This is a genomic window from Klebsiella sp. WP8-S18-ESBL-06 (assembly GCF_014169755.1).
Lineage (GTDB): Bacteria > Pseudomonadota > Gammaproteobacteria > Enterobacterales > Enterobacteriaceae > Kluyvera > Kluyvera ascorbata_B.
Genome location: NZ_AP022256.1, coordinates 1 through 56,561, shown reverse-complemented (window position 1 = coordinate 56,561; position 56,561 = coordinate 1). Strand labels below are relative to the sequence as shown.

The 56,561-nt window shown below is 56.4% G+C and carries 52 protein-coding genes, 2 pseudogenes and 1 other annotated feature (1 of these 55 running past the window's edge); of the genes and pseudogenes, 18 read left to right on the top strand and 36 right to left on the bottom strand.

Annotated elements, in window-relative coordinates:
- A protein-coding gene (locus H7R76_RS00265) for an MFS transporter (protein WP_182966664.1) crosses the window boundary here: on the bottom strand, positions 1-350 show its start. 1,027 nt of this gene lie to the left of the window's left edge; 350 of the gene's 1,377 nt are visible here — the first part of the coding sequence; the start codon lies at positions 348-350; its stop codon lies beyond the left edge, outside the window.
- A 202-nt stretch (positions 351-552) separates the two neighbouring features.
- Entirely contained in the window at positions 553-1,503 is a 951-nt protein-coding gene (locus H7R76_RS00260) for a LacI family DNA-binding transcriptional regulator (protein ID WP_106924846.1), read from the bottom strand.
- Between the two features lie 296 nt (positions 1,504-1,799).
- Here H7R76_RS00260 and H7R76_RS00255 point away from each other — a divergent pair, with 296 nt between their 5' ends.
- From H7R76_RS00255 to H7R76_RS00240, 4 genes are all read left to right on the top strand, one after another.
- Positions 1,800-2,114 (top strand): PTS sugar transporter subunit IIB, encoded by a 315-nt coding sequence (locus H7R76_RS00255; RefSeq protein WP_106924845.1) that lies wholly within the window; start codon positions 1,800-1,802, stop codon positions 2,112-2,114.
- 12 nt (positions 2,115-2,126) lie between these two features.
- Positions 2,127-3,449, top strand: coding sequence for a PTS sugar transporter subunit IIC (locus H7R76_RS00250; RefSeq protein ID WP_106924844.1), 1,323 nt, complete (start codon positions 2,127-2,129; stop codon positions 3,447-3,449).
- Between the two features lie 82 nt (positions 3,450-3,531).
- A complete protein-coding gene (locus tag H7R76_RS00245; protein ID WP_181357968.1) occupies positions 3,532-3,834 on the top strand; it encodes a PTS lactose/cellobiose transporter subunit IIA in 303 nt (100 codons plus the stop codon).
- Between the two features lie 161 nt (positions 3,835-3,995).
- Positions 3,996-5,384 carry a carbohydrate porin gene (locus H7R76_RS00240; protein WP_106924842.1) on the top strand — a complete coding sequence of 463 codons (1,389 nt, stop codon included), beginning with the start codon at positions 3,996-3,998 and terminating at the stop codon, positions 5,382-5,384.
- A 136-nt stretch (positions 5,385-5,520) separates the two neighbouring features.
- Here the strand turns inward: H7R76_RS00240 and phnV are convergent, their stop codons facing one another.
- The 5 genes from phnV to phnR form a co-directional block, all read right to left on the bottom strand.
- A complete protein-coding gene (gene phnV, locus H7R76_RS00235; protein WP_106924841.1) occupies positions 5,521-6,318 on the bottom strand; it encodes a 2-aminoethylphosphonate ABC transport system, membrane component PhnV in 798 nt (265 codons plus the stop codon).
- 2 nt (positions 6,319-6,320) lie between these two features.
- Complete coding sequence (gene phnU / locus H7R76_RS00230; protein ID WP_106924840.1) at positions 6,321-7,181, bottom strand: 2-aminoethylphosphonate ABC transporter permease subunit; 861 nt, start codon at positions 7,179-7,181, stop codon at positions 6,321-6,323.
- 2 nt (positions 7,182-7,183) lie between these two features.
- Positions 7,184-8,293, bottom strand: a complete 1,110-nt coding sequence (gene phnT / locus H7R76_RS00225; protein WP_106924839.1) for a 2-aminoethylphosphonate ABC transport system ATP-binding subunit PhnT — start codon at positions 8,291-8,293, stop codon at positions 7,184-7,186.
- 5 nt (positions 8,294-8,298) lie between these two features.
- Positions 8,299-9,312 carry a 2-aminoethylphosphonate ABC transporter substrate-binding protein gene (phnS, locus tag H7R76_RS00220; protein WP_182929767.1) on the bottom strand — a complete coding sequence of 338 codons (1,014 nt, stop codon included), beginning with the start codon at positions 9,310-9,312 and terminating at the stop codon, positions 8,299-8,301.
- Positions 9,313-9,434: 122 nt separating this feature from the next.
- Positions 9,435-10,154 (bottom strand): phosphonate utilization transcriptional regulator PhnR, encoded by a 720-nt coding sequence (phnR, locus tag H7R76_RS00215; RefSeq protein ID WP_106924837.1) that lies wholly within the window; start codon positions 10,152-10,154, stop codon positions 9,435-9,437.
- A gap of 140 nt (positions 10,155-10,294) precedes the next feature.
- On the opposite strand from phnR, the gene phnW reads away from it, so the two are divergent.
- Both phnW and phnX read left to right on the top strand, forming a co-directional pair.
- Complete coding sequence (gene phnW, locus H7R76_RS00210) at positions 10,295-11,398, top strand: 2-aminoethylphosphonate--pyruvate transaminase (protein WP_182966662.1); 1,104 nt, start codon at positions 10,295-10,297, stop codon at positions 11,396-11,398.
- Between the two features lie 9 nt (positions 11,399-11,407).
- The gene (phnX, locus tag H7R76_RS00205) at positions 11,408-12,217 is read left to right on the top strand and encodes a phosphonoacetaldehyde hydrolase (RefSeq protein WP_182966660.1); all 810 of its coding nucleotides are present in this window, start codon (positions 11,408-11,410) and stop codon (positions 12,215-12,217) included.
- Between the two features lie 255 nt (positions 12,218-12,472).
- Here the strand turns inward: phnX and nepI are convergent, their stop codons facing one another.
- From nepI to H7R76_RS00185, 4 genes and pseudogenes are all read right to left on the bottom strand, one after another.
- Positions 12,473-13,657 (bottom strand): purine ribonucleoside efflux pump NepI, encoded by a 1,185-nt coding sequence (gene nepI, locus H7R76_RS00200; protein WP_182966658.1) that lies wholly within the window; start codon positions 13,655-13,657, stop codon positions 12,473-12,475.
- A 202-nt stretch (positions 13,658-13,859) separates the two neighbouring features.
- Positions 13,860-13,946 (bottom strand): annotated as a pseudogene (locus tag H7R76_RS24805) (type II toxin-antitoxin system RelE/ParE family toxin); the annotation flags it as partial.
- A gap of 84 nt (positions 13,947-14,030) precedes the next feature.
- A complete protein-coding gene (locus H7R76_RS00190; RefSeq protein ID WP_182967884.1) occupies positions 14,031-14,543 on the bottom strand; it encodes an SRPBCC family protein in 513 nt (170 codons plus the stop codon).
- Positions 14,544-14,657: 114 nt separating this feature from the next.
- Complete coding sequence (locus tag H7R76_RS00185; RefSeq protein ID WP_106924832.1) at positions 14,658-15,110, bottom strand: DUF1198 domain-containing protein; 453 nt, start codon at positions 15,108-15,110, stop codon at positions 14,658-14,660.
- Positions 15,111-15,214: 104 nt separating this feature from the next.
- Here H7R76_RS00185 and H7R76_RS00180 point away from each other — a divergent pair, with 104 nt between their 5' ends.
- Entirely contained in the window at positions 15,215-16,117 is a 903-nt protein-coding gene (locus H7R76_RS00180) for a LysR family transcriptional regulator (protein WP_182966656.1), read from the top strand.
- Positions 16,118-16,160: 43 nt separating this feature from the next.
- Here H7R76_RS00180 and uhpT read toward each other — a convergent pair whose 3' ends face one another.
- The 4 genes from uhpT to uhpA form a co-directional block, all read right to left on the bottom strand.
- Positions 16,161-17,552, bottom strand: coding sequence for a hexose-6-phosphate:phosphate antiporter UhpT (gene uhpT, locus H7R76_RS00175; RefSeq protein ID WP_182966654.1), 1,392 nt, complete (start codon positions 17,550-17,552; stop codon positions 16,161-16,163).
- Between the two features lie 140 nt (positions 17,553-17,692).
- On the bottom strand, positions 17,693-19,012 hold the full coding sequence (locus tag H7R76_RS00170) for an MFS transporter (protein ID WP_106924829.1): 1,320 nt from the start codon (positions 19,010-19,012) through the stop codon (positions 17,693-17,695).
- A gap of 9 nt (positions 19,013-19,021) precedes the next feature.
- Entirely contained in the window at positions 19,022-20,524 is a 1,503-nt protein-coding gene (uhpB, locus tag H7R76_RS00165) for a signal transduction histidine-protein kinase/phosphatase UhpB (protein WP_182929763.1), read from the bottom strand.
- Complete coding sequence (gene uhpA, locus H7R76_RS00160) at positions 20,521-21,114, bottom strand: response regulator transcription factor UhpA (RefSeq protein WP_106924827.1); 594 nt, start codon at positions 21,112-21,114, stop codon at positions 20,521-20,523. The genes uhpB and uhpA overlap by 4 nt, the downstream gene beginning before the upstream one ends.
- A gap of 23 nt (positions 21,115-21,137) precedes the next feature.
- On the opposite strand from uhpA, the pseudogene H7R76_RS25200 reads away from it, so the two are divergent.
- Positions 21,138-21,233, top strand: a pseudogene (locus H7R76_RS25200) (hypothetical protein); the annotation flags it as partial.
- Between the two features lie 36 nt (positions 21,234-21,269).
- Here H7R76_RS25200 and ilvN read toward each other — a convergent pair.
- From ilvN to ivbL, 3 genes are all read right to left on the bottom strand, one after another.
- Positions 21,270-21,560 (bottom strand): acetolactate synthase small subunit, encoded by a 291-nt coding sequence (gene ilvN / locus H7R76_RS00155; protein ID WP_065357373.1) that lies wholly within the window; start codon positions 21,558-21,560, stop codon positions 21,270-21,272.
- Positions 21,561-21,563: 3 nt separating this feature from the next.
- Complete coding sequence (gene ilvB / locus H7R76_RS00150) at positions 21,564-23,252, bottom strand: acetolactate synthase large subunit (protein WP_182966652.1); 1,689 nt, start codon at positions 23,250-23,252, stop codon at positions 21,564-21,566.
- A gap of 103 nt (positions 23,253-23,355) precedes the next feature.
- The gene (gene ivbL / locus H7R76_RS00145) at positions 23,356-23,454 is read right to left on the bottom strand and encodes an ilvB operon leader peptide IvbL (protein WP_072011409.1); all 99 of its coding nucleotides are present in this window, start codon (positions 23,452-23,454) and stop codon (positions 23,356-23,358) included.
- Positions 23,455-23,674: 220 nt separating this feature from the next.
- Here ivbL and H7R76_RS00140 point away from each other — a divergent pair, with 220 nt between their 5' ends.
- The gene (locus tag H7R76_RS00140) at positions 23,675-24,508 is read left to right on the top strand and encodes an EamA family transporter (protein WP_182929762.1); all 834 of its coding nucleotides are present in this window, start codon (positions 23,675-23,677) and stop codon (positions 24,506-24,508) included.
- Between the two features lie 174 nt (positions 24,509-24,682).
- Positions 24,683-25,867, top strand: a complete 1,185-nt coding sequence (emrD, locus tag H7R76_RS00135) for a multidrug efflux MFS transporter EmrD (protein WP_106925173.1) — start codon at positions 24,683-24,685, stop codon at positions 25,865-25,867.
- An 85-nt stretch (positions 25,868-25,952) separates the two neighbouring features.
- Here the strand turns inward: emrD and dsdC are convergent, their stop codons facing one another.
- Complete coding sequence (dsdC, locus tag H7R76_RS00130) at positions 25,953-26,879, bottom strand: DNA-binding transcriptional regulator DsdC (RefSeq protein ID WP_182966650.1); 927 nt, start codon at positions 26,877-26,879, stop codon at positions 25,953-25,955.
- Between the two features lie 227 nt (positions 26,880-27,106).
- Here dsdC and dsdX point away from each other — a divergent pair, with 227 nt between their 5' ends.
- The 4 genes from dsdX (at position 27,107) to H7R76_RS00110 (ending at position 32,520) form a co-directional block, all read left to right on the top strand.
- Positions 27,107-28,444: a D-serine transporter DsdX gene (dsdX, locus tag H7R76_RS00125; protein ID WP_035895020.1), complete on the top strand. Its 1,338-nt coding sequence runs from the start codon at positions 27,107-27,109 to the stop codon at positions 28,442-28,444.
- A 17-nt stretch (positions 28,445-28,461) separates the two neighbouring features.
- Entirely contained in the window at positions 28,462-29,784 is a 1,323-nt protein-coding gene (gene dsdA, locus H7R76_RS00120) for a D-serine ammonia-lyase (RefSeq protein ID WP_106924823.1), read from the top strand.
- Positions 29,785-29,953: 169 nt separating this feature from the next.
- Positions 29,954-31,225, top strand: a complete 1,272-nt coding sequence (locus H7R76_RS00115; RefSeq protein WP_182966648.1) for an MFS transporter — start codon at positions 29,954-29,956, stop codon at positions 31,223-31,225.
- Positions 31,225-32,520 (top strand): BNR repeat-containing protein, encoded by a 1,296-nt coding sequence (locus H7R76_RS00110; RefSeq protein ID WP_182966646.1) that lies wholly within the window; start codon positions 31,225-31,227, stop codon positions 32,518-32,520. The genes H7R76_RS00115 and H7R76_RS00110 overlap by 1 nt, the downstream gene beginning before the upstream one ends.
- Positions 32,521-32,627: 107 nt before the next feature.
- Here H7R76_RS00110 and H7R76_RS00105 read toward each other — a convergent pair whose 3' ends face one another.
- The 5 genes from H7R76_RS00105 to H7R76_RS00085 all read right to left on the bottom strand — a co-directional run bounded on the left by H7R76_RS00105 (position 32,628) and on the right by H7R76_RS00085 (position 36,748).
- Positions 32,628-33,440 carry a helix-turn-helix domain-containing protein gene (locus H7R76_RS00105; protein WP_106924820.1) on the bottom strand — a complete coding sequence of 271 codons (813 nt, stop codon included), beginning with the start codon at positions 33,438-33,440 and terminating at the stop codon, positions 32,628-32,630.
- A 108-nt stretch (positions 33,441-33,548) separates the two neighbouring features.
- On the bottom strand, positions 33,549-34,670 hold the full coding sequence (locus tag H7R76_RS00100; protein WP_182966644.1) for an anaerobic sulfatase maturase: 1,122 nt from the start codon (positions 34,668-34,670) through the stop codon (positions 33,549-33,551).
- Entirely contained in the window at positions 34,667-35,029 is a 363-nt protein-coding gene (locus tag H7R76_RS00095; RefSeq protein ID WP_182966642.1) for a DUF202 domain-containing protein, read from the bottom strand. Before H7R76_RS00095 ends, H7R76_RS00100 begins: the two co-directional genes overlap by 4 nt.
- Entirely contained in the window at positions 35,019-35,366 is a 348-nt protein-coding gene (locus H7R76_RS00090; protein WP_106924817.1) for a YidH family protein, read from the bottom strand. Before H7R76_RS00090 ends, H7R76_RS00095 begins: the two co-directional genes overlap by 11 nt.
- Before the next feature lie 32 nt (positions 35,367-35,398).
- The gene (locus tag H7R76_RS00085) at positions 35,399-36,748 is read right to left on the bottom strand and encodes a glycoside-pentoside-hexuronide (GPH):cation symporter (RefSeq protein ID WP_106924816.1); all 1,350 of its coding nucleotides are present in this window, start codon (positions 36,746-36,748) and stop codon (positions 35,399-35,401) included.
- A 414-nt stretch (positions 36,749-37,162) separates the two neighbouring features.
- On the opposite strand from H7R76_RS00085, the gene H7R76_RS00080 reads away from it, so the two are divergent.
- On the top strand, positions 37,163-38,620 hold the full coding sequence (locus tag H7R76_RS00080; protein WP_182966640.1) for a sulfatase: 1,458 nt from the start codon (positions 37,163-37,165) through the stop codon (positions 38,618-38,620).
- A 6-nt stretch (positions 38,621-38,626) separates the two neighbouring features.
- Positions 38,627-40,093: a sulfatase gene (locus H7R76_RS00075; protein ID WP_182966638.1), complete on the top strand. Its 1,467-nt coding sequence runs from the start codon at positions 38,627-38,629 to the stop codon at positions 40,091-40,093.
- 37 nt (positions 40,094-40,130) lie between these two features.
- On the opposite strand, the gene H7R76_RS00070 is transcribed toward H7R76_RS00075, so the two are convergent.
- Both H7R76_RS00070 and H7R76_RS00065 read right to left on the bottom strand, forming a co-directional pair.
- Positions 40,131-41,453, bottom strand: coding sequence for a 6-phospho-alpha-glucosidase (locus tag H7R76_RS00070; RefSeq protein WP_182929754.1), 1,323 nt, complete (start codon positions 41,451-41,453; stop codon positions 40,131-40,133).
- Entirely contained in the window at positions 41,450-43,072 is a 1,623-nt protein-coding gene (locus H7R76_RS00065; RefSeq protein WP_106930189.1) for an alpha-glucoside-specific PTS transporter subunit IIBC, read from the bottom strand. Before H7R76_RS00065 ends, H7R76_RS00070 begins: the two co-directional genes overlap by 4 nt.
- A 298-nt stretch (positions 43,073-43,370) precedes the next feature.
- Between H7R76_RS00065 and H7R76_RS00060 the strand changes: the two genes are divergently transcribed.
- The gene (locus H7R76_RS00060; protein ID WP_106930186.1) at positions 43,371-44,081 is read left to right on the top strand and encodes a GntR family transcriptional regulator; all 711 of its coding nucleotides are present in this window, start codon (positions 43,371-43,373) and stop codon (positions 44,079-44,081) included.
- On the opposite strand, the gene H7R76_RS00055 is transcribed toward H7R76_RS00060, so the two are convergent.
- The 3 genes from H7R76_RS00055 to ibpA all read right to left on the bottom strand — a co-directional run bounded on the left by H7R76_RS00055 (position 44,078) and on the right by ibpA (position 46,851).
- Positions 44,078-45,739, bottom strand: coding sequence for a putative transporter (locus H7R76_RS00055; protein WP_106930183.1), 1,662 nt, complete (start codon positions 45,737-45,739; stop codon positions 44,078-44,080). The genes H7R76_RS00060 and H7R76_RS00055 overlap by 4 nt on opposite strands.
- 156 nt (positions 45,740-45,895) lie before the next feature.
- Positions 45,896-46,324: a small heat shock chaperone IbpB gene (gene ibpB, locus H7R76_RS00050; RefSeq protein WP_106930181.1), complete on the bottom strand. Its 429-nt coding sequence runs from the start codon at positions 46,322-46,324 to the stop codon at positions 45,896-45,898.
- Positions 46,325-46,437: 113 nt separating this feature from the next.
- Entirely contained in the window at positions 46,438-46,851 is a 414-nt protein-coding gene (ibpA, locus tag H7R76_RS00045) for a small heat shock chaperone IbpA (RefSeq protein ID WP_015343937.1), read from the bottom strand.
- Positions 46,845-46,920, bottom strand: a sequence feature (ROSE (Repression Of Heat Shock gene Expression) occurs in the 5'-region of heat shock genes and acts as an RNA thermometer to modulate expression.). Its footprint overlaps the gene before it by 7 nt.
- Positions 46,921-47,160: 240 nt before the next feature.
- Here ibpA and H7R76_RS00040 point away from each other — a divergent pair.
- On the top strand, positions 47,161-47,493 hold the full coding sequence (locus tag H7R76_RS00040; RefSeq protein ID WP_181358042.1) for a YceK/YidQ family lipoprotein: 333 nt from the start codon (positions 47,161-47,163) through the stop codon (positions 47,491-47,493).
- A 1-nt stretch (position 47,494) separates the two neighbouring features.
- Here the strand turns inward: H7R76_RS00040 and H7R76_RS00035 are convergent, their stop codons facing one another.
- The 7 genes from H7R76_RS00035 to dnaA form a co-directional block, all read right to left on the bottom strand.
- Positions 47,495-48,721 (bottom strand): YidR family protein, encoded by a 1,227-nt coding sequence (locus H7R76_RS00035; RefSeq protein ID WP_182966636.1) that lies wholly within the window; start codon positions 48,719-48,721, stop codon positions 47,495-47,497.
- Between the two features lie 91 nt (positions 48,722-48,812).
- Positions 48,813-49,625, bottom strand: a complete 813-nt coding sequence (gene yidA / locus H7R76_RS00030; RefSeq protein WP_106930177.1) for a sugar-phosphatase — start codon at positions 49,623-49,625, stop codon at positions 48,813-48,815.
- Positions 49,626-49,746: 121 nt separating this feature from the next.
- On the bottom strand, positions 49,747-50,148 hold the full coding sequence (locus H7R76_RS00025; RefSeq protein ID WP_106930175.1) for a YidB family protein: 402 nt from the start codon (positions 50,146-50,148) through the stop codon (positions 49,747-49,749).
- Positions 50,149-50,334: 186 nt separating this feature from the next.
- Positions 50,335-52,749: a DNA topoisomerase (ATP-hydrolyzing) subunit B gene (gyrB, locus tag H7R76_RS00020; protein WP_106930169.1), complete on the bottom strand. Its 2,415-nt coding sequence runs from the start codon at positions 52,747-52,749 to the stop codon at positions 50,335-50,337.
- 28 nt (positions 52,750-52,777) lie between these two features.
- Positions 52,778-53,851: a DNA replication/repair protein RecF gene (gene recF / locus H7R76_RS00015; protein ID WP_106930167.1), complete on the bottom strand. Its 1,074-nt coding sequence runs from the start codon at positions 53,849-53,851 to the stop codon at positions 52,778-52,780.
- On the bottom strand, positions 53,851-54,951 hold the full coding sequence (gene dnaN, locus H7R76_RS00010) for a DNA polymerase III subunit beta (protein ID WP_106930165.1): 1,101 nt from the start codon (positions 54,949-54,951) through the stop codon (positions 53,851-53,853). The genes recF and dnaN overlap by 1 nt, the downstream gene beginning before the upstream one ends.
- 4 nt (positions 54,952-54,955) lie before the next feature.
- The gene (gene dnaA / locus H7R76_RS00005; RefSeq protein WP_163447642.1) at positions 54,956-56,353 is read right to left on the bottom strand and encodes a chromosomal replication initiator protein DnaA; all 1,398 of its coding nucleotides are present in this window, start codon (positions 56,351-56,353) and stop codon (positions 54,956-54,958) included.
- Positions 56,354-56,561: the final 208 nt, after the last annotated feature.

Sequence of the window (56,561 nt, the reverse complement as noted above, 5' to 3'; positions counted from 1 at the left end):
AGCGCCAGCTGAGTCGGCGTTTGCGCCATCGCCGCCGCCAGGCTGAAGACGGCAAACAGGGCCACCGAGGCCAGCAGAATACGCTTACGCCCGTAGCGGTCGGCCATCGGCCCGGCGATCAGCGCGCCCAGCGCGACGCCAAACATCGCCGCACCGAGAATCGGCCCCAGCGCCGCGCGGCTAATGCCCCAGTCTTCCAGCAGCGCAGGCGCAATAAAGCCCATGACGGCGGCGTCGTAGCCGTCGAGCATAATAATAACGAAGCAGAGAAACAGAATTTTCCACTGAAAGCGCGAGATCGGTCGGGCATCAATCCACGCTTTTACATCTACACCGGTAGAGAGACTCATAGGGTCACTTCCTTAAAGGGAGGTATGAATGTTCTGGTTTATGTTATTGGCTGAACGTTCAACTCACGTTAAGGCAGTCGCCCGGCGCTGTCTGGTTCGAAAATCCGGGGGTGGGTATGAGTTATTTTTATATTGTGAGCGGGGTGGCAAAAAGAGGGAGCCGGAAATGGCCCGCCGACGACAGCGCGGCGGGCGGTAAAAGTTAGCGCTGGCGAACGCCCGGGAGAATGAGATCGCCGCGAAACGCGGTGTGGACGGACGTCTGCGTTTTCTCTTCCAGCCAGTGGACAATCCGCGCAGCAATAGCGTCCATGGAATATTCAATCGCCGGGATGGTGGGGATCCCCGGCAGATGTAGCGAACCGGCAAGGCTAAAGACCATCACATCCTCCGGCACCCGCCTGTTGAAGGCCATAAGCTGCGGAATAACCCGCTGCGCCTCTTGATCGTCAGCCACCAGCAGGGCATTAAAGCTGACGATACCGGCATTATTCAGCAGCTCTTGCAGCGCTACGGTGGACGAGACGCTGTCCATAAACACCAGGTTGCGATTAAACGGCAGGAAGTTTTTCTCCAGCCCGTGTTTGTAGCCCAGCAGCACGTCGTCGGCAAAACCACAGCTCTGAGGTTGAATCAGCGCAATCTGCCGACGTCCCTGGCTGGCGAGGTAGTTGCAGGCGGTTTCCGCCGCAAACACGTGGTCAAACTGAATGCTGTTGGCCGTATCGGCCTCCGGGCAGTCGATCAACACCACGTTGTCGCTTTCGATCTCCAGCGGAAAACGCGCGCCGATAATCAGCACATCGTCACACAGGCCGCCGGAGAGCTCGTCCAACGCCGACATCACCCCCGTACGCGTGTTGGCAAAACGCAGCAGCAAATGTTTCTGATGCTGGCTGAACTGTTTTTCCAGCGCATACAGATACCCGGTCGTCTGGTTGATATTCTCCATCGCACAGATAACGCCAATGCAGCCGGTCGACTGGCTCAGCAGCGATTGGGCAATCACATTTGGCCGGTAGTTCAGCTCATCAACGGCCCGCAGCACCGCCAGCCGGCTGGCTTCCTTTACCCCTCGTGAACCGCTCAACACACGTGAAACCGTGGCCTTAGATACCCCGGCCAGACGTGATACATCGTTGATTGTAGACATCTTTCTCCCCTGAAAAAGCGTACTGCCTGCCGCAAAAAACCACTGCACCGCAACGGCATAAATGATTCCATCTCCCAGTATATCCGTTTCTCTTTTTTCGTGGAAACCGATTATCCATATGATGTCCATATGAACGCAAAACGGCGAATTTTTGTGAGCCAGGACGAAATAATTAGCCTCATAAGCAGGAGAAATTGATGGCTATCACAGATCCTGTTTTTATGAATAGAAACCGGTTTCAGTTTCATATCAAATCAAACTCGCAACAACTTTTTACATTTAGAGGAGGGTTATCGATGTACAAAATTATGCTGTGCTGCTCCGCCGGAATGTCGACCAGCATGCTGGTCAGAAAAATGGTGGAAGCCGCGAAAGAACGGGACTTGCCGGTGAAAATTGATGCCTACGGCGTGTCCGAATTTGATATCCAGTACCCGCAGTATCAGGTGGTGTTGTTGGGCCCGCAGGTGAAGTACATGTTAAAAACCCTGTCTGATAAGGCCGCCGCCCAGAATATTCCCGTCCAGCCGATTGATACCATGGATTACGGCATGCAACGGGGTGACAAGGTACTCGATTACGCTCTGTCGCTGATTTCCGCGACGCACTAAAAGGGTTTCCAGATGAGTTCTCTTTATCAGTCAATGGTTGCCGTGATTGAGCAATCCATTACCCCGTTGGCCGGCCGTCTTGGGCAACAAAAATACGTCATCGCCATTCGCGACGGCTTTACCGCCGCGCTGCCGTTTATGATCATCGGCTCATTTATGCTGGTGTTTATTTTCCCGCCGTTCTCCCCGGATACCACCAACGGCTTCGCGCGTGGCTGGCTCGACTTCTCCACGCAGTACCGCGACCAGCTGATGCTGCCGTTTAACCTCAGCATGGGCGTGATGACGTTCTTCATTTCCGTGGGGATTGGCGCGAGCCTCGGCCGGCAGTTTAACCTCGACCCGGTGATGTCCGGCCTGCTGGCGTTTATGGCGTTTCTGCTGGTGGCCGCGCCGTACGCCGACGGTAAGATTTCCACCCAGTACCTCTCCGGTCAGGGGATCTTCACCGCGCTGATTACCGCCATTTACGCCACCCGCGTGTACGCCTGGCTGAAGCAGCATAACGTCACGATTCGCCTGCCGAAAGAAGTCCCGACCGGCGTGGCGCGCTCGTTCGAGATCCTGATTCCCGTGCTGGTGGTCATCGGCACCCTGCACCCACTGAACCTGTTTATCGAAGCGCAGACCGGCATGATTTTGCCACAGGCGATTATGCACGTGCTGGCACCGCTGGTTTCCGCCTCTGACTCCCTGCCGGCGATTCTGCTGTCGGTACTGATGTGCCAGATCTTCTGGTTTGCCGGGATTCACGGATCGCTGATTGTCACCGGCATTATGAACCCATTCTGGATGGCCAACCTTTCCGCCAACCAGGCCGCGCTGGCCGCTGGCACCGTGCTGCCGCACGTTTACCTGCAAGGTTTCTGGGATCACTATCTGCTGATTGGCGGCGTAGGCTGCACCCTGCCGCTGGCGTTCCTGCTGCTGCGCAGCCGCGTCGCGCATCTGCGGACCATTGGCAAAATGGGCGTGGTGCCGAGCTTCTTTAACATCAACGAACCGATTCTGTTCGGGGCGCCGATTATTATGAACCCGATGATGTTTATTCCGTTCGTCTGCATTCCTATGGTTAACGCGATTCTTGCCTATACCGCGACCCGCCTCGGCTGGCTGGCGCAGGTCGTTTCTCTGACGCCGTGGACCACGCCAGCACCGATTGGCGCATCCTGGGCCGCGAACTGGGCGTTAAGTCCGGTCATCATGTGTATTATTTGTATGCTCGTTTCGGCGGCAATGTATTTACCGTTCCTCCGCGCCTATGAACGTTCATTAATGAAAACAGAAGAACAGAAATTAAGATCGACTGCACCGCTGGCCGAAACCGCTAGCTGAATAAGAAATATTTAATATTACGTAATCATTTATCTTTAACCCTTTATTACACGATGACTTTCACGAGTCAGGGGGACCTATTATGGTTAGGTTAGAAGATGCGGTAATGGAAATTATCATTAACGCCGGTCAATCCAGATCGCTGTGCTTTGAAGCGCTGCACGCCGCGCGAAAAGGCGAAATAACGGAAGCCAAAAACCTGCTGCGTGAGGCCGACGGCTACGCTCGCCAGGCGCACCAGATGCAGACCCAGCTGATTGAGCAGGATGCCGGCGAAGCCCGCCAGCCAATGACCTTGATTATGGTGCACGCGCAGGATCATCTGATGAACTCCCTGCTGGCGCGCGAACTTTCGGAAGAGATTATTCACCTTTATCAACGTTAACTTTTAATTATCCTGACTACGGAGATATTACTGACGATAATTATTTAACTGTGCCTCTACGAGATAAAAATAAAATCAGCTTGTTTTGGTGGCGTCTTTTATATTGCACCGAAACGGGATGGTTATTGTCTGAAAATATAATTAATTAATTTGAGATAACCATGAAAACTGTTAAAAAACTTCCATTAGCCATGGCGGTTGTGGCCGCACTTTGCCCGCTTTCTTCAGCCCTGGCGCAAGAATTTACTCAGGAACAAATCGACGCCATTGTGGCCAAGGCCGTCGATAAAGCGCTGGCCGACCGCCAGGCCAAAATGGACGCCGCCGCCGCGAAAAAGGTCGACCTGGAAACCAACCCGCAGACCGCCGCCCAGTCGCCGGATATGGCGGTCCCGTTCGGCCTTAAATTCAGCGGCTACGCGCGCTACGGCGCCCACTTCCAGACCGGCGATCAGAAATACGTCGGCGTCGACGGCTCCTACAACGGCGCCTCGGCGATTGGCCGTCTCGGCAACGAAAGCAACGGCGGTGAATTCCAGATAACCAAAGCCTTTAAGAGCAGCAAAGGCGCCATCTGGGATATCAACGTGATGTTCGATCACTGGAGCGACGAGGTGAACCTGAAAAAGGCCTACGTCGGCGTCACCAACGTGCTGGAGTCGAACCCGAACGCCTATATCTGGGCCGGTCGCGACTTCCACCAGCGTCCGCAGCAGGGTATTAACGATTACTTCTGGATGAACCACGACGGCCAGGGTGCCGGGGTGAAAAACTTTGATATTGGCGGCGTGCAGTTTGACGTCGCGGCCGTATCGCAGGTGAAATCCTGTAGCCCGGAAGTGATGGCCGATGAAACCAACCCATCACGCATTACCTGTACCGGCAGCTCGGATACCGGCGATAACGGCCACTACGCGCTGACGACTAAAACCCATAACATCAAAGCCGGGCCAATCGACGTTGAGGTGTACGCCAACTACGGCTTTGATTCCAAAGCGGTGGATAACGACGCGCAGCTTGATGCCTGGCAGGGCGGCCTGCTGCTGAGCCACACCAACAGTGACGACAGCGGCGTCAACAAAGTGATCCTGCGCTACTCCGATAACGCGGATAACAGCGTTTACAACAAAACCGACGGTCTGACCGCCATCTACGCCAGCTTCGAGGGGAACTATAAGTTTACCCAGCAGGCGCAGGTCGAATATCTGCTGGCCTTCCACGACTACGACAACAGCAAGGACAAAACCGATAACCGTAAAAACTACGGCGCGATTATCCGCCCGATGTATTTCTGGAACGACGTGCACTCCACCTGGCTGGAAGCGGGCTATCAGCGCGTTGATTACGACCAGGGCGGGGATAACCATGGCTGGAAGCTGACGCTGTCGCAAAACATCGCCATCGGCATGGGCCCGGAGTTCCGCCCGATGCTGCGCTTCTACGTGACCGGCGGTCAGGTTGATAACAAGCGTACGGCGAGGGTGAACGGCACTGAAGACGAGCAGTTGGATTCGCTGAACGTGGGCGGCATGTTTGAGGCGTGGTTCTAAGTTAACCCCCCCTCACCCTAACCCTCTCCCTAGGGGAGAGGGAACCTTTTTGTAGGCCGGATAAGCGGAGCGCCATCCGGCGGAATCTGTGCAGATTGCCGGATGGCGGCGTAAGCACCTTATCCGGCCTACCTTTTTATTTTTGCCCCAGCCTTTTCGCGATGCGCTCCAGCTTCATCATCAACAGCAGCGTCATCGCCACTAGCACAATCGTCAGCGCCGCACCGTCGGCAATATTACCGCGATCGGTCAGGCTAAATATGGTGACCGGAAGCGTGGTCCAGCCTGGCGGATAAATCATCATCGTCGCGCCCAGTTCCCCCATTGAAAGCGATAAGCTCAGCGCCAGCGCGGAAACCATCCACGGCATCAGCAGCGGTAGCGTGACGTGACGCAGGCGATACCACGGCGAAGCGCCCAGGCTTGAGGCGACGTTTTCGATATCGGCGGACACCCGCGCCAGCCCCGTCGACACGTTGCTGAAGGTAAAAGCAGAAATCAAAACAAAGTGCGCCGTCAGCACAATCCATAGCGTACCGTTCATCTGCAGCGGCCCCTGGCTGAAGGCCACCAGAATCCCCAGCCCCACGGACACCGATGGGATGGCGCTCGGCAGATAGAACATCATGCTTAGCCACTTTTGCGTTTTTGCCCTGTACTGACGCAGCGCCAGCGCTGCCCAGACGCCGCACAGCAGCGCAAACAGGCTGGCACAAAACCCGATCGTCAGGCTGGCGAGCAGCGCGTCCCACGCCGCGCCGCGCAGAGCGTTCACAAAGTGATTCAGGGTAAAACCGCTCGGCAGAATGCCGTTCCACTGCTGGCTAAGGCTCGACATCAGAATCACCGCCAACGGCAGCAAGAAGAACGCGGTAAACAGCACGGTGGCGACAGCACCTGCCGCCGCACGCCCTTTGCGTGACCAAATCAGCATGGTTAGCTCCTTATACCGGTGCGCGAGGCCGCCAGGCGATACAGGGAGAACAGCCCCAGCGACAGCACAATGTTGATTAATGCGATCGTACAAGCGACGCCGTAGTCTGACTCCAGAATCGCTTTGCTATAGACCATCATCGGCAGGGTATTCACCCCTTTTGCGCCGATGAACAGTACGATGCCGAACTCATTGGTGGTCAGCAGCAAACACAGGCTGCCGCCGGCCATTAGCGCTGGCAGCGCCGCCGGGAAAATCACCTGGGCAATAACCCGCAGCGGACGCGCGCCCAGAATGCTGGCAGCCTCCAGCTGGCTTTTGTCGATTTGCCGCAGCGCCGCCATCAGCGGGCGCATCACCAGCGGCGTAAACACCGTAATTTCCGCCAGAATCACCCCTTGCAGGGAGTAGAGAAAATCAACCGGCGGCAGTTCAAAACTGAACAGCCGCATCAGCAAGCCGTTGAGCAGCCCCGCCGAGCCATAAATAAAGGTGAATGCCAGGGTAATGAGGAAAGTAGGCAGCGCGATAAAGGTATCCACCACCCGGCTAATCAGTTCGCTACCGGGGAAAGGAATAAACACCAGAATCAGAGACATTACGCTGCCGAGCAGCAGGCAGCCAGCGGTGGCGAAAAAGGCAATTTGCAGCGTATTGAGCAGCGCCCCCACAAAGCGTTTTGAGTCAACGACCTGCCAGAATGTCTCCAGGCCGAGCTGGCCGCTGGTATCGCGCAGCGCCTGGTCCACTATCAGCGACAAAGGCCAGAAGAACAGCGTTGCCAGCACAAACAACGGCAGCAGCAGCCACAGAAGCGGGCGCAGGCGACGCGCCGGTTTATCGAGCGTGAATGAAAGCGACATGGCTATACCTCGATCAGGACGGCATCATCCGGTTCGAACCACAGCGCCAGCGTATCGCCGGGGCGCGGTAGCGGATTCACGTGCGTCATGACTATCCGCACCGCCTCACCGGCTACGTCGCACAGCAGGTGGGTTAAATCCCCCTGCCAGTGCACCGATTGCAACGTGGCGTTAAAGCGATTGCTGCACGCCGAGCGCGGCGTCAGGCTCAGGTGCTGCGGGCGAATACACAGCAGTTTATGATGCCCATGATGGCTGCCCTGGCTGAACGCGCGAACGATCGCGCCGCCGCAGCTCACATCCACCAGCCCCGGCGTTTCACCCGCACCAAGCGAGGTGGCGCTGAGAATATTCGCGCGGCCTAAAAACTCGGCGGCAAAGCGATTCGGCGGATGCTGGTACAGCGCCCGGGTTTCACCATGGGCAATCATGGAGCCGTCCTTCATGATGCCGATTTTATCGGCCAAAGTTAGCGCTTCGGTCTGATCGTGAGTCACGTAGAGAATGGTCAGCTCCGGCAGTTCGCGGTGCAGACGGGCAATCTCTTCCACCATGTTATGGCGAATTTGCGCATCCAGCGCTGAAAGCGGCTCGTCCAGCAGCAGCACGCGCGGGCGCACGGCAATCGCACGGGCAATGGCCACGCGCTGCTGCTGGCCGCCGGACAGCTGATGCGGATAGCGGGTGGCATACTCGCTCATACCAACGGTTTTTAGCGCCTCGGTCACCCGTTCTTTAATCAGGGCCTTCGGCTGCTTCTGCGCGCGCAGGCCGAAGGCAACGTTATCCTCTACCTTCATATGCGGGAACAGCGCGTAGTTTTGTACCACCATCGCCAGACCCCGCTGATAGGGCGGCAGATGCGTGACGTCCGCGTCACCGATAAGAATACGACCGCCCGCAGGCTGGACAAATCCTGCCACCGCGCGCAGTACCGTGGTTTTTCCCGAACCGGAAGGGCCAATCAGCGCCAGCACTTCGCCGGGTTCGATGGTCAAAGAGAGCGGTTTAAGCACCACGTTGCCGTGATACGCCACGCGCAGCGAGTCGAGGACAATCCCCGACGCCCCTTGAGCAACAGGGGCGGGAATAGCGGTCGTTTTCATCAGCATCGGGATTACTCGCTTTCGGTCACTTTATGCCAGCGGGAAATATCCGCCGACAGCGAGACGGCCACGTCGTCCCAGTTCGGCTGCCAGCTCTGTACGCCTTCCAGCGCAGCGGTGGCGGCCTTGTAGTGCGCATCACTCGGCGTCACGTCACTACGCACCGGCATTCCCCAGGACAACGCGCTGACGCTGGTCTGCGCCTCTTTGCTGAGCAGGAAGTTAATCAGTTTTTTGCCGTTTTCACTTTGCGGCGCACCCTGGACTAAACCAATGACGTAAGGAATCGCCAGCGCGCTGCGCTCGCCTTTGTCATTGGCGGGCCAGAAGATCTTCACGTTCGGGTTACGTTCCCTCTGCGCGAGGTTCATTTGCAGGTCGCCGTTAGCGACGTAGATTTCACCTTTATTGACCAGCGCGGTCAGCTTGCCGGTTGAGGCGGATGGCCCAACGTTGTTAGCCTGCAGCTTGCCGAGATAGTCAAAACCGGCGTCTTTGCTGCCGAAGCTGTGGAAGGCTTGCAGCATCACCGCGGTGCCGTCTGCGGCCTGGCCCGGCGTGGAGTACTGGAGCTTATTCTTGAACTTACCGTCGAGCAGATCCTGCCAGCTGGCCGGCGCGGTTTTCAGCAGCTTCGCGTTGTAGATAAAGCTCAGGTAGTTTTTCACCAGCGGTGAATAGAAGTCGTTGGCACCCGGAATGGCAGCAGCGGCGTCGGTTTTGAAGTTGGCCAGTAGCTTGCCGGCAGCGGCACGCTGAATAAACGGCGGTGCAGTCACCAGGACATCAGCCTGCGGGTTGGTGTGCTCTTTCGCCAGACGCTCAACCACCACACCACCGCCGCCTTCAACGTAACGCACGGTAATACCGGTGGCTTTGGTGAACGCATCAAACTGCGCCTGGTACCAGCTGTTATCACCGTCGTGTAAGCCGTCGATAGAGTAAACCGTCACCACCGATTCCGCCCAGGATGGGGCGCTGGCGAGGGCAAAAACAGACAGCAAAGCAAGTCGGGTAAGTTTCATCGTAATAGCCTCATAGCGTTCGTTGCATTTTTCTGGCCTATACCAGATTTGCTTTTTACGCTAAACGGCTAATGTGACAAAACGATGAATGACGGCATAAATCTGTGAAATGCCGGATGGCGCTAGTGCGTATCGACCTCAATGCGCAGGCTGTCATGGCGCCAGTATTCGATATCCAGATCGAGCACACGACCGTACTGATCGTAGTTCAGGCGGCGCAGCAGCAGCGCCGGGCGCCCTTCCATCACCCCCAGCGCCTGCGCGGCCTGCGCGGGCATCGCGGTGGGATAGAACGACAGATGCATACTGGTATAGACAAGGTTGTAGTGTGACTCGTATACCTCGGTCAGGCTGCCGTTGAGATCGTACTGCAATAGCTCCGGTACCCGGGCCGGCAGGCAATGGTTTTCGCAATAGCAAACCGCACGACCGTCAGCAGAACGCAGGCGGGTCAACAGATAAATTTGATCGAACGGCTGGAGCTGAAGCGGCTCCATTGCCTCTACCGGCACGGTGGTTAACGCGCCGCTCAGCAGCGCCGTTTTTGGCTCCCGCCCCTGCTCGCGGCACAGCTTATGGAAGTTGGTGTTCTGAGTCGGATCAAGCCACAGACGTTCGGGCGTCACGAACCAGCCGCGGCGATCGGCGCGCCAGATAAGCCCGCTGGCCTCTAGCTGCGCCAGGCTTTCGCGAAGGGTAATGCGCGTGGTGTTAAAGATCGCGCACAGTTCACGTTCAGACGGCAGCTTATCGCCGCTTTTCAGCGCGCCGCTCTGAATGCGTGCCTGAAGCTGCGCCTTGATGAGCTGGTACTGCGGGAGATCGCCGGGGAGAGATTTCATGCTTGCTCGTTTCCAATTTTGTTGCCGCCATTATACAGACGCAGATGAATTTTTTGTTGCAACACGATTTTTCCTTTGACCCATCGCAAGGAAGATCGTCATGATAATAACAAATCTGGTATAGACCAAAGGTAAATAACATGACTTCGCGTAACTATCTGCTGCTGACTCCTGGCCCATTGACCACCTCACGCACCGTGAAAGAAGCGATGCTGTTCGATAGCTGTACCTGGGATGATGACTACAATATCGGCGTGGTGGAGCAGATCCGCCAGCAGCTGACCGCGCTGGCAACAGCGTCTGAAGGCTACACTTCCGTATTACTGCAAGGCAGCGGCAGCTATGCCGTCGAAGCGGTTTTGGGCAGCGCGCTGAGCTCAAAGGACAAGGTGCTGATTGTCAGCAACGGTGCCTACGGCGCGCGGATGGTAGAAATGGCAAACCTGATGGGCATCGCTCACCATGCCTATGACTGCGGTGAAGTCGCCCGCCCGGATGCGCAGGCGATCGACGCGATCCTCAATGCTGACCCGGCGATCACCCATATCGCAATGGTACACATCGAAACCACCACCGGCATGCTCAACCCGATTGCGGAAGTCGGTGCGCTGGCGCAGCAATACGGCAAAACCTATATCGTTGATGCCATGAGCAGCTTTGGCGGCATTCCCATGGATATCGCTGAACTGCATATCGATTTTTTGATCAGCTCCGCCAATAAATGTATTCAGGGCGTACCGGGCTTTGCCTTCGTGATTGCCCGCGCGGAAAAACTTGCCGCCTGCAAAGGCCGCTCCCGCTCGCTGTCGCTGGACCTCTACGCCCAGTGGCGCTGCATGGAAGATAACCACGGCAAGTGGCGTTTTACCTCGCCCACCCATACTGTACTGGCTTTTGCCCAGGCGCTGAAGGAGCTGGCGGAAGAAGGCGGCGTGGCGGCGCGTTTTCAGCGCTATCAGCAAAACCAGCACCGCCTGGTTGCCGGTATGCGGGAATTGGGCTTTACCACCCTGCTGGACGATGCGCTGCATTCGCCGATCATCACCGCGTTCTATTCACCCGAGAACCCACAGTACCGCTTTAAAGAATTTTATAGCCGACTGAAAGATCAGGGGTTTGTTATCTATCCCGGCAAGGTGTCACAGAGCGACTGCTTCCGTATCGGCAACATTGGCGAGGTGTACGATGCCGATATTTCCGCCCTGCTTACCGCCATTCGTAATGCCATGTACTGGACGAAATAAGGAGCCATCATGAATCGTATTAACGCTGTTATTCTCGATTGGGCGGGCACCACCGTCGATTTCGGTTCCTTCGCGCCGACGCAGATTTTTGTCGAAGCTTTTCATCAGGCGTTTGATGTCGAGATCACGCTCGCTGAGGCCCGGGTGCCGATGGGGCTGGGAAAGTGGCAACATATTGAAGCGCTAGGCAAATTACCGACGGTGGACGCGCGCTGGCAGGCGAAATTTGGCCGCGCGATGACGGCGGCAGATATTGATGCCATTTACGCCGCCTTTATGCCGCTACAAATTGCCAAAGTTGTCGATTTTTCCGCACCAATTGCCGGGGTTATCGATACGATCGCCGCGCTTCGTGCAGAGGGGATTAAAATTGGTTCCTGCTCCGGCTACCCGCGCGCGGTGATGGAGCGGCTGGTCCCCGCCGCCGCCGGGCACGGCTATCGCCCCGATCACTGGGTGGCGACGGATGACCTTGCGGCGGGTGGGCGCCCAGGGCCGTGGATGGCGCTGCAAAACGTGATTACCCTGGGGATTGATGCCGTTGCCCACTGTGTGAAGGTCGATGACGCTGCGCCGGGTATTACCGAAGGGCTTAACGCCGGGATGTGGACGGTGGGTCTGGCGGTATCGGGTAATGAATTTGGTGCCACCTGGGAGGCGTATCAGGCGATGTCGCCAGAAGAGATTGCCAGCCGCCGCGAACTGGCGGCCAGCAAACTGTATGCCGCCGGGGCGCACTATGTAGTGGATTCGCTGGTGGAACTGCCGGGGGTAATTGCCGATATCAACGCGCGTCTGGCGAAGGGCGAACGCCCGTAACGACATAGCCGGGGGCGCTGCGCTTGCCCGGCCTACAGGTTCACAGCTCGTAGGCCGGATAAGGCGTTTACGCCGCCATCCGGCGCATTGCCGGGGGCGCTGCGCTTGCCCGGCCTACAGGTTCACTGCACGTAGGCCGGATAAGGCGTTTACGCCGCCATCCGGCGCATTGCCGGGGGCGCTGCGCTTGCCCGGCCTACAGGTTTACAGCACGTAGGCCGGATAAGGCGTTTACGCCGCCATCCGGCAACACCATCAGCGAATTCTGACCTTTGCGGTGACCAGCAGGGCCGTCAGCAACATCAATACGCCGGAAAGCATCAACGGCGACGTCAGCCCTAAATGGTCCAGCGCCAGGCCACCCACCGCCGCCCCACAGGTATTCGCCAGCTGAATCACCGCCACCTGAATGGAACCGGCTTTTTCCGCCTGATCGGCCAATGAGCGCGTGATCCACGTCGACCAGCCTACCGGCACCAGCGCGAACACCAGCCCCCAGATAATCGCAATGCCTGCGGCGACCACTTTCTCACTGCCCCATAACGTAAGCACCAGCGCGCTGATCGCCAGTACCAGCGGCGCACCGGCCAGCGCCAGTTTGACCGAGCGCTTGAGAATCACCGACGAGAACGAGGTACCGACAAAGCTGGCGATACCGAAGCTCAGCAGCACCAGCGTCAGGCCGTCAACGTCAAAACCCGCCAGATTCATATACACCGGGCGAATATAAGTGAAGAAGGCGAACTGTCCGGCAAAGGACATAAAGATAGCAATCATCCCGGCCATCACGCCGGGACGTTGCAGCAGGCTAAACATGTTTTGCTTGTGGTGCGCCGGTTCACCCGGCAGAGAAGGCAATGCTTTCAGCACCCAAAACGTACACAGCACGCCCATCACCGCTGCGCCGTTAAAAACGTTACGCCAGCCGATAATGCCGCCCAAAAAACTGCCCAGCGGCGCAGCAATCACCAGCGCGATGGACACCGCACCAAAGATCACCGACAGCGCTTTTGGCACCGTACGCGCCGGCACCAGCCGCATCGTCAACGATGCCGACATCGCCCAAAACCCGCCGAGCGCCAGCCCCAGACAGGCGCGGCCAAGCAGTAGCAGCGTGAAGGAGCTGGAGAACGACACCAGCAGGCAAGAGAGCGTCAGCAAAACGGAGAACAAAATCACCACATAGCGGCGATTGGTGGCGCCAATGGCCTGGGTAATGAACAGGCTGGAGAACATGGCGACAAACGCCGTCACAGTCACCGACTGCCCGGCAACGCCCTCGGAAATACCCAAATCCTGCGCCATCGGCGTCAGCAGGCTGACCGGCAAAAATTCAACGGTAATCAGGCAGGCGACGCAAAACGCCACGGCAAAAACCGCCGACCAGTTGGGCCGCGCAACGACGTCGGCGCGGTTTTTTTCTTCGATATGTGCACTCATTTTGTTACCTGCGGAGGGTCTTTGCGAAAAGGTCACGCAGTGTAGCATTTAAAGTGTGACGCATTTAACGTTTTGATAACTGTTTGGCCGACGCTTCGCTGACTGTCGTCTGACGCATCTCTTCAACCTTCTCAGCAATACGTTTCTGACTTTCCGAGCTCTGTTTAGCCATTAACTCTTTAAGGGTCGCCATCATCATTCCTTATTTTTTAAGGTGCTTACGGTGCTCGGAATCAGCAAGTTTAATCATCTCTTTATAGAATTTCTTTTCATTTAACCCGATTTTATCCCGGGGAATAACACGCTCCCTCATCGCCAATATGATTATTTTCCGTATGGTTTGCCGGATGGCAGCTGCGCCATCCTGCAAAACTCACTCGCCGCGTGCGGATTTCACCAGCCCGGTGATCCACTCCTGGTGGCCGTTAATCATCGGGTTTGGCACGGTGCGCGCCAGCTCCTGCGCCGGGACGCCAATCTGTGACTCCTGGGTCAGAATACGCACGCGGTTACCCGGTAAATCTTCGAACAGCCAGGCGTGAATGACATCCAGGCGGGTGGTGGCATCGCCTTCTGCCCAGCCGTGCCAGGCAATGCGTGCGGCCTGACCGTCGGCCGGCGGCACGTATTCGGTAATCTGCGCTTCAATCGGGAAACCGAAGGTAGAGAAGCGGAAGCGAGCATTGGCGCTCAGCATCGGGCCGTTGTTGTCGTAAAAATGGATATCCGCGACGTTGCTGTAGTAGGTTGGCCACAGGGTGGTGTTATCGAGCTGTGCCCAAATGTCTTTTGCGCTCAGCCCGCTGACGATAATTTCGTTAGAGGCGAAGTTGTCGGTGGTGCCCGGCAGGTAGCCTTCCGGCCAGACGATTGCGCTTTGCTGCATTGACTGCTTCATGATGAACCTCGTGAGTAAGTGTGTTGACGAGGTTCATCATGCGCCCACGAGTGATATAAATATAATCATCAATATTGATAAACAACATCACATCAAATGATATCAATGCAGCCAGTGGACGCCGTTTTCATCGTGGAACAGGGCGTTGTAGCGACACTGGAAGGCATTCAGCTCGCTCATATCCGGCTCCAGCTCGCGTAAAAAGCTCAGCGCCAGCCGTATCTGGGCATCGGTGATCGGCGCGGCCAGGCGGGCCTTTTGCAGCCGACGGTGCCATCCCTGCATATTGGCTTCGCTGCCGTCAACGATGCACACCTGCCAGATCAGCAGCATCTGCGCCGCATTCTGCAAATGGGCTTCGTTCGGGCGCTCCAGATAACGTAAAAACTCTTCGCCCTGAGCTTTCCCTAGCTGGTCGATCATCGATTCGACCGGCTCTGGCGTGATCGCCAGTCGCTCACTCAGACGGCGGATGGCCCGTCGTGAACTGGAGGTCAGGATCCGAAATCCGACAACAAATACCACCGCCAGGGTGGCCAGAATTAACCAGATCATGCACGCTCTCACTTAGCTAAACCCCGACATAATAATGGGATTTCACGCCCTGTCGATATTCGAACATGCCATAATGTGCGTTACCTCCCTGAAGGAAGCCGCCGATGAAACCGGATCTCAGAACGCTTGACCTCAACCTGCTGAAAACGCTGGATGCGCTGCTGGATGAACGCAGCGTGACCCGCGCGGCGACAAGGCTGTCGCTCACCCAGCCCGCCGTCAGCGGTATGTTGACCCGGCTGCGGGATAACTTTAACGATCCGCTGTTTATCCGCGCCCCGCACGGTATGGTGCCCACGCTGCGCGCCCAGCAGCTAGCGCCCGCGGTAAAGCAAATTCTTCGTGATATCGACACGCTGTTACAGCCAGCCCGCTTCGATCCGCTGACCGCCAGCTTCACCTTTACCCTCGCCGCCACCGATTACGCGCTGAAAGCGGTAGTCGTGCCATTTATCGCCGCGTTGAAAGTCCGCGCGCCGGGGATTCGTGTGCGGGTCATTCCGGTTGAGCCGGAGCGGCTGACCGCACAGTTTGAGCAGGGGAAAATCGACCTCGCGCTGCTGACCCCCAGCACCACGCCGGGCGATCTGCACAGCCGTACGCTGTATGATGAACGCTATGTCTGTATGCTCCGCGCCGACCACCCCGATGCACAGCAGCCGTTAAGCCTCGACCGCTTCTGCGCGCTGGAACATATTCTGGTCTCTTACGAAGGCGAGAGTTTCTGGGGCGTAACCGACGACGCGCTGGCGAAAGTGGGCCGTCAGCGGCGGATTGGGCTGTCGGTAAGCAGCTTCCTGGTGCTGCCGGAAGTGCTGGCCGTCAGCGAAATGATTGCCGTCGTGCCGAGCCGTCTTGCCAGCGCGCGCGCGTCAATCTGCGTGCAGGAGCCGCCGGTGGCGATTCACGGCTTTACCAAAAGCATGGCCTGGCACGAGCGTACACATCGCGACCCGGCGCAGCAGTGGCTGCGTGAATTGCTGCATGAGACCAGCCAGCAGGCATAAAAAAGCCCGGTGCAGAACCGGGCAAAGAAGTGACCAAACACACTTACGCCATTTTTAACTGCTGAATCTTCTTCTCACGGCGAATTTTACGTTCTTCAAATACCGCGACGATGGCCATCAGGCAGATACAGCCGATAGCGGCGGTATCCAGCGCGGCGAAGGTGCCCGCCCAGCCGGTGAGGCCGAAGATTGGCGTACCGTCGGCAATCATCCCCAGACCCAGCTTGGCAAAGCTGTCGCCAATCAGGTAGGCGAAGGTGCCTTTGATGCCATCGGCCGCGCCGATCGCTTTTTTAGGAACGAAGCCAACCGCTGCCACGCCAATCAACAGCTGCGGGCCGAAGACCAGGAAGCCGAGGGCAAACAACGACGCCAGATAGACATACTGATTGCTGGCGTGCTGGTAAACGCCCAGCGTGGCAATGATCAATGCCAGCGCCACGCAGGCCACCAGCGCACGACGACCGTTGGCCAGATCGGAGAGCCAGCCCCACAGCAGGGTGCCCACCAGCGCGCCGACTTCAAACAGAGTAAAGCCCTGAATCGCCACTTCTTTGGAGAGCTTCAGCTCCTGGAAGGCGTAGACGGTGGACCACTGGTCAATACCGATACGCACCACGTACAGGAAGATGTTCGAGAAACATAACAACCAAATCACTTTGTTTTTCAGCACGTACTCAACAAAGATCTGCCATTTGGTCATCTCGTTTTCTTCAGTCTCTTTGTCCTCTTCGCTGATCTCTTCACCGAACAGCTCTTCCGCTTTGCCGAGGCCGTAAGATTCCGGGGAGTCGCTACCGTAGCGCAGGCCGATAAAGCCCACTACCAGCGCAATAATCGACGGGAAGATAAACATGCCGATGACGTGACCGTCGAACAGGTAGTTGGCGCCAAACAGCGCCACGCCTGCCGCACCCGCGCCGCCGAGGTTGTGGGAGATGTTCCACATGCCGAGGTAAGAACCGCGCTTGCGACGCGGCGTCCATTTGGTGATGGTCGAATAGCTACACGAGCCACCGGTACTCTGGAAGAAACCGCTCAGCGCGTAGAAGGCAATCATCAGGAACAGGCTGGTCGAACCCGCGCCCATACTGGCGCTGAAGCCGAGCATACAAATGGCGGAGAGAATCAGCATAAACGGCAGGAACTGCTTGGTGTTCTTACCGTCGGCATAGTAGGAGACCAGCGTTTTACCCACGCCGTAGGTGATGGAGAAGCCGAGACCAATCATACCGAGCTGGGTCATGCTCAGCCCGTAGGTGGAGATCATGTCGTTCTGCGCGATGTTAAAGTTCTTACGAATCAGATACATCGTCAGGTAGCCGATAAAGACCACCAGATAGGACTGCATGAACGGTTTGAACCACATTTTGCGCCGCACATCGAGCGGCAGATCCAGGATCGGCTTGCGCACCTGGTTTAAGAAGGCCAGCATGGGTATCTCCTGATTTTTATATACCTGCGTGATAGCCGGTATTGTAAAAATCAGCGGCGCGGCTGGCCTGAGACAGCGTCCAGGTGAAACCGGGAAAATTTCCTAGTTTTAGGTCATTCGTCTTAGAAAAGTGAAGCGGGTCACGCTTCTCGCGGCGCCTGGGCGTTTAAGAACGGCAGCAGCAGCAGCGCGGAGATGCCCGCCGCAATGGCAATCACCACGAAAAAGCCCGTCCAGTGCCACACTTCCATCACCTTCGCCAGCGGCCAGCCGGAAAGCGACGCGCCAAGGTAGGCAAACAGCCCGACGAAACCGGTGGCCGCACCCGCCGCCTCTTTGTGCGAGCACTCCGCCGCCGCCATACCGATCAGCATCTGCGGGCCGAAGACGAAGAAGCCGGTGGTGAAGAAGCACGCCGCCTGCATGACGTAGCTGGCAAACGGCATCAGCCACAGCGAGCCCACCGAGAGCAAAATCCCGGCGGCGAAGATCAGGTTCATCGGCCCACGGTTACCATTAAACAGTTTGTCCGAGCCCCAGCCCGCCACCAGCGCGCCGATGAAACCGCCTAGCTCAAACATGGTCACTGCGGTATTCGCCGTCACCAAATCGACGCCCAGCGTCTCGGACATGTATAAATTGCCCCAATCGTTGATCGCCGCGCGCACCACGTACACCAGCACATAGCACAGCGACAGCAGCCAGATGTAGGGGTTGAGCAGCACGTAGCGGGTGAAGATCTCTTTGCGCGTCAGCCCGGCCCCTTCCTGCTGTTGGGCTATCTCCAGTTCGTCGTGCCGCCAGTCGCCAATCGGCGGCAGACCAATGGCCTGCGGACGATCGCGCAGTCGCCAGCAGAGGAACAGGCCGACCACAATCGCCATGGTTCCCGCGATGGTCATCCCCGCACGCCAGCCGTAGTGCAGCGCCGCCGCGCCCATCACGATAGGGATCAGCGCCCCGCCGACGTTGTGCGCGGTATTCCAGATGGCCCACCAGCCGCCGCGCTCGTTGCGCGAGTACCAGGCGGTGAGCAAGCGGGCGCAGACCGGCGCGCCCCAGCCCTGGAAGAAGGCGTTCAGCGCCCACAGCAGGGCGAAGGCCCACAACGAAGTGGAGAAGCCGAACAGAATATTGACCACCCCGGTGGCAATCAGCCCGATCCCCATAAAATAGCGGGCGTTAGAGCGGTCGCTAACGATGCCGGAGATAAACTTCGACAGCCCGTAGGTGATGTAAAACAGCGTCGCCAGCAGGCCAATATCGCTGCGGGTCAGCACGCCGGTGGTGAGAATTTCCGGCACCGCGGCGTTGAAGCTTTTACGGGTGAAGTAAAACAGCGCGTAGCCAAGCCAGATGGTCAGCAGGATATGCCGCCGCCAGTAGCGGTACTGGGCATCCACTTCCTGCTTGTCGGTGATGCGCGGGGCATTAGCCGGCGCCTTGAGAAATTGAAACATTGCCGTTCCTTACACGTAGCGCAGAGGCAAAGAGACGCTGACCCGCGTGCCGTGCATGCAGGAAATCGTGAGCGAGCCGCCGAGCGCGGTCACGCGTTCGCGCATGCCGGTGAGGCCAAAGCCCTGTTGATTCGACCCCGGCGGCAGGCCGCTGCCGTCATCTTCCATCACCAGCATCAGCCGTTCATCCTGCTGCCAGCCCTGTAGCGTCACCGCGCTGGCGTTCGCGTGCTTCACAATGTTGTTGAGCCCTTCCTGGCAGACGCGGAACAGCGTTACCCGCTGGCTTTCGCTCAGCGTTGATTCATCAATTCGCCAGTCGAGGTGGCTGACGATGCCCCGGCTTTCCAGCTCCATTTCGCGCATCAGCGAGCGAATGGCCTGTTCCAGCGAGAGGTCATCGAGCTGGCGCGGGCGCAGCCGACCCAGCAGGCGGCGTACGGCGTCGTAAACGCCCAGCGACAGCTGCTCAATATGCGCCCCGCTCTGCTTCACACCCGCGTTTTCAGGCGCCAACCGCTGGACGATGCCCGCCTGGGTGCGAATGGCGGTGATGGTCTGGCCGATATCGTCATGCAGCTCGCGCGCCACGTCGCGCCGCACGCTCTCTTCGGTTTCCAGCAGGCGTTCCGCCAGCCGGTGGTTGCGCGCCAGTTCGTTTTGCAGCGACTGGTTTAGCTCGCGCAGTCGCTGGATGCCCGCGCCGAGCAGCAGCCCGGTCAGGCTTTGCGCCAGCAACGAGAGCAGTAAATCAACGGGGTGATCGTGCCAGGTCTGGCTGGCAATCAGGGCAATCGCGTTCATCAGGGTGGCGATCAGCGCCCCCTGCCAGCCGTAGTGCCAGGCCAGCGCGATAATCGGTAACGCGAGACAAAACGGGGTAAAGCGCGAGAGTTCTGCGGGCAAACCGAGCTGTAGCCACAGGCTGACGGTAAACAGCAGCAGATACCAGACCAGATGCCGCCCGCGCCAGTTCACCGGCTGCGACACCAGCGCCGGGCCAAGCGGCAGCCAGGTGGTGCTGGTGAGGTAGTGCCAGAACACGAGGCAGATAGGGGCCAGCGTCAGCCCGCCGGTGAGGGTCAGCAGCAGCGCGGTCCATGCGGTTTCCCCTTGCCCCAGCCAGGGCAGCGATTGCAGCAGCGCTGCCGCCGTGAGCGCCGCGCCCTGTAACAACAATGTTCGCCAATCGCGTTGATGGCGGTAGCGCGAGATCAGCGTCACCGGCAGCAGCGTGAGGAAGCTACCGATCATCAAAATAGGCAGATGCGCCAGCGCCACCTCCTGCGCCAGCCAGTAGACCAGCAGCCACTCAGCGCCCACCAGCACCGGCCAGTAGCCGCGCGGACATTGCAGCATCAGCCCTAGCCTGAGACCAAACGGGAACAGCAGTACCGCCAGCTCCGGGCGCTCAACCAGGTGAAGGCTGATACTCCACAGGCAAAACCAGGCGGCGGAGAAAATAAAAAAGCAGGCGACAACGGTGATCAGCCGGGAGAAAAGTGCGTTCATTGCCAGCCATCAAACATGCGGCGCGCCAGCTCAACGTCGTTGCTGACGCCCAGCTTTTCCATCAGGTTCGCGCGGTGGACGTGTACCGTTTTCGGCGACAGGCCCAGTTCGGCGGCAATCTCTTTGACCGCCATCCCCTGCGCCAGCTTTTCCGCCACCTGGCGTTCGCGTTTGGTCAGCGGGTCCTGACGCCCGGCCGCCAGCTTGACGGCGATGTCCGGCGTCAAATAACAGCCGCCGGTTGCGACAGTATGCACGGCGGCAATCAGTTCATCCGGACTACAGCGTTTGGAAAGGAAGCCGCGTGCACCGGCGTTGAGCGCCTGTTCCACCAGCGCCGGGCTGTCATGGACGGAGAGCATGATAATCGCCATGCCTTTTGGCAACTGGCTTAACAGTTCAAGACCGGAGATATCCGGCATGGAGATATCACAGATACACACCTGCACGCCGCGCCCCGGCAACCCAGCCAGCGCCTCGCGCCCTGAACCGAATTCGGCGACGACCTGCAAATCAGCTTCGAGCCCCAGCAGTTGGGCAAAGCCGGAGCGGACGATAGTGTGGTCGTCGATAAGGGCGATGGTGATCATGGATGTTGTCCTGGTGCTTGAAAATGCCTGATGGCGCTGCGCTTATCAGGCCTACGGGCGGGAGCCGTGGTAGGCCGGATAAGGCGTTTACGCCGCCATCCGGCAAAAGCGCTTACCTTAACGATAAGCGCGTGACTGTTCAAGCCTTGAGCGGATTACTCGAAGAAGACGCTGATTTTGTTAAACATCGACGGGTCGGACTGATTTCGCGCCACTTTCACCACATCTTCCAGCTTGTCGATCTGGCTCATCATCTGCTCCAGGCGCTGATCGTCGTTCACCAACAGCCAGATGCGGCTATGGTCGCTGCCGTGAATCGGTAGGCATAGGATGCCTTCGACGTTGAACGCTCGGCGAGCAAAGAGCCCGCAGACGTGGGTCATTACGCCCGGGTGGTTGCGCACGGTGAGTTCCAGGATCACGTTGTCATGAGTTTGTTTTTGCATGGCTTATTCCCCCACCATTTCGCTATTTGCCGCACCCGGCGGCACCATCGGATACACCTTTTCTTCTGCATCGATTCGCACGTGAATCAACGCCGGGCCCGGACGGTTGATTATCGCCTGCAGCGCCGCCTGCGGGTCTGCTTCATTGTTCAAATCGCAAGTTTCCAGACCGAAACCGGCGGCAATCTGCATAAAGTTAATCATGCCTGGGTAGGTGGCGGCAAATACGCCCTGTTTGTAGAACAGGCTCTGCTGCTGGTGTACCAGACCCAGCGCCTGGTTGTTCATCAGGATGATTTTCACATCCAGCTGATTTTCCGCCGCGGTCGCCATCTCCTGAATGTTCATCATCAGGCTGCCGTCACCGGAGAAGCACAGCACTTTTTTGTCCGGGTTCGCCAGCGCCGCGCCGATGGCCGCAGGCAGGCCAAAGCCCATGGTGCCGAGGCCGCCGGAGGTCAGCCACTGGCGCGGACGGTTCAGCGGGTAAGCCTGCGCCGTCCACATCTGATGCTGGCCCACGTCGGTGGTGATAATCGCGCTGTCGTCCACGCAGGCGGCAACGGCGTTGATCAGGCCGTAATGGCTGAGCGGGTCGCCCGCTTGAGGAATCGCCCCCGGGAACTCTTGTTGCAATTCCGCCACTTTGCCGCGCCATTCAGCGCGCGGCTGGGCGTCAATTTGCGGCAGCAGCTGCGCCAGTACGTCGTCGACGTCGGCCTGAATCGCCACGTGCGCCTGTTTGATTTTACCCAGCTCGGCGCGGTCGATATCAACGTGGATAATCTTCGCATTCGGGCAGAATTCAGCCACTTTACCCGTCGCCCGGTCATCAAAACGCGCACCTAAAACAACCAGTAAATCAGACTGTTGCAGAATAAAGTTAGTACTGCGCGCACCGTGCATTCCCAGCATACCTAATGACAGCGGGTGGGCTTTTGGCAGCATGCCCAGCGCCATCAGGGTCATGGTGGTGGGCAGGTTGGCTTTTTCCGCCAGCTCGCGAACGCGTTCCGGCGCGTTGATAACGCCGCCGCCCAGATAGAGCACCGGACGCTGTGCGGCGTTGATCATCGCTGCCGCTTCGCTCACGCTCTCTGCGCTGAATTCCGGTGTTGCCGCGCGGCCGCCGGGCTCTGGCAATTCGCTGATATCGATTTCCGCGGTCTGAACGTCCTTAGGAATGTCTATCCACACCGGGCCTGGGCGGCCAGACTGTGCAATCCGGAAAGCATCAGCAATAACCTTCGGTAATTCATTGATGTTGCGGACTAAGTAGTTGTGTTTAGTGATGGGGATAGAGATGCCGTAGGTGTCGACTTCCTGAAACGCGTCGGTACCGATTAACGAGGAGGCCACCTGGCCGGTGATACACACCAGCGGGATGGAGTCGAGACGCGCATCGGCAATGGCGGTGACCAGGTTGGTCGCGCCCGGCCCGCTACAGGCCATGCATACCGCCGGTTTGCCGTGGGTACGCGCCATGCCCTGGGCAATAAAGCCTGCGCCCTGCTCGTGTCGCGCTAGAATATGACGGATCTGGGTGCTTTGGCTCAAGGCGTCGTACAGCGGCAGAACCGTGCCGCCGGGAATGCCGGTGACCATGGTAATACCCTGGCGTTCCAGTAAATGAACGATTAATTGCGCGCCGGTAAAACGCGTGGTCTTTGATGTGGTGCCCGAAATTGCCATGCTCCAGTCCTTTCAACTAGGCCGACTATCCGGAGGGGGCTAGAAACTAAAAACCCCGCCCGGTTTGCGCCGGCGGGGTTTGGAATCGTGTGTGTTCCTGACCCTACGGCGCATTGCCGACGACCACCACCACACGCACGACGACCACCGCGGCTGGTAGCGCGGTTTTTAGTAGGGTCGAAGTCAGCATTGATGGGGTCATTAAGGGTCTTCTCTCAATTCGTTTAGTGAATTCATACAAACACAGCTTTTTCAGGCTGACAATGGAAATATTTTCATCCGCACAAAAATGCAGCAGCGATCACACTTCCACACGGAGAAGAATCCTCTAATCTGTCCCGGCATTTCCCTATTTCTGGCCCTGTTCGTTGCCCATCGGCTGTGTTACGTTTTGGTTAAAACTTGTCAGGCCACGTATTATCATGACGCTCTCTGTTTTCTGCATTTTGCTATTTGCCGCACTTTTGCACGCGAGCTGGAACGCCATCGTTAAGGCGGGAAACGATAAACTCTATTCGGCTATCGGCGTCACCGGCTCCGCTGCGCTTATCGCGCTGCTGCTTTTACCCTTCGCCCCAACGCCCTCGGCGGCCAGCGTGCCGTTTATGATCGCCTCTACCGTTTTGCAGGTGATTTACACCGTGCTGGTCGCGCGTACCTATCAGATTGCCGACATGAGCCAGACCTACCCGCTGATGCGCGGCACCGCGCCGCTTCTGGTGGCCACCATCAGCGTGCTGTGTCTTGGCGACCACCTTTCTCCGTTGGCCTGGGGCGGTATTGCGGTCATCTGTTCGGCCATTCTGGCGATGGCCTTCAACGGCCGCTCGGGGTCTCAGGCGGGTATTGTGTTGTCGTTGCTCAACGCCTGTATCATTGCGAGCTACACCCTGATTGACGGCACCGGCGTGCGGCTTTCCGGCACCGCGCTGGGCTATACGCTGTGGTCGTTTTTCCTCAACGGTTCCAGCCTGCTGTGCTGGGCAACAATCGCCCGCCGCCGTGAAGCCGCACGCTATCTGGCAACGCACTGGAAAAAAGGCATTTTAGGCGGCATGGGAACGATGGGCTCCTACGGCCTGGCGCTGTGGGCGATGACCCAGGCCCCGCTAGCGGTGGTCGCCGCGCTACGTGAAAGCTCAATTTTGTTCGGCGCGCTGATTGCCTGGCTGCTGCTCAAAGAGCGGGTCGCCGGGCTGCGCATGGTCGCCGCCTGCGGGATTGCCGCTGGTGCCATCCTGCTGCGGCTGTCCTGATAAACTGGCAACTATTGTTGCCGTTTACGTGTATAAATCCTGCCTGTATCACACATTTCATTTACATGACGCATGGTTAAATTGCGACCTCAGTGTGGTAGATTCCTCTCCGATTTGGCATCTTGCCTGGATATTTATTCTTATAAACTCAATTTCCATAAAGTAATCAGCGAAATGAAAAGAGATAGAAACGTCAACATCCTGGTGATGCTGGTGCTGCTTGTGGCCGTCGGTCAGATGGCGCAAACCATATACATCCCCGCCATTGCCCAGATGGCGAGCGATCTGAACGTTCGCGAAGGCGCAGTGCAGAGCGTAATGGCCGCGTATCTGTTGACCTACGGCGTTTCGCAGCTGTTTTACGGCCCGCTGTCCGACCGCGTGGGCCGCCGCCCGGTGATCCTCACCGGGATGTCGATTTTTATGCTGGCGACTCTGGTGGCCGTGACAACCCATAGCCTGACGGTGCTGATTGCCGCCAGCGCCCTACAGGGTATGGGAACCGGAGTTGGCGGCGTAATGGCGCGAACGCTGCCGCGCGATCTGTACGAGGGCAGCCAGCTTCGCCACGCCAACAGTCTTTTAAATATGGGTATTCTGGTGAGCCCGCTGCTGGCGCCGCTGATTGGCGGCGTGCTGGAGACACTCATCAACTGGCGCGCCTGCTATGGTTTCCTGCTGGTGCTCTGCGCAGGTGTCACCTTCAGCATGGCGCGCTGGATGCCGGAAACGCGCCCGACCGGCGCACCGAAAACCCGGCTTATCAGCAACTACAAAACGCTGTTCGGTAATAGCGGCTTTAACTGCTACCTGCTGATGCTGATTGGCGGCCTGGCCGGTATTGCGGTGTTTGAAGCCAGCTCCGGCGTGCTGATGGGCGGCGTGCTGGGCTTGAGCAGTATGACGGTCAGTATCCTGTTTATTCTGCCGATTCCGGCCGCATTCTTCGGCGCCTGGTTTGCCGGACGGCCGAAAAAACGCTTCCCGACCATGATGTGGCAATCGGTGGTGAGCTGCCTGCTGGCGGGTCTGATGATGTGGATTCCGGGGCTATTAGGTGTGATGAATATCTGGACGCTGCTGGTGCCCGCCGCGTTGTTCTTCTTCGGCGCAGGTATGCTGTTCCCGCTGGCCACCAGCGGTGCAATGGAGCCCTTCCCGTTCCTCGCCGGTACCGCCGGGGCGCTGGTTGGCGGCCTGCAAAATATCGGCTCCGGCGTGCTGGCCTGGCTGTCGGCGATGATGCCGCAAACCGGTCAGGCCAGCATCGGGCTGCTGATGACGCTGATGGGGCTGCTGATTTTCCTCTGCTGGCTGCCGCTGGCGTCGCGCTTTGCGCATCAGGGTCAGGCGGTGTAATCACGTCCGACCGTTGCCTGATGGCGCTTCGCTTATCAGGCCTACTTTGGGCATGAGTAGGCCGGGTCCACCCGGCATAAAACGCCTATTTAACCTGCTCCTGAACCCAACCAATAAACGCCTCAATTTTCGGCCACTGCCTGCCGGGCAGCGTGGTGACGTAATAATGCTGATGACATTTCAGCGCCTTATCACCAAAAGGCGCCACCAGCTCCCCGCTGTCGAGGCGCTTTTGCACCAGCCGCTTTCGCCCCATCGCCACGCCGATGTGGTTCATCGCCGCAATCACCGCTAAATCAGAACGATCGAAACCAATGCCCGACGATGTCGGCAAATTCACCGCATACTGCTGCGCCCAGCTGTGCCATTCATCGGTCCCTGAGTCGTTGCTCCACGCCTGTCTGTCGTGCAGTAGCGTACAGTGTGGCAGGTTTACCAGCGAGCCGGTCAGAGCGTAGCGGCGGGCGTATTCCGGGCTGCATACCGGCAGAATTTCTTCATCCATCAGGAAGTGATGCGCGAGCTGTGCGGAAGGTGCATCGTCAAAATAGATTGCCAAATCGACCCCAGCGCGCTGTAAATTGACGTTGTCGTTGCCGGTCAGGATGGTCAGTGAAATCGACGGGTAGCGGCGGGTAAAGTCGCCGAGCGCCGGGACCAGCCAGCACTGGGCGATAGAAGGCCGCGAGTAGACGGTGAGCGTCCCCGAAAGCTCCTGATTTTTAATATCAAGAATCTCCTGGTTGAGCGTATCCAGCGACGATTTCAGCGCCCAGAACACGCGTTTACCTTCGTGGGTGAGCTCTACTTTACGATGCGAGCGGACAAAGAGCTGAATACCCAGCTCCTCTTCCAGCTGGTTAATGCGATGGCTGACGGCGCTGGGGCTTAATGACAGCTCGTCTGCCGCCAGCGCAAACGACTGATGCCGGGCCGCCACTTCGAAGGTATACAGCTTTGATAGCTGCCAGCCGTTCAGCAGACGATTTCTGCCCTCGCGCAGGGGTTCCATATTCCTCTCCATATTGCCTGTTTTTCGCCGGAGTGTAAAAAAAATCACCGGCAAAATCAGCACAAAGATGAATCAGAATGATTCATGTCGCATAAATTACCGGTAATAAGACGTAAATCACCATTTTGATTCAATCTGGCTCATGTGAAGGACGATTTATATCGTTTGTCAGCGGGTGCCTTATTTTTGTCCAATAAACCCATATTCATCACAGGGCAAGGTGAGCTATGCACTCTCAGATCTGGGTTGTGAGCACGCTGCTGATAAGCATCGTGTTAATCGTTTTGACCATCGTGAAGTTCAAATTCCACCCGTTTCTGGCGCTGCTGTTAGCCAGTTTCTTCGTGGGGACGATGATGGGCATGGGGCCGCTGGATATGGTCAATGCCATCGAGAACGGCATCGGCGGTACGCTGGGCTTCCTCGCGGCGGTTATTGGCCTTGGGACTATCCTTGGAAAAATGATGGAAGTCTCCGGCGCGGCCGAACGCATCGGCCTGACGCTACAGCGCTGCCGCTGGCTTTCCGCCGACGTCATTATGGTGCTGGTCGGGCTGATTTGCGGGATCACGCTGTTCGTTGAAGTGGGCGTGGTGCTATTAATTCCACTGGCATTCTCAATTGCCAAAAAGACCAATACTTCGCTGCTAAAGCTGGCGATCCCGCTGTGTACCGCGCTGATGGCTGTGCACTGCGTCGTACCACCGCATCCGGCGGCGCTGTTCGTGGCCAACAAGCTGGGCGCAGACATTGGCACCGTGATTGTCTACGGTTTACTGGTGGGCTTAATGGCATCGCTAATCGGCGGGCCGCTGTACCTGAAGTTTCTCGGTAATCGTCTGCCGTTTAAGCCAGTACCGGCTGAGTTTTCCGACCTGAAAGTGCGTGATGAAAGCACGCTGCCATCGCTGGGCGCGACGCTGTTTACCGTACTGCTGCCAATTGGCCTGATGCTGGTGAAAACCGTCGCGGAACTGAACATGGCAAAAGGCAGTACGGTGTATACGCTGCTGGAGTTTATTGGTAACCCGATCACCGCGATGTTTATCGCCGTTTTCGTGGCCTATTACATTCTCGGCCTGCGCCAGCACATTGGCATGGGTGCGCTGCTGACCCACACCGAAAACGGTTTTGGCTCGATTGCTAACATTTTGCTGATTATCGGCGCAGGCGGCGCATTCAACGCTATTCTCAAGAGCAGCGGGCTGGCGGATACTCTGGCGCTGATCCTCTCAAACATGCATATGCACCCGATTCTGCTGGCGTGGCTAGTCGCACTGATTCTTCATGCGGCGGTAGGTTCTGCCACGGTGGCTATGATGGGCGCGACGGCAATCGTTGCCCCGATGCTACCGCTGTACCCCAACGTTAGCCCGGAAATTATCGCCATTGCCATCGGTTCCGGCGCTATTGGCTGCACGATCGTCACCGATTCCCTGTTCTGGCTGGTGAAGCAGTATTGCGGCGCCACCCTGAATGAAACGTTCAAATACTATACGACTGCGACATTTATCGCGTCGGTGATTGCACTGGCTTGCACATTCCTGCTTTCCTTTATTATTTAAGCGCGAAGAGACTGACTATGGAAAACATTCAAACACTTATCGCCCAGCATCCTTTAGTGGAAGATCTGGTGGCTCTGAAAGAGACAACCTGGTTTAACCCTGGCACCACCTCTCTTGCGGAAGGTTTACCGTATGTTGGCCTGACAGCACACGATGTTGAGGACGCCCACGCGCGTCTGACGCGCTTCGCACCGTATCTGGCGCAGGCCTTCCCGGAAACCGCCGCCACCGGGGGCATTATCGAATCTGAGCTGGCCGCAATCCCGGCTATGCAAAAACGGCTGGAAAAAGCGTTCGGGCAGCACATTAACGGCGAACTCCTGCTGAAGAAAGACAGTCACTTGCCGATTTCAGGCTCGATTAAAGCCCGCGGTGGCATTTATGAAGTACTGACCCATGCGGAAAAACTGGCGCTGGAAGCCGGTCTGCTGACCACCAAAGACGATTACCGCGTTCTGCTTTCGCCTGAATTTAAACAGTTCTTCAGCCAGTACAGCATCGCGGTTGGCTCCACCGGCAACCTCGGCATGTCGATTGGTATCATGAGTGCCCGCATCGGCTTTAACGTTACGGTGCATATGTCTGCCGATGCCCGCGCGTGGAAAAAAGCCAAGCTGCGCAGCCACGGCGTGACGGTGGTGGAGTACGAAGAAGATTATGGCGTGGCGGTTGAACAAGGTCGTAAGGCGGCAGAGTCCGATCCGAACTGCTTCTTTATCGATGATGAAAATTCCCGCACGCTGTTCTTAGGCTATGCGGTCGCCGGTCAGCGTCTGAAAGCGCAGTTTGCCCAGCAGGGGCGCGTGGTGGATGCCGATCATCCTCTGTTTGTCTACCTGCCTTGCGGCGTCGGTGGCGGCCCTGGCGGCGTGGCGTTTGGCCTTAAGCTGGCGTTTGGCGATAATGTGCACTGCTTCTTCGCTGAACCGACTCATTCACCGTGCATGCTGCTGGGGATTTACACCGGGCTACACGATACCCTTTCTGTGCAGGATATCGGCATCGATAACCTGACGGCGGCGGATGGGCTGGCGGTCGGTCGCGCCTCGGGCTTTGTCGGCCGGGCGATGGAACGTCTGCTCGACGGTCTGTACACCCTGGACGATCAGACAATGTACGATATGCTGGGCTGGCTGGCGCAGGAAGAAGGCATTCGTCTTGAGCCGTCGGCGCTGGCAGGCATGGCTGGCCCTCAGCACGTTTGTGCCTCCAGGGCTTACCAGCAGATGCATGACTTCAGCACAGAGCAGCTCAATCACGCCACCCATCTGGTATGGGCGACGGGCGGCGGCATGGTGCCAGAAGCCGAAATGGCGCAGTACCTGGCCAAAGGCCGCTAACCCCACGCCGCAGAAGAGGGACATTCATGCCAGATCCCGCGCCATTTTGGCGCGGGAAGTCAAAGCGTATTGTCTTACGTCACACTCCGTCAGCCCTTCTCTCCCGCATAAAAAACACACCGATATACTCCGGATTACCTCGTATTTCTACGATAAACCGGAGAACACAATGCAACAGGCTGACAAAAATATCAGCCGGGGCGGCTTCACCCTGCTCATCTGGGTGCTGCTATTGCTTCTCGGCTGCGTGCTGTTTTTCTTCTCGCTCGACCGACAAATTGTTTCCATCCTGAAAACCACGCTGATGCAGGAGCTGGGGCTCGATAACAGCGATTATTCGGTGCTGATCAGCGCCTTTATGATCCCCTATACCTTCATGTATTTCTTTGTGGGCGGTATCGTTGACCGATTCGGCAGCCGCTACGTGCTGTGCGCGCTAATGATACTGATGTCGCTGGCTACGCTGATTACCGGCCTGTCGCACTCGATGACCGGGCTTATTGTCGGGCGCGTGATGCTGGGACTGGCGGAGTCCGGGATCGTACCGGCGCTAACGCTGGCGGTCTTTACCTGGTTTCGCGCCGAGCAGCGCGCCTTTGCCTTCCAGCTCACCAATATTATTCAGTCATTAGGGCTGATTCTTGCGCCACCGTTTGTCGCCTGGGTGACGATATCAACCGGCTGGCGCTGGGCGTTCTTTATTCCAGCCATGGCGGGCGTGGCGGTCGGGGTGATGTGGTATTTCTCCAGCCGTAAAACGCCGCCTGCGGCCGACGACACGCCGCAGGTGAGCGCCGTCAGCGTGCCGCTGGTTGAGCGCTACAAGATGGTACTGACCTCAAAACCTATCTGGGCGCTGCTGATTGCTCGCTTACTCACTGATCCGTTCTGGTTCTTCTACCAGTACTGGCAGGTGGGTTTTATGCAGGAAAAAATCGGCCTGACGCTGGCGGAAGTCGGCAAGTTAATGTGGCTGCCGCCGCTGGTTGCCGTCTTTGGCGTGCTGGCAGTCTGCTGGGCCTCCGACCGCCTCGTTGCGCGCGGTATGGATGCCACCCGCGCCCGCTTAACCATTATCTGGTCCGTCACCTGCCTGGCGCCGCTGGTCTTTCTGCTGCCATCCATCAGCAACGCCTACGCGGCGGTGGCGATCATGACGGTGATTAACTTTATGTGCACCGCCTGGCTCAGTATGGCCACCATCATGATGGGCGGGCTGGCACCGCGCGTGGCCATCGCCACCGCTATCGGCGTGATGAGCGCGCTGGGCGGCGTGACCTCCATTATCTTTAACGGCTTTGTCGGCACTATTATCGACCACTTTGGTTATTCGATGCCGATTTATGCCGGTGCGACCCTGCACCCCATCGGCGCGCTGGTGCTGGCCGCCTTCTTCCTGCGTCGTAAAAAATCGTTTGTTTCTCGTCCGGAGACCGTCTGATGACCGATATCGTTGTTGCGCCCGTGGCACACGCCTGCGCAGATTTCACCGTACTTTACTGTCTGATTAATCACGACAACCACCAGTTCGCCGCCTGGTATGACGCCGAGCACCGCATCACTGTGGGCCAGCGTGAATTGCCCGACGGCCCATGGCAGACGTTTCAGCCAGAGGGCGTTTGGCTACCAGAGCGCGAACGCTACTCGCATATCACCGAGTTTGATTCGCACAATTATCTGACGATGGCGGTTGATAGCGGCGGATTCCTGCATCTTTCCGGCAATATGCACGTTGATCCGCTTATTTACTTCCGCAGCCGCCAGCCGCTGGACATCACCACGCTGGAATGCATACCGGCGATGACCGGCAAACGCGAAGCGCGTGCGACCTACCCGGTGTTTTTTAAGGATGCGCAGGGGCGGCTGATCTTCCGCTATCGCGATGGTTGTAGCGGCAATGGTGACGATCTGTATAACATTTACGACGTTGAGCGCCAGCGCTGGACGCGCCTGTTAGAGACCCCGCTACTCAACGGAGAAGGCGCGCGCAACGGCTATGCCCGCCAGCCGCTGCTGGGGCCAGACGGTTACTGGCATATGATCTGGATGTGGCGCGAAACGCCGCACTGCGAGACCAACAATAATCTTTCCTACGCCCGCAGCCGCGACCTGCAGCGCTGGGAGAAATCAGACGGTACGCCGCTCGCCCTGCCGATTGCCCGCCATCAGGGTGAAATTGTCGATGACGCCGGTATCGGCGGCGGGCTTATCAATATGGTGCAGGAAGTCGGTTTTGATAATCAGGCGCGCCCGGTGCTGATTTACCATCGTTATGATGATCGGGGGCTGTCGCAGGCTTATCTGGCGCGCCCGGACGGTAAGGGAAGCTGGCAAAAGGCGCAGATTAGCCAGTGGGCGTTCCGCTGGGATTTCAGCGGCGGCGGCTCGATTCCACCGGACGTCACCCTCAGCGCGCCGCGCGCGATCGGTAACGGGCAAATGGCCGTGGACTGGAGCACCGCCGGGGCCGGAAGCGGTGAGTGGATTATTGATGACCGGACGCTTAGCGTTGTCGCTCACCGCACGCCCACACCGCCGCTGCCAGCCGAACAATGGCGGCCCCGGCAGAACATTGCGCCACGGGCCGAAGTGCAGCTGGTCGCCGCGCAGAACAGTGATTACAGCCCGCAAAGCCGCTATTGGCTACGCTGGGAGGCTCTGCCGATTTTCCGCGATGTGCCGCACGAAGAAAGGCCCGGCGCTACGCAGTTGGAAGTGATTGAAAGGAAAATATAAGGCGACAACAAAACCAAAATGCCGGATGGCGCTGCGCTTATCCGGCCTGCTCATCCCGTGCAATGATTGACACCGGTGGCGCAGCGAATCACCCGCCAGCCTGATAGCTAGCGGCACTGATTGGGCGAAACGCCAAACTGACGGCGAAACGCGCGCGAAAAGTAGCTAACGTCGCCAAATCCGCAGCGTATGGCTATTTCATTGACCGTATCTTGCGTAAAACGCAGCTGGTAGCGTGCCTGCAGCAGCCGCACACGGGCCAGATACTGCTGCGGCGAAACGCCGGTGTAGTCGCTAAATCCACGCTGAAGCGTACGCCGTGAAATAGCAAACATCTGACATAAACCGTCGAGATCGAGCGGCTGCTGCCAGCGACCGTTCAGGTGAATCAGCACCTGGCTAATGCGGTCTTCGCTGGAGTGAAACGCCTGCGTTTTGTAGCGCCAGAGGTTCAGCGTATGTAACACTTCCAGGAAAATCATCTCCTTATGGCTTTCCGCCAGCAGAGGGTCGCTAAACTCTTCTTCGCGATGACTCGCCAGACGGTCAAATATGCGCTGCATAATGCCGACATCCAGCTGCCAGACGTTGCTCTCCCCTTCCTGCGGCAGCAGATAATCGATGTGCTTGATAAAATTGAAGCTATCGCGCCCCAGATACAGCAGGTTCACCTGCTGCAAATCCTTCATCTCTTCAAACAGGTGATAATCCTGCCGGTTCAGATAGCACAGCGTGCCGCTGCTCAACAGGTAGGGCTTTTCATTGATAACATGAATTCCGCTTCCGCTGCCGACCAGGAACAGCTCGCAGTATTCGTGCGTATGTTCATGGCTGATGCTTTTCTCCGGATGCCAGAAATGGAACACCACGCTCTCCTGCGGGTGGCGGAAATGGGTATCACGGGGTAGCACAAGCGACATAGACACTCCTGACGGGTTATCACTCAGTACGCTAGTGATACCAGAACAGACGGCGTTCGCCTTGACCTGTTTGCCATTCGTCTTCGGCGGCTGGCAAACAGAGAAAGCTTATCGGCTCTGATTTAACATCACCATTAATTCCACCGGTGAGCGGCGTTGTTTCAGGAGATCGCGCATCGCTTTCATATACGGCGCGCTGTGGGTAAAGAACTGGCGATAGCCCTCACACAGTGCGCTTTTTCCATCGGCGTTTCGGTGCTTTGGGCAATCGCCCTGGCAGAACGGCAGCACGGTGCACTGGCGGCACGCGTCTGTTAGCCCACGCTGTTTTTGCTGGCTGAAGGCGGCGGCTTGCGGCGTAGCATTCAGCGCCTGTAACGTCTGCTGATGGATGTTTCCCAGATAAAACTCGGGGTAAACGAAGTGATCGCACTGGTAGAGATCGCCGTTGGCCTCCAGCGCAAAAGCGTGACCGCAGGTTTCGCTGAACGCGCACATCTGCGACCGATGGCCGCTCCAGACGCCTAATGTTGAATCAAACAGCTGTATATAAACACGGCCAATATCTTCATGGACCCACTGGTTAAACACGCCCGTCAGGAATGCGCCCCACGCATCGGCGGTAACCGACTCCGCGCTGAGCTTGCCATGCTCATCGCGCTCAACCAGCGGAATAAACTGTAAAAAGGCGGTGCCGAGACCGCGCAGGTAACGATAGAGACGTTGAGGCTGCTGGCTATTCAGACGATTGACCACCACCAGCAGATTAAATTCGACGCCGTGTTGAGAGAGCATCTCAATGGCTTTCATCACTTTGTGGTGGCTCGGCTTACCGCTGCGGTTAACACGATAGGTATCATGGAGATCGGCCGGACCGTCCAGTGAGATCCCGACCAGCCAGCCGTTCTCCCTAAAGAAGCGACACCAGCTGTCATTGAGCAGCAGACCGTTGGTCTGGAAGGCATTGTGGATCTGTTTGCCGTTAGCGTACTGCTTTTGCAGCGCCAGCGCGCGCTGGAAAAACGCCAGCCCGCACAGCGTTGGCTCCCCGCCCTGCCAGGCAAAAGTGACTTCTGACCCAGGCTGCGCCGCAATGTGTTGGCTGACAAAGCGCTCCAGCGTGGCCTCATCCATCATCGGCTGTTCGGGTTTTTCGAGGTAAAAGCAGTAGCGGCAGTTGAGGTTACAGCGAGAGCTGGCCGGTTTGGCCATCACCTGACATCCTGTCATGTAAAATCCCTTAGAAAAATAATAAGTTGGCGAATGTGGGTAATAGCAAACAATATTGCGAGGGATAACACCGCGAGGGAGATCAAGAATTTGTCACGCACCGCGCTCGATTGCGCAAAATCATCCTGCGTTACATCCATCACGTTACGGTTGCGGGTATATTGCCACAGGATAACGGCGACAATCGCCAGCACGCCAAGCGATACCCAGAACAGCATACCCGCCTGATGCCAGTTGTGTTTAAGCGCTAACGCCATCAGCGCGCCATAGCCGAGCAGGGTGCGAAACCATGCCAGCGACGTGCGCTCAGGCTGCAAGCCCGGGTCAGCCTGACGCCGGGCTTTGCGACTATCCGGCATACAGCACCAGCAGCATCACCACCGCCGCCACGAAGGTAAGCATGAGGCTTATCACCAGCAGACTGCGGGTATAGGGTAAATCTTCCTTCAGCCGCATCGCCTTTTCGTTACGCAACCAGCGCAGGTAGCCGTAGATAGCCAGCCCGCCGGCAAACAGGCACAACAGCAGCGCCAGCGCTTCGCGGATAGCCGGGGTCGCGAAGTCTGGCGCCAGCTGATCGAGCCCGACTCCCGCCGCCAGAAAGCCCAGCGACGTGCGAATCCAGGCCAGAAACGTACGCTCGTTGGCCAGTGAGAAACGGTAATCAGGCGCTTCTCCGAGGCGGGAAATTTTCATGACGGCTCCTTTTGTATCTTTATCTCAGCTGATTATGCTCTGCTTTTGAGAGTGGCATTAACGCGCACCATCGCTTCGCTGTCTAGTTTATAGAACGCTTTTGCCGTTACCGCGCACAGTAAATAGCAAATACCCGGTGCCACGGTAAACAGCAGCGTGATGGTGGTCAGCGTCGCAGCAGACTGCGACGTGGCCCCCGCCTGATAGCCCCCGGCCGCCAGCATCCAACCGATAACCGCCCCGCCAACGGCTAGCCCCATTTTCAGCACAAACAGGGTTCCCGCAAAGCTGATTCCGGTCAGACGTTTGCCATTGCAGGCTTCGCCATAGTCAACGGTATCCGCCATCATTACCCACTTGATCGGCGTCATCACCTGGTGCAGAACACCGATGATAAAGATCAGGCAAAACATCAACGTGACGGTATCCATCGGGGCAAAGAACATACAAAAACTCAGTAACGTCAGCGCCACGTTACAGCTAATAAACACCTTCACTTTGCAGAAGTGACCGGTAAGCGGTTTGGCTATCGCACTGCCGATAATATTACCGACGCAGTAAGTCGTCAGAAATAGAGAAAATAGCTTAGGCGACTCCATAATCCACGTGACGTAATACATCATCGCGCCGCCGCGCACCGAAGTCCCAATAATCGCGAAGACCGTTAAATAGCCCACCACGCGCCATTGGCTGTTCTGCCAGATATCTTTCAGGTCGCTGAGCATCCCTTTAAAGCCATCACTGGTTGGCGGCGCAACGACTCGCTCCTTCGTTGTCGCAAAACAGATAAAAAACATCACGATCGCCAGCACGGCCAGAATGGCGATACTCATCTGAAAACCATAAGCTTTATCGTCCCCGCCAATCCACTCCACCATTTTCATCATCAGCGCTGTAGACAACATGCCGCCAGCCGTAGCCAGCACAAAGCGCCATGACTGCATGGAAATACGCTGCTGCGGATCGTTAGTAATCACCGCACCGAGCGCGCAATAGGGAATGTTCACTATCGTATAAAGCAGCGTGAGTACAATATAAGTCACTGTGGCATAGACCATTTTTCCGCCAAGAGACAGGTCTGGTACGGTATAGGTAAAGTAGCAGCTGATGCCAAAGGGAATAGCGGCCCAGAGGATCCAGGGGCGGAATTTCCCCCAGCGTGACCGCGTGCGGTCGGCAAGCAGCCCCATACACGGATCGGAGATTGCATCCAGGATACGGGTGACTAAAAACATGGTGCCAACAAAGGCCGCAGGTAAACCCGCGATATCGGTATAAAAAAACATGAGATATAGCATGACGTTGTCAAAGACGATATGGCTTGCCGCATCGCCAAGGCTATAACCTATTTTTTCTTTTAAAGAGAGTGTGTTATCGCTCATACCACTTCCTGTGTTGTGAATTAAAGTGGTGACATAGTAGAGATAGCATTTCTGATGTCGTTATTATGATTTTTAATTAGCTGGTTATGTTTATTTTTATTTGTGAAGCCACTCCCATATATTTCTAATGCATTCATGGATTTGATATTATTATTATTCAGAAAATATATATCTCCAGCGAAACAAAAACGTCCCTCAGAAAGATATTACACAATCTCTCGCTTCAAATGAAATCCAGCACTCTTCACAAACCCAACATTATTAGCAATTAACGCAGTACCCTATTCCCTTCCCGTTCGAGTTACGATTTTCCACAAGCCATTTATGATTACTCTTATTTGTGATCGTTCTCTAATACAAATAACCATTACAACGATTAGTTTCACATAAATAACAATATCATCAGGAGATATCATGAAAGCCATTATGGTTATGTATGATTCATTAAACAGACATTACCTCGGGCCATATAATTCCAGCCGCAGCGACACGCCGAATTTTACCCGTCTGGCAAACAACTGCATGGTTTTCGACAAAAGCTACGTAGGAAGCCTGCCCTGTATGCCCGCCAGGCGCGAGCTGCATACCGGGCGCTACAACTTTCTGCACCGTAGCTGGGGCCCGCTGGAACCTTTCGATGACTCCTGCTTTGAGATCATGAAAAATAATGGCGTACACAGTCATCTCATCAGCGACCATTATCATTATTGGGAGGACGGTGGCTGTACTTACCATAATCGCTATGCATCGTGGGAAATCGTGCGCGGTCAGGAAGGTGACCACTGGGAACCCAATATTAAAAAACGCGAGTTTCCACCGCACCTTGGACAAATGATGTCGCAAGACCAGGCAAACCGGGAAAAAATACTTCAACAGGATAAATTCCCCATCGAAAAAACATTTGATCTGGGAATGAAATTTATCGAAAAATTCCACGCTGAGGATAACTGGTTTTTGCAAATTGAAACATTCGATCCACACGAACCCTTTTTCCATCGACGACAGAAAGAAAAAATCGCTGGGCCGGAATTCGACTGGCCTCATTATGCGCAGGTTACGGATGCAGAACGCCCGTGGAAAAATAATCTTCGTGAAGAATATCGTGGCCTATTAAATATGTGCGACGTCGGTATTGGCCGCGTACTCGACATGATGGATAAATACAATTTGTGGGAAGACACCTTACTGATTATTAATACCGATCACGGTTATTTACTGGGTGAGCACGACTGGTGGGCCAAAGCCAACGATGCCAATTTCTATGAAGAAGTCTCGCATACGCCTTTATTTATCTACGATCCGCGCAGTAAGAAAACGGGCCGAAGCCAACAGCTAGTACAGACCATCGATTTAGCCCCCACGCTGCTGGATTACTTTAATCTTTCTATCCCGCAGGACATGCAGGGGAAAGCGCTGAAAGAGACTATCGCTAATGATGTCGCGGTACGAGAAACCGCGCTCTTTGGCGTCTATGGCGCGCAGGTCAGCTGCACCGACGGCACCTGGGTTTATACGCACGCCCCAACCAAAGCGAACCGCCCGCTGAATCACTACACGCTGATGCCAACGCATATGCGTCACCCGTTCACGCCGCAGGAGTTGCAGCAAACGGAGCTTGTGGAGTCCTTTAGTTTCACCAAAGGCTGTCGCCTGATGAAAATCGCTGATATTGGCCTCGGCATGGTACCGCTGGAACATAACTGGCAGAGCGTACTGTTTAACGTAACTGACGATCCGCGCCAGTCAACGCCTCAGCATAATCCCGAAGTCGTCGCCCGGTTGCAAAAAGAAATCACCCGGCTGATGGCCGAGAACGATGCGCCGGAGGAACAATACGAACGCTTAGGGCTGAAAAAACCGGAGCGGAGGTAAGACCGTATGAAAGCCATCATGGTTATGTTTGATTCCCTCTGCCGCCGCATGCTGTCGCCCTATGGCGCGACCGATGTGCAGACCCCGGGTTTTCAGCGTCTGGCGGAACATAGCCTGCGCTTCGACCAATCGTGGATTGGCTCAATGCCCTGTATGCCCGCTCGCCGCGATCTGCACACCGGTCGCTATAACTTTCTGCATCGGGCCTGGGGGCCGATTGAACCGTTCGACGATTCACTGCCGGAAATACTGAAAAATAACGGTATTTATAGCCATTTAATTACCGATCACTACCACTACTGGCAGGATGGTGGCGCTACTTACCACAACCGCTACGCCTCGGCGGAGTTTGTTCGCGGGCAGGAGGTCGACGAGTACAAAGCGGCGATTATCGACCCGGTCTTTCCCGATAACTACGACCCGTCGCTGTCAGGCTGGCGTAAAGATCTTGAGAAGCGTGATTTCATTAACCGTTCCTATATGGATAGCGAAGAAAAAATGTGTACGCCGCAGGTTTTCTCGCTGGCTGAAGAGTTTTTAGAAAAGCACCACGCCGAAGATAACTGGTTTTTACATCTGGAAGCCTTCGACCCGCATGAGCCGTACTTCTCCTCACCAGAATGTCAGGCGCTGTATCCGGAAAACTACGATGGGCCGCACTTTGACTGGCCATTCTACCGCCAGGTTGAAGAGAGCCCGGAGATGGTTGAACACTGTAAAAATCGTGCGCGTGCCATGTTTTCACTGTGCGATAAATATCTGAATCACCTGCTGGATGTGATGGATAAACACAATCTATGGGATGACACCATGCTGATTGTGAATACCGATCACGGCTTTATGTTCGGCGAGCACGGGTGGTGGGCAAAGAACCTGCCCCCAAGCTACTGCGAAGTGGCCCATACGCCCCTGTTTATCTGGGATCCGCGCGGCCAGCATAAAAATGAGAGCCGCCAGGGGTTGGCATCAATGATTGATATGGCGCCAACGCTGCTGAAATTCTTCAATCTTGAACCCACTGCCGATATGGACGGTAAAGATCTACAGCCGGTCATCGATAATGATACCCCGGTTCACAACTCGCTGATTTTTGGCTACTTTGGCAAAGAGGTCAACGTCACCGACGGCCGCTATGTCTATATGCACGGCGGGAAAAATGGACAAACGGTCAACGAGTACACGCTGATGCCATGCTATATGAATTACCGCATGTCGCCGGCGCTGCTGGCCACCGCCACATTCGTGCCGCCGACCGAAAGTTTCCCGTTTGCGAAAGGCTGCCCATTACTGAAAATACCGCAATTATCACAGGGGCTGGAAGGTACGCTGTTGTTTGATTTACAGGAGGATTATCAGCAGCTCCATCCGCTGAATGCGCCGGAAACGGAAGCCCTATTCGCGGCTGAAATTAAGCGCTGGATGATAAAAAATCAGGCACCGGAGGAGCAGTTTACCCGCTTGAATCTAGCCTGAATGAGGCCCGCCGATGTCCAGTCGGCGGGCATTTTTATCAATGCAGCTCAGGCCAATAATCCTTATTCGCCGCAATTAAATCATCCAGAATCGCCTTCGCTACCGATGCGCTTGGCACGGTTTTCGACAGCGTAATGGCCTGCCACAGTTTATGGTAAGAACGATGTTCCCAGGCATCCACCACCAGTTTTTCCACCGCCACCTGCTGGCTCATCATCCCTTTCTGGAAGTTCGGAATATCGCCCACCGTCAGCGGCTCCGGCCCGTTATGGCCCACCAGACAGGGAATCTCCACCATCGCATCGGCGTCGAAGTTATGAATCGCGCCGTTGTTCGGCACAATCAGCAGCATTCGTTCCTGCGTGTTGAAGGCAATGGCCGTCGCCAGATCGACAATGTAGGACGCGTGCTCATCAATTTCGAGGTCGCCAGCCGATGATTTTCCGGCGGCAATAATCGCCCGGCAGGCGCTGAAAACGTTCTTCTCGCGGTGATCCATCACCTCGTTAGCGCGGGTACGTTCCGGGTTAGAGTGCGCCACAACGTAGTCCGGGAACAGATAGTATTTCAGGTAAGTGTTCGGCATGGTGTCCGGATCCAGCGCCTGCACATCTTTCGCCTTCGCGAAGGTGTCGTTCCAGCTTGCTTCAGTATGCGGGTCGTTAGAAGGGGGAACATAGCCGTATTTCGCCACATGTTCGCGCAGTTTTGGCATCAGATCGTTCCCTTCAAGGTCTTCAATCGATGTCCACCAGCCAAAGTGGTTCAGGCCGTAGTAGCGCACGCGCATCTGCTTGCGGTCCTTCAGGCCGACGATCTGCGCCATCCGGCCTTCGATACCAATCGGCATATCGCAGATGTTGAGAATTTTCGCGTTCGGACGCAGGCGACGGGTGGCTTCCGCCACGATTGCCGCCGGGTTGGAGTAGTTCAGCATCCAGGCGTCAGGCGAGTATTTTTCCATGTAATCCACCAGTTCCAGCACGCCGCCGATAGAACGCATACCGTAGGCAATTCCGCCCGGCCCGCAGGTTTCCTGGCCCAGCACCCCGTGACGCAGCGGGATTTTTTCGTCTTTTTCACGCATCGGGTATTTACCCACGCGAATATGCGCCATCACAAAATCCACGTCGGTGAAGGCTTCCTTCGGGTCAGTGGTGTAGCTGAACGCGATCTCCGGCGCCTGCTCTTTGAGGATAACCTTACAGGCTTCGGCGATTGTCTCCTGACGCGCGCCGTCGTTATCGTAAAATTTCAGCGACCGCAGCGGGAAACGATCCTGGTTTGCCAACAGCATCAGCACGATGCCGGGTGTAAAAGTACTGCCGCCGCCTGCGATAACAACTGAGAATTTTTTCATGATACTGCCTCCGTCATGGTGGGATGTTCGGTCTGTAGAGAATCTTTCATCAGGCGTTCCAGCTGATCGCGTACCTGCGGGACATGCAGGCCAACAATCACCTGAATACCGTTTCCGCGGCGCACGACGCCGTGTGCGCCAAGTGCTTTAAAGACGTCGTCGCTTTGTGTTTTCGCCATATCGACCAGCGCAATGCGCAATCGGGTAGCACAGTTATTGATGCTCTCGATATTGGCAGTACCGCCCAACGCCTGGAGAATACCGACCGCCTGGCCCTGCTGACCGGCTGGCGCCCCTGCGGCAGAGGTTTTACCGCGTGCGGCCTGATAGTCGGCCTTACTGTAGAGTTTGACTTCGCTATCTTCGCGACCCGGCGTTTTGAGGTTAAAACGCAGGATCAGCGTGCGAAACACCACGAAATAGAGGGCGGTAAAGCAAACGCCGATGCCGATTTGGGTAAACATCATTGCGGCATGGTTATGGAACATCGGTATCCAGTTCTGCGGCAGGAACTGATCCAACAGGCCGCCACCGAAATTCCCGACGACGCCACAGATATACATCACGGTCGCCATGGTGGCCGCCAGCACCGCATGAATGGCGAACAGCAGCGGGGAAATAAACAGGAAGGTGAATTCCAGCGGCTCGGTAATCCCCACCAGCATCGCCGTAAGCGTGGCCGGGATCAGCAGGCCAGCGACTTTTACACGGTTCTCCGGCGAAGCGGTGAAGTACAGCGCCAGCGCGATACCGACAGAGCCAAACACTTTCGAGTTACCGTGCAGCGCAAAGCCTCCTTCCGGGAACAGCGCTTTCAGCGGCTCAGTGCTCTGGCTAAACGCCTGCAGATGCTCCGCCCAGTAAACCTGAATGCCCCCTTCTACCGCCGCAGGGCCGAAAATAAAGGGACCGTAAACGAAGTGGTGTAAGCCCGTTGGGATCAGGATGCGTTCAAGGAAGGTGTAAACCCATACTCCCAGCGCCCCGGCGCCGCGCAGGAAGGCCTGTAGCGACTCAATACCCATCTGGACTTTAGGCCAGCCAAGCAGCGTCAGCCATGCGCAGGGGATCATGACCAGGAACGCGACAATCACCACAAAGGACGATCCCTGGAAAATCCCGAGGAATACCGGCAGCGGTTTATCGAAGTAGCGGTTATGCAGCGCGGTCACGATGCCGGAAATCACGATCGCCCCGATAATGCTGGTATCGAGCGTTTTAATACCGGCTATCATCGTTAAACCGCTGCCGGCAGTGGGATCGACGCTGAAATCAACGCCAAAGAAGTGGCCCCAGGTCATGCCCATGGCGTTAATAAAGTAGTTCCAGGTCAGGAAGCTCACCAGAACGGCAAGGCACGCACGCCCCTGCGCCTGTTTTGCCAAACCGATTGGCAAACCGACGGCAAAAATCAGCGGCATGTTGCGGAACACCGTCCAGCCGCCTTCTTCGATAATGTGAACAATCTGCGCAAACAGGCTATCAGGTGCGGTCAGCGCTTCGCCAACAAACAGCGGGTTGCGCAGCATAATGGCGATACCCACCACAATCCCCGCAAACGGAAACAATAAAACCGGGGTGAACATGGCGCCGCCAAAGCGTTGTATTTGACTGAGCATTTGGGAATCCTCATATAACAACTCGTAGGGTAAGTGGCCTTATTCATGTTGATCTCTGGCCTGATACGAGGATAGGAATTTGCTTGCCCAACAACATGCAACGCCGCGACGATTCGTGATCGCTTTCATGGTTTTAATTAACGCAATGTTGTCTAATTTTTTTAATAAAAATAGACAACTTAATCAGCGTAATTTTTCCTCGTGCTTTGAATTCACGTTAGCTGTATGTAATAAGCTACTTTTTAATAAGAAACGCTGGTTCAATATTCATCCAGATGCGGACGATAGAGGTCTACTTGTGATCTATAAATCTATTGCAGAAAGGCTGCGTCTGCGGCTCAACTCTTCCGATTTCAACATCGGTAGCCCGCTGCCGGGGGAGAAAAAGCTGGCAGATGAGTTTGGCGTGGCGCGGATGACCATCCGCAAAGCCATCGACCTGCTGGTTGAATGGGGGCTGGTCGTGCGGCGACACGGCAGCGGCACCTACGTTGCCCACAAAGATATTCATCATGAAACAACCAACCTGACCGGCCTGGCTGAAGTGCTGCGCAAGCAGGGAAAAGAGGTGGTCAGTAAAGTATTAATCTTCGAAATGATGCCAGCGCCGCCCGCGATTGCCAGCCAGCTGCGTATTCAGATTAATGAGCGGATCTATTTTTCCCGGCGCGTGCGCTATGTCGACGGTAAGCCGTTGATGCTGGAAGACAGCTATATGCCAGTCAAACTGTTTCGCAACCTGTCGCTGGTCCACCTTGAAGGGTCAAAATTCGATTACATCGAAAAAGAGTGCGGTATAACCATCAGCGGTAACTATGAAAGCCTGACGCCGGTGCTGGCAGACAAGCAGCTGGCGCAGTCGATGAACGTACCGGAACAAACGCCGCTGCTGCGTATTACCTCCTTGTCTTACAGCGACAGCGGCGAATTTCTTAACTACTCGGTGATGTTCCGTAACGCCAGTGAATACCAGGTGGATTATCACCTGAGGCGCGTCCAGACATCCTAGCCCATCCCCCAGAAGAGCACAGCCAGCAGCTGCGGCGTGATAATACGCAGGAACATCACCAGCGGATAAACCGTCGCGTAGGACAACGCCGCCGCGCCGCTGGTGGCATGCAGGTTGTTGGCAAAGGCCAACGCTGGCGGATCGGTCATAGAGCCAGCCAGCATGCCGCACAGCGTCAGATAGTTCATCCCGGCGAAAATTCGCGCCAGAATCCCCACCGTCAGCAGCGGAATCCCGGTAATAAAGATGCCGTAGCCAATCCAGCTGAGCCCCTCGCCGTTAACCAGCGTCTCGACAAAATCACCGCCAGACTTCAGCCCCACCACCGACAGAAACAGCACGATCCCCAGCTCGCGCAGTGCCAGGTTAGCGCTGGGCGGCATAAACCAGTACAGCTTACCGATGCTGCCAATACGCCCGAGGATCAGCGCCATGATAAGCGGCCCGCCCGCCAGACCCAGCTTCAGCGCAACCGGGAATCCCGGGATAAACAGCGGGACCGAGCCCAGCAGCACGCCCAGACCAATACCGATAAAGACCGGCAGCATTTGCACCTGCTGCAATTTTTGCTGTGCGTTACCGAGGTCCGACGCCACCGCGTCAATCGCCGCCGGGCGGCCAACCAGATTGAGAATATCGCCGAACTGCAGGCTGGCATTGCTGCTGGCCACCAGCTCTACCCCCGCGCGGTTAAGACGAGAGATCACCACGTCATAGCGCTGTTTATAGTGCAAATCGCGGATTTTCTTTCCTAACACCTTCTCATTGGTGACGACAACCCTTTCAACTTTCAGGTCCGTCCCACGCGTGGAGAGCGACGTTTCTACCTCTTTACCAATCACTAACTGCGCATTGTGCAAATCGGCGGCTTCCCCCACCAGATGCAGCAAATCGCCGGTTTCAATCACCGTGGTCGGCGACGGTACCATCAGCGTGTCACCGCGTTTGAGGCGCGAGCAGATAATTTTATCGCTGTTAATCACCGGGACATCCTGAATCGCCATGCGGTTCAGGTTCGGGTTTTCCACGCGAATGTTGATGGTCTTGAGGTGCGAATGGCCGGAGCCGGCCTGCTCATCAAACCGCTGGGCCTCTTTCTCAACGTTAATACGGAAAAACAGGCGCACCAGCCACATGGTCAGCAAAATGCCACAAATCCCAAACGGATAAGCCATCGCGTAGCTCATGCCCATCTGGTCCACAACGCTGAACGGTTCGCCGAGATCGCGCAGTATTTGCTGACCAGCACCCAGCGCAGGGGTGTTAGTGACGGCACCGGAGAAGATACCAAGCACCACCGGTAGCGGAATGGCAAAGATTTTATGCAGCAGCGTGGTCACCAGACCGCCGAGGATAACGATCAGAATAGCGAACAGGTTCAGCCGTAGCCCCGAAACGCGCAGCGAAGCAAAAAAGCCCGGCCCGACCTGAATACCAATGGTATAAACGAACAGGATCAGGCCAAACTCCTGAATGAAATGCAGCATCGGGCTGCTCAGGGTAATCCCTGCCTGATCGACAAAGTGACCGACGATAATGCCGCCGAACAGCACCCCGCCGATACCAAAACCAATGCCGCGAATCTTGATATTGCCGATCCACAGCCCGACTACCGCCACCAGCGCCAACACGCTGACCGTCAATGCTATATCACTCATCGTCTTATTCCCTGTGAATAACATTAATAACAATGAGGATTATGGCCGAAGGAGGGCGGGTTGTATGCAGGACTGCGCACAATAATAGGCGGATTGCCGCGGGGAAACGGGATAAAAAAAAGCCCCGATGACTCGGGGCTAATTGGGCAAATCGAGTTAGCTATTCAGCGCAGGGCGCTCGCTAATTGCGATACGCTGTGGGGCAATGGCTTCCGGCTCATTGCGGGTTAAATCAATATGCAGCAGGCCGTTAGTGAAGGTTGCTCCGGAGACTTCCATATTTTCGGCCAGCGTAAAGCTCAGGCTAAAGGCCTGGGTCACCAGCCCCTGGTGCAGCCATTTGGTCTCTTTCTCCTGCGGCTGCGGCGTGCCCTTCACGGTCAGGCGGGTGCCTTCCAGCTGCACGTCCAGATCTTCCTGACGGAACCCCGCCAGCGCCAGCGTAATGCGGTAGTGGTTATCGTCACTTTTTTCGATGTTATACGGCGGGAAGCTCTGGCCTTCACTGCTGGTTTGCAGCGCGTTCGCCAGTTTGTCAAAGCCGATCCATTGACGCAGCAGAGGGGATAAATCGTAGTTACGCATTGTGTTTCTCCTTCTAAGAAGCGAGTAAGTACCTGCAAATCCTGAGGATTCGCATCTGGCTCCCTGACGGCAAGCCGGGTGATTAACGGGGCCGCAGGCGCGGCCCGGTAGAATTAATTAATTTCGATACGGCGCGGTTTATTCGCTTCCGGAATCACGCGTTCCAGTTCGATATACAGCAGGCCGTTAACCAGGTTGGCGCCACGAACGTGGATGTTTTCCGCTAACTGGAATTTGCGTTCAAAGTTGCGCTCGGCAATGCCCTGGTAGAGATAGGTACGTTCTTTCTGTTCCGCAGCATGCGCGCCTTTTACCACCAGCATGTTGTCCTGCGCGGTAATTTCCAGCTCGCTTTCCGCAAAACCCGCCACGGCAATCGCGATGCGATAATGGTTTTCATCAACCAGCTCAACGTTGTACGGAGGATAGCCACCGTTGCTTTGTGTTTGATTGTTTTCTAACAAGTTGAACAGACGGTCAAAACCAATGGCAGAACGGTATAACGGGGATAAGTCAAAGTTACGCATAATCAAATAGCTCCTGGAAATCAGCGAGAAATTATCGACCTTCCATCGTGGACAGGCCATGAAGCCAGAACACCCCGCAGGCATGTTCTCTTCGGCTACACCTATAAAATGAGGGGGGAAAGATCTTTTTCAAGACCTTCTGGCCGACTTTTTTTGCACTTTCCACGATAAGGCTTACACTGGGTGATAGCACGAAAGGCTAAATTGCGACAGCCGCCACAGAGCGGTGAGCCTGGGCTTTCTATTTTGGCAACGGGTGGCTATAACCCGGAGGACGAGCTTTTTTATGCTCATAACAATGAAGAGCTCATGATGAAAAATCTGCTGATTAAAACGACGCTGGTTGGGGGGATCCTCTTGTCAGTAGGATGTTCCAGCGTCATGTCGCACACCGGCGGCAAAGACGGTACCTATCCCGGTACGCGCGCCAGCGCAGAAATGCTGAGCGACGGTGAAAACGGCTGGGCCACCAAATCGCTGGTTGCCCTGGATATGCCGTTTACGGCGGTCATGGATACCGTGCTGCTTCCGTGGGACTTCTTCCGTAAGGACAGCTCGGTCCGTTCACGGGTTGAAAAAAGCGAGCAAGAGACGCTGGCCACCAATTCGGTGATCCCACCGGCCCCGATGCCCGCTCAATAACTTAGTCGCCGATCTCGGTGACCCACAGCTGGCGGAAGCCAGCCGTATCTTCCATCCAGGCAATCCATCGCCCATCGGGCGAAAAGACCACCGCATCCGCTGACGGCGGGTTCGCGTGTCCTGTGGTTAAAAAAGTCATGTCACCGCTCGTGGCGTCACACCAGGCGATACGCCCGTCCAGGACCACACCGAGTCCGTTTCCAGATGGGTGCCAGTTAAAGGCCGACTGAATATCTGAGGCGTTGTGCGTGAGCTGCAGCGGTGCTCCGCCTTGCGGCGATATCAGCCACAGCTGCACGATGCCTTTATCATCACGCATCAGGAAGGCAATTTGCGTGCCCTGTGGGTTACTGCGTACCCAGTGGCGCGGCACGTTCACCAACCCGGGAAACGCACGCTGATGGGTAAAGGTTAAACGCCGTTGGCGTACGCCCGCAGGCGGCGCGGGAAGCGTGGTTGCCGTGCCCTGCAATGGTCTGTCGCCGGCCTGTTTCCAGCCACGCTCGTCGTGCGGCAGTTCAACCAGGAACAGTTCCGGCACTTTGTCACCGGTTTGCGAGACGGTATCACCAATAAACGCCAGCGCTCGTGAGCCCACCCAGCCCTCTTCATAGGCGCGGTTAATCTCATCGCTACCGGGCCGTGGATCAACGGTGGTCTGGCTGACCAGCACGCACCAGTGGCTACCGCCGTATTCGCGCGGGTGCTGGCCGCGCGGTGCGACCGGGCCGTAAGGTACGGCCACGCCGACGTTGCGCTGATCACGTACCGGATCGTATTCGTGCATCACGTGGTCGTTATAGGTAAAGCTGACGAACTGCCCGCAGGGGCTATAGACGTGAACGTGACTACCGCCGCGCAGCGCGCCGGGCGTGAAGGGCGCGGTAATGTCCATGGCATCGAGATTGTGGGTATCACCGCGCGCCGCCACCACGCCGCGGCGATGGTGGAAGTCATATTGCCAGTTGGCGTCCGGGTTTTCCGGGCCGTGGATGAAGACGTATTGTTCATCGCGGGGGTGTACCGTCACGACACCAACATGGGCGCCTGCACTCGCCCGATAAATCACCTCGACCTCGCCGCTATGGACGTTCACGCGCTCGATGGTTTCACCAGTAAACGAGGCTCCGGACGGGCGCACATCGTAGACCAGCCACTGGCTGTCTGGCGTCCACGTACGGGTGTTGGTTAACTGATGATGGTGCGGCGCAAAGGTGACTTGTTTCATGGCGGTGTCCGGATAGAAAGATACCGCCTGGTTTTACCACGCTAAAGGCTTATCCCACAAGCCTTTAGCGGAAGTGCTAAAGAGGGCAGTCTTAGCTAAGCACGTATTTCTCTATCGCCCAGGCGACGCCGTCTTCCAGATTGGATTTGGTGATAAAGTTTGCCGCTTCTTTCACCGCCGGAATAGCGTTATCCATCGCCACGCCGACGCCGGCGAACTCAATCATCGCGATGTCGTTCTCCTGGTCGCCAATGGCCATAATTTCTTCTGGCTTGATGCCCAACACGTCGGCCAGCGACTTCACGCCGGTGCCTTTGTTAACGCGCTTATCGAGGATTTCGAGGAAGTATGGTGAGCTTTTCAGCACCGTGTATTTTTCTTTCACTTCCGCCGGAATACGGGCAATCGCTTTGTCGAGGATGGCCGGTTCGTCGATCATCATCACCTTCAGGAACTCAATCGAGGGGTCCATCTTCTCGGCTTCGCAGAACACCAGCGGAATCGTGGCGACAAAGGATTCATGCACGGTGTAGTAGCTGATATCACGGTTAGCGGTATAAAGCGTGTTGCGATCCAGCGCGTGGAAGTGGGAGCCGACCTTGCGAGAAAGTTCTTCCAGGAAGCGGTAGTCTTCATACTTCAGCGCCGTTTGCGCCACCGTACTGCCGTCGCCCGCTTTCTGCACCAGCGCGCCGTTATAGGTAATGCAGTAATCTCCCGGCTCGTTCATGCCCAGCTCTTTCAGATAGCTGTGCACGCCGGCATAGGGACGCCCGGTGGTCAGCACCACGTTAACCCCTTTTGCGCGTGCCGCCGCGAGGGCGTTTTTCACCGCAGGAGAGATAGTGTGGTCCGGCAACAGCAACGTTCCGTCCATGTCGATTGCAATCAGTTTAATAGCCATGAGATCCCCAGGTTAAATGAGCCTGTCCTCATGCTAACTCGGTTTAGCTCAAAAAACAGCACTAAAGGGTGCCGAAAAGGGGGATACAACGCGTTATGCATGCTCCCCTTTTGTTAGCTGCTCAACCAAAGAGTTTGCCGCCCTTCAGCAGGTTCATACCGGCCGACAGCAGGTCGCTGTGCGCCTGTGGGTCAACTTCACCCTGTGGTGAAAGTGCATCAACAATTTTCGGCAAATATTCCGCCAGCATCGTTGAAGCGGAGCTGGCATCGGTCCCGAGCTTTTCCCCCAGATCCGACACCGCAGGTGCGCCCAGCGCCGAGACGACCTGGTCGCTGCTAATGGATTGGTTACTTTGTTGGTTACTGATCCAGGATGACACAATGTCACTGAGCCCGCCGCTTTGCAGCTTCTCCAGTAGCGCCTGAATGCCGCCCTGCTCATTTACCCAACTCAGGATTGCTTGATATTTCCCCGCATCACCGCTAAGCAGCGAGCCGACTACATCATCAAAAAGCCCCATTTTTCCACCTCGGAATGACGGTTAAGAGAAGACGTAGAGAAGTATAGTTCGTGCGGAGCAGGCATAAAAAAACGCCTGAAAAAATTCAGGCGTTTTTGATCTGTAGGCCTGATAAGCGTAGCGCCATCAGGCTCAATGCGGCACATTGCCGGATGGCGGCGTAAACGCCTTATCCGGCCTACAGGATTAGATATCGATGTTCGCCGCTTTCAGGGCGTTCTCTTCGATAAACGCACGACGCGGTTCAACGGCGTCGCCCATCAGCGTGGTGAACAGCTGGTCGGCAGCAATCGCATCCTTCACGGTCACGCGCAGCATGCGGCGGCTATCCGGGTCCATGGTGGTTTCCCACAGCTGATCCGGGTTCATCTCGCCCAGACCTTTATAACGCTGAATCGCGAGGCCACGACGAGACTCTTTCACCAGCCAATCCAGCGCCTGCTCGAAGCTGGTCACCGGCTGACGGCGTTCGCCACGTTCGATGAACGCGTCTTCTTCCACCAGGCCACGCAGCTTCTCGCCCAGCGTGAAGATACGACGGTATTCGCCACCATTAACGAACTCGCTGTCCAGCACATAGTCGGTATCCACGCCGTGGGTACGCACGCGAATAATCGGCTCGAAATGCTGTTGTTCAGCATTGTGCTGAATATCAAACTTCCACTGGCTGCCGTGCTGCTCTTTTTCGTTCAGCTCGGTCACCAGCGCGTTCACCCAGCGAGTGACTTTCTGCTCGTCGGACAGGTCCGCTTCCACCAACGTTGGCTGATAGATGAGTTCTTTCAGCAGCGCTTTCGGGAAGCGACGCTCCATGCGGTTAATCATTTTCTGCGTGCCGTTGAACTCGGCCACCAGGCGTTCCAGCGGTTCGCCAGCCAGGGCCGGAGCACTGGCGTTGGTGTGCAGGGTCGCGCCGTCGAGGGCGATGGAGATCTGATACTGGTCCATCGCTTCGTCGTCTTTAATGTACTGTTCCTGCTTGCCTTTTTTCACTTTGTACAGCGGCGGCTGAGCAATATAGACATGGCCACGTTCAACGATTTCCGGCATCTGACGGTAGAAGAAGGTCAACAGCAGCGTACGGATGTGCGAGCCGTCGACGTCCGCATCGGTCATGATGATGATGCTGTGATAACGCAATTTGTCCGGGTTGTACTCGTCACGACCAATGCCGCAGCCCAGCGCGGTAATCAGCGTTGCGACTTCCTGAGAAGAGAGCATCTTGTCGAAGCGCGCTTTCTCAACGTTGAGGATTTTACCCTTCAGCGGCAGAATCGCCTGGTTCTTACGGTTACGCCCCTGCTTCGCAGAGCCGCCCGCGGAGTCCCCTTCCACCAGGTACAGTTCGGACAGCGCCGGGTCGCGTTCCTGGCAGTCGGCCAGTTTGCCCGGCAGGCCTGCTAAGTCCAGCGCGCCTTTACGGCGGGTCATTTCACGGGCTTTACGTGCCGCTTCACGCGCACGCGCCGCGTCGATAATCTTGCCGACGACGATTTTCGCGTCGGACGGGTTTTCCAGCAGGTACTCGGCCAGCAGTTCGTTCATCTGCTGTTCAACCGCTGATTTCACCTCAGAAGAGACCAGCTTGTCTTTGGTCTGGGAGGAGAATTTCGGATCCGGCACCTTCACGGACACTACAGCAATCAGACCTTCACGGGCATCGTCACCGGTGGCACTGACTTTGGCTTTTTTGCTGTAGCCTTCTTTGTCCATGTAGGCGTTCAGGGTACGGGTCATCGCCGCACGGAAGCCCGCCAGGTGGGTACCGCCATCGCGCTGCGGAATGTTGTTGGTGAAGCAGTAGATGTTTTCCTGGAAGCCATCGTTCCACTGCAGCGCCACTTCAACGCCGATACCGTCTTTTTCGGTGGAGAAGTAGAAGATATTCGGGTGGATCGGCGTTTTGTTCTTGTTGAGATACTCAACAAACGCCTTGATGCCGCCTTCGTAGTGGAAATGGTCTTCTTTGCCGTCGCGCTTGTCTTTCAGGCGGATAGAGACGCCGGAGTTCAGGAATGACAGCTCGCGCAGACGTTTTGCCAGAATGTCGTATTCAAATTCAGTGACGTTGGTGAAGGTTTCATAGCTCGGCCAGAAACGCACCATCGTCCCGGTTTTGTCGGTATCACCGGTGACGGCCAGCGGCGCCTGCGGCACGCCGTGAGCGTAGATCTGACGATGAATTTTGTTATCGCGCTGGATAACCAGCTCCAGTTTCTGCGACAGGGCGTTAACTACGGAGACGCCTACGCCGTGCAGACCGCCGGACACTTTATAGGAGTTATCATCGAATTTACCGCCGGCGTGCAGGACGGTCATGATAACTTCCGCCGCAGAGACGCCCTCTTCCGGGTGAATACCGGTTGGGATGCCGCGGCCATCATCCTGTACGGAGACGGAGTTGTCGCTGTGGATGGTGACAACGATATCTTTGCAGTAACCAGCGAGCGCTTCGTCGATAGCGTTATCCACAACCTCAAATACCATGTGGTGCAGACCGGTGCCGTCATCCGTGTCGCCGATATACATACCCGGGCGCTTACGCACCGCATCCAGCCCTTTCAGGACTTTGATACTGGAGGAGTCATAAGAATTCGACATCAACGTTTCTCGCTCATTTAATCTTGGGTTAATCCGTTATTTTACCCTTTTCCACGGTAAACATCTTCGAATTTTCATCGGACATGTCCAGAACGTGTTCAGCGCTAATCGCGCTGACGAAAACCTGTGACTGCGTGGCTTTTAAACGACTGGCCAGCAGGCCGCGCCGCGCGTCATCAAGCTCCGAGGCAAAATCATCTATCAGGTACAGGCAGCGTCTACCGCTTTCGCGGGTCAGAAACTCACCCTGCGCCAGGCGTAACGCGCACATCAGCAGCTTTAGCTGCCCGCGCGATAAGGTGTCTTCCACCGGCGCGCCGTCGGCGCGAATGCGGAAGTCCGCCTTGTGCGGGCCGTGTGCCGTGTAGGTCAGCATACGGTCGCGCTCGAAATTTCTCTCCAGCACCTCTGCATAATCGGTTTCTTTCTCCCAGCCGCGCTGGAAGGAGAAGGTGAGAGAGAATTCCGGGAGAAATTGTTTACAGGTATCAGCCATATCCTCAGCGATACCGGTACTGTATTCCGCCCGCCAGCGGCTGATTTGCTCGGCTAGCGGGATAAGTTCCTGATCCCACGGCCGCAGCTGCGCGTAGCGGCTCACCTGGCGTAGCGCGGCGTTGCGCTGCTTGAGCAAACGCTTGAGATTACTCCAGGCGGTGAAGAATCCGGCTTCATTGTGGAAGCATCCCCAATCAAGGAATGCTCTTCTGTATTTGGGGCCGCCGTTGAGTAAAGTAAACCCCTCGGGCGTAATCAGCTGCATCGGCATCAGCAGCGCCAGCTCGGCAACCTTATGGCCGTCGGTGCCGTCAATACGCACTTTGCTGTCGCCCAGTTTGTCTTTGGTCAAACCGATGGACGTTTCACGCTCGGCGCCCTGTAAACGGCCGTGCAGCACGAAAGCGTCCTGCTCATGGCGAATGACGCGCCCAATCTGCAAGCTGCGAAACGCCCGGCCGTGACCGAGCGTATAGATGGCCTCCAGCACGCTGGTTTTGCCGCTGCCGTTGGCACCAACCAGGAAGTTAAAGCCGGGGGATAAGGCAAGATCCGCGTTTTCGATATTGCGAAAATCGCGGATCAACAGACGGGAGAGCGACATTACAGTCTCATTGGCATAACAACATAGGCAGCACTCTGAGACGCCGCATCTTCAATTTGTACGCTGGAGACGGAGTCGGTCAGCAGAATACGGACGTTTTCGCACTTCAGCGCGTTCAGCACATCCAGCACATAGCTCACGTTAAAGCCGATTTCCATCTCCGTACCGCCGTAGGTCACGTCGAGGATCTCTTCCGCTTCTTCCTGTTCCGGGTTATTCGCGGTAATTTTCAGCTGGTTTTCGCTGACGTACAGACGCACGCCGCGGAATTTCTCGTTGGAGAGAATCGCCGCGCGAGCAAACGCCTGCTTGAGAATATCGCAGCCGGCTTCCAGATGTTTATCCGGGTTCTTCGGCAATACGCGGCGATAATCCGGGAAACGACCATCAACCAGCTTGGAAGTAAAGATAAAGTCGCCAACGTGTGCGCGGATATTGTTACTGCCGATCTGCACGCGCAGCGGCGTATCGCCGCCGTCGAGCATACGCATCAGTTCAATCACGCCTTTACGCGGTACGATCACCGAATGGCTCGGCAGCGACTGCCCAACCGGCATTGAGCACACCGCCAGGCGGTGACCGTCGGTCGCGACGGTACGCAGCTCTTCACCTTCGGTTTCAAACAGCATGCCGTTTAAGTAATAACGGACGTCCTGATGCGCCATCGAGAACTGGGTGGCTTCAATCAGACGTTTCATCGTCGCCTGCGGCAGCGTGAACTCGACGTCACTCTGCCAGTCGTCGAGATTCGGGAAATCGGCGGCAGGCAGCGTAGACAGCGAGAAACGGCTACGGCCGGAGCGCACCAGCATGCGGTCACCTTCCAGCTGTACGGCGATTTCCGCGCCTTCCGGCAGGCCACGGCAGATGTCGAAGAATTTACGCGCCGGGACGGTAGTCGCGCCCGGTTCATGCGCCTGCAGCAGCGCCACGCGCGCTACCATTTCCATTTCCAAATCGGTACCGGTCAGCGACAGCGTGCCGTCCGCCACCTGCAGCAGCAGGTTACCCAGAATCGGCAATGTCGGACGCCCGCCTAACGGGCCACTCACCTGTTGTAACGGTTTTAATAAATGTTCACGTTCTACGGTAAATTTCATAGGATCACGACGACAGTGTTCTGATTAAATTGGAAAAATCTTCTTTGATATCGTGGCTTTCTTCACGCAGCTGCTCAATCTTACGGCAGGCGTGCAGCACGGTGGTATGGTCACGGCCACCAAACGCATCGCCAATCTCCGGCAGACTGTGGTTGGTGAGCTCTTTCGCCAACGCCATCGCCATCTGACGCGGACGTGCTACCGAGCGAGAGCGTCGCTTGGAGAGCAGATCCGCCACTTTAATCTTGTAATACTCCGCCACCGTCTTCTGAATATTGTCGATGGTGACCAGCTTTTCCTGCAACGCCAGCAGATCGCGCAGCGCTTCACGCACGAAATCGATGGTGATCGCCCGGCCGGTAAAGTTGGCGTTGGCGATAACGCGGTTCAGTGCGCCTTCCAGCTCACGCACGTTAGAGCGTAGACGCTTGGCGATAAAGAACGCCACCTCACCGGGCAGACGAATGTCGTTTTCGTCAGCTTTTTTCATCAGGATAGCGACGCGGGTCTCAAGCTCAGGCGGCTCGATGGCGACCGTCAGACCCCAGCCAAAGCGGGATTTCAGACGATCTTCAACGCCGTTGATCTCTTTCGGATAGCGATCCGAGGTGAGGATAATCTGTTGATTACCTTCCAGCAGGGCGTTGAAGGTGTGGAAAAACTCTTCCTGCGAACGCTCTTTATTGGCAAAGAATTGGATGTCATCGATCAGCAGCGCATCAACGGAACGGTAATAGCGTTTAAACTCTTCGATCGCATTGTTTTGCAGGGCTTTTACCATGTCCTGGACAAAGCGCTCGGAGTGCATATACACCACTTTGGCGTTCGGTTTGCGGGCGATAATGCCGTTACCCACCGCGTGCAGCAGGTGCGTTTTACCTAAACCCGTACCGCCGTACAGGAACAGCGGGTTGTAGGCACCGCCTGGGTTATCCGCCACCTGGCGTGCCGCTGCGCGGGCAAGCTGGTTCGATTTACCTTCGACGAAGTTGTCAAAGGTATGTTTAACGTTGACGTTGGATCGGTAAGAAGGCTCAGCGGGTGCCGGAACGTTGTCCCAGCCGGCGCGCGGGGCTGGCGCAACGCGCGGGGCGTGCACCTGTGCCGTTTGCGCCGGGGCGCTGACGTTCGCCGTTTCTCTTAGCGTTTGGGTTACCGGCTTGGTGCCCACCTCAAAACGCAGCTGCGGGGCATCCGCACCGCAGAAATCATTCAACAGGCCGTTGATGTTATTGAGGTATTTATCTCTCACCCAATCAAGCACAAAACGATTTGGCGCATACAGGGCCAGCGTGTTATCGCTCAGTTCCGCCTGCAACGGGCGGATCCACATGCTGAATTCTGTGGCTGGTAACTCATCCTGCAATCGGGCAAGACATTGCTGCCAAAGCGAAAGTGACACGGCGGACTCCACTCGAAAAAAGTCGATACACATCATCCTCAGGCAAGCCTGTAGGCGACCCTCTGACGATCCTGCCACCAGAAAAACAGAATGCTGGCGGGGATTCATTCAGCCGCTGCGCAAATGCAGCCCGAACGATGCTGTGTATAAGATTAAAAATTCGTGATTTTTGGCACACGTCGAAAAGACCCGATGCAAGCGGGTGACG

What these genes read in the sequence shown, in the direction of transcription:
- H7R76_RS00245 (WP_181357968.1), top strand. Translation starts at nt 3,532, where the DNA reads ATGGTTAGGTTAGAAGATGCGGTAATGGAAATTATCATTAACGCCGGT.
- H7R76_RS00075 (WP_182966638.1), top strand. Translation starts at nt 38,627, where the DNA reads ATGAAAGCCATCATGGTTATGTTTGATTCCCTCTGCCGCCGCATGCTG.
- H7R76_RS00095 (WP_182966642.1), bottom strand. Translation starts at nt 35,029, where the DNA reads ATGCCGGATAGTCGCAAAGCCCGGCGTCAGGCTGACCCGGGCTTGCAG.
- ibpA (WP_015343937.1), bottom strand. Translation starts at nt 46,851, where the DNA reads ATGCGTAACTTTGACTTATCCCCGTTATACCGTTCTGCCATTGGTTTT.
- H7R76_RS00240 (WP_106924842.1), top strand. Translation starts at nt 3,996, where the DNA reads ATGAAAACTGTTAAAAAACTTCCATTAGCCATGGCGGTTGTGGCCGCA.
- recF (WP_106930167.1), bottom strand. Translation starts at nt 53,851, where the DNA reads ATGTCGCTCTCCCGTCTGTTGATCCGCGATTTTCGCAATATCGAAAAC.
- H7R76_RS00070 (WP_182929754.1), bottom strand. Translation starts at nt 41,453, where the DNA reads ATGAAAAAATTCTCAGTTGTTATCGCAGGCGGCGGCAGTACTTTTACA.
- emrD (WP_106925173.1), top strand. Translation starts at nt 24,683, where the DNA reads ATGAAAAGAGATAGAAACGTCAACATCCTGGTGATGCTGGTGCTGCTT.
- phnR (WP_106924837.1), bottom strand. Translation starts at nt 10,154, where the DNA reads ATGAAATCTCTCCCCGGCGATCTCCCGCAGTACCAGCTCATCAAGGCG.
- H7R76_RS00255 (WP_106924845.1), top strand. Translation starts at nt 1,800, where the DNA reads ATGTACAAAATTATGCTGTGCTGCTCCGCCGGAATGTCGACCAGCATG.
- uhpA (WP_106924827.1), bottom strand. Translation starts at nt 21,114, where the DNA reads ATGATCACCATCGCCCTTATCGACGACCACACTATCGTCCGCTCCGGC.
- dsdX (WP_035895020.1), top strand. Translation starts at nt 27,107, where the DNA reads ATGCACTCTCAGATCTGGGTTGTGAGCACGCTGCTGATAAGCATCGTG.
- H7R76_RS00170 (WP_106924829.1), bottom strand. Translation starts at nt 19,012, where the DNA reads ATGTTTCAATTTCTCAAGGCGCCGGCTAATGCCCCGCGCATCACCGAC.
- dsdA (WP_106924823.1), top strand. Translation starts at nt 28,462, where the DNA reads ATGGAAAACATTCAAACACTTATCGCCCAGCATCCTTTAGTGGAAGAT.
- ibpB (WP_106930181.1), bottom strand. Translation starts at nt 46,324, where the DNA reads ATGCGTAACTACGATTTATCCCCTCTGCTGCGTCAATGGATCGGCTTT.
- H7R76_RS00090 (WP_106924817.1), bottom strand. Translation starts at nt 35,366, where the DNA reads ATGAAAATTTCCCGCCTCGGAGAAGCGCCTGATTACCGTTTCTCACTG.
- yidA (WP_106930177.1), bottom strand. Translation starts at nt 49,625, where the DNA reads ATGGCTATTAAACTGATTGCAATCGACATGGACGGAACGTTGCTGTTG.
- H7R76_RS00105 (WP_106924820.1), bottom strand. Translation starts at nt 33,440, where the DNA reads ATGTCGCTTGTGCTACCCCGTGATACCCATTTCCGCCACCCGCAGGAG.
- H7R76_RS00185 (WP_106924832.1), bottom strand. Translation starts at nt 15,110, where the DNA reads ATGATCTGGTTAATTCTGGCCACCCTGGCGGTGGTATTTGTTGTCGGA.
- phnS (WP_182929767.1), bottom strand. Translation starts at nt 9,312, where the DNA reads ATGAAACTTACCCGACTTGCTTTGCTGTCTGTTTTTGCCCTCGCCAGC.
- phnV (WP_106924841.1), bottom strand. Translation starts at nt 6,318, where the DNA reads ATGCTGATTTGGTCACGCAAAGGGCGTGCGGCGGCAGGTGCTGTCGCC.
- H7R76_RS00180 (WP_182966656.1), top strand. Translation starts at nt 15,215, where the DNA reads ATGAAACCGGATCTCAGAACGCTTGACCTCAACCTGCTGAAAACGCTG.
- H7R76_RS00190 (WP_182967884.1), bottom strand. Translation starts at nt 14,543, where the DNA reads ATGCAGCAAAGCGCAATCGTCTGGCCGGAAGGCTACCTGCCGGGCACC.
- gyrB (WP_106930169.1), bottom strand. Translation starts at nt 52,749, where the DNA reads ATGTCGAATTCTTATGACTCCTCCAGTATCAAAGTCCTGAAAGGGCTG.
- ilvN (WP_065357373.1), bottom strand. Translation starts at nt 21,560, where the DNA reads ATGCAAAAACAAACTCATGACAACGTGATCCTGGAACTCACCGTGCGC.
- H7R76_RS00025 (WP_106930175.1), bottom strand. Translation starts at nt 50,148, where the DNA reads ATGGGGCTTTTTGATGATGTAGTCGGCTCGCTGCTTAGCGGTGATGCG.
- H7R76_RS00065 (WP_106930189.1), bottom strand. Translation starts at nt 43,072, where the DNA reads ATGCTCAGTCAAATACAACGCTTTGGCGGCGCCATGTTCACCCCGGTT.
- phnU (WP_106924840.1), bottom strand. Translation starts at nt 7,181, where the DNA reads ATGTCGCTTTCATTCACGCTCGATAAACCGGCGCGTCGCCTGCGCCCG.
- H7R76_RS00115 (WP_182966648.1), top strand. Translation starts at nt 29,954, where the DNA reads ATGCAACAGGCTGACAAAAATATCAGCCGGGGCGGCTTCACCCTGCTC.
- dnaN (WP_106930165.1), bottom strand. Translation starts at nt 54,951, where the DNA reads ATGAAATTTACCGTAGAACGTGAACATTTATTAAAACCGTTACAACAG.
- H7R76_RS00085 (WP_106924816.1), bottom strand. Translation starts at nt 36,748, where the DNA reads ATGAGCGATAACACACTCTCTTTAAAAGAAAAAATAGGTTATAGCCTT.
- uhpB (WP_182929763.1), bottom strand. Translation starts at nt 20,524, where the DNA reads ATGAACGCACTTTTCTCCCGGCTGATCACCGTTGTCGCCTGCTTTTTT.
- uhpT (WP_182966654.1), bottom strand. Translation starts at nt 17,552, where the DNA reads ATGCTGGCCTTCTTAAACCAGGTGCGCAAGCCGATCCTGGATCTGCCG.
- nepI (WP_182966658.1), bottom strand. Translation starts at nt 13,657, where the DNA reads ATGAGTGCACATATCGAAGAAAAAAACCGCGCCGACGTCGTTGCGCGG.
- H7R76_RS00260 (WP_106924846.1), bottom strand. Translation starts at nt 1,503, where the DNA reads ATGTCTACAATCAACGATGTATCACGTCTGGCCGGGGTATCTAAGGCC.
- H7R76_RS00055 (WP_106930183.1), bottom strand. Translation starts at nt 45,739, where the DNA reads ATGAGTGATATAGCATTGACGGTCAGCGTGTTGGCGCTGGTGGCGGTA.
- phnW (WP_182966662.1), top strand. Translation starts at nt 10,295, where the DNA reads ATGACTTCGCGTAACTATCTGCTGCTGACTCCTGGCCCATTGACCACC.
- H7R76_RS00040 (WP_181358042.1), top strand. Translation starts at nt 47,161, where the DNA reads ATGATGAAAAATCTGCTGATTAAAACGACGCTGGTTGGGGGGATCCTC.
- ilvB (WP_182966652.1), bottom strand. Translation starts at nt 23,252, where the DNA reads ATGGCAATTTCGGGCACCACATCAAAGACCACGCGTTTTACCGGCGCG.
- H7R76_RS00035 (WP_182966636.1), bottom strand. Translation starts at nt 48,721, where the DNA reads ATGAAACAAGTCACCTTTGCGCCGCACCATCATCAGTTAACCAACACC.
- H7R76_RS00110 (WP_182966646.1), top strand. Translation starts at nt 31,225, where the DNA reads ATGACCGATATCGTTGTTGCGCCCGTGGCACACGCCTGCGCAGATTTC.
- H7R76_RS00080 (WP_182966640.1), top strand. Translation starts at nt 37,163, where the DNA reads ATGAAAGCCATTATGGTTATGTATGATTCATTAAACAGACATTACCTC.
- ivbL (WP_072011409.1), bottom strand. Translation starts at nt 23,454, where the DNA reads ATGACCCCATCAATGCTGACTTCGACCCTACTAAAAACCGCGCTACCA.
- H7R76_RS00250 (WP_106924844.1), top strand. Translation starts at nt 2,127, where the DNA reads ATGAGTTCTCTTTATCAGTCAATGGTTGCCGTGATTGAGCAATCCATT.
- phnT (WP_106924839.1), bottom strand. Translation starts at nt 8,293, where the DNA reads ATGCTGATGAAAACGACCGCTATTCCCGCCCCTGTTGCTCAAGGGGCG.
- dsdC (WP_182966650.1), bottom strand. Translation starts at nt 26,879, where the DNA reads ATGGAACCCCTGCGCGAGGGCAGAAATCGTCTGCTGAACGGCTGGCAG.
- phnX (WP_182966660.1), top strand. Translation starts at nt 11,408, where the DNA reads ATGAATCGTATTAACGCTGTTATTCTCGATTGGGCGGGCACCACCGTC.
- H7R76_RS00140 (WP_182929762.1), top strand. Translation starts at nt 23,675, where the DNA reads ATGACGCTCTCTGTTTTCTGCATTTTGCTATTTGCCGCACTTTTGCAC.
- H7R76_RS00100 (WP_182966644.1), bottom strand. Translation starts at nt 34,670, where the DNA reads ATGACAGGATGTCAGGTGATGGCCAAACCGGCCAGCTCTCGCTGTAAC.